Source organism: Geobacillus thermocatenulatus, from assembly GCF_002217655.1.
Taxonomy (GTDB): Bacteria; Bacillota; Bacilli; order Bacillales; family Anoxybacillaceae; genus Geobacillus; species Geobacillus thermocatenulatus.
In genome coordinates this window covers 1,664,323-1,721,993 of record NZ_NEWK01000002.1, presented here as the reverse complement: position 1 = coordinate 1,721,993, position 57,671 = coordinate 1,664,323, and the positions used below count along the sequence as shown (strand labels likewise).

The 57,671-nt window shown below is 52.5% G+C and carries 49 protein-coding genes, 7 tRNA genes, 1 rRNA gene, 1 pseudogene and 1 riboswitch (2 of these 59 only partly in view); of the genes and pseudogenes, 46 read left to right on the top strand and 12 right to left on the bottom strand.

What is annotated here, in order from left to right; genetic code table 11:
• The 4 genes from rpsI to B9L19_RS17705 form a co-directional block, all read left to right on the top strand.
• Positions 1 to 280 carry the 3' portion of a 30S ribosomal protein S9 gene (gene rpsI / locus B9L19_RS17720; RefSeq protein WP_025950570.1) on the top strand. 113 nt of this gene lie to the left of the window's left edge, so the window shows 280 of its 393 coding nt (coding positions 114-393); its start codon lies off the left edge, out of view; it ends in the stop codon at positions 278 to 280.
• Between the two features lie 119 nt (positions 281 to 399).
• Positions 400 to 840: a YbaK family protein gene (locus tag B9L19_RS17715; protein ID WP_025950571.1), complete on the top strand. Its 441-nt coding sequence runs from the start codon at positions 400 to 402 to the stop codon at positions 838 to 840.
• A 66-nt stretch (positions 841 to 906) separates the two neighbouring features.
• Positions 907 to 1,623, top strand: coding sequence for an N-acetylmuramoyl-L-alanine amidase CwlD (cwlD, locus tag B9L19_RS17710; RefSeq protein WP_047752416.1), 717 nt, complete (start codon positions 907 to 909; stop codon positions 1,621 to 1,623).
• A gap of 192 nt (positions 1,624 to 1,815) precedes the next feature.
• Positions 1,816 to 2,829 carry an Mrp/NBP35 family ATP-binding protein gene (locus B9L19_RS17705; protein WP_047752415.1) on the top strand — a complete coding sequence of 338 codons (1,014 nt, stop codon included), beginning with the start codon at positions 1,816 to 1,818 and terminating at the stop codon, positions 2,827 to 2,829.
• Positions 2,830 to 2,917: 88 nt separating this feature from the next.
• Here B9L19_RS17705 and gerD read toward each other — a convergent pair whose 3' ends face one another.
• Complete coding sequence (gene gerD, locus B9L19_RS17700; RefSeq protein WP_025950574.1) at positions 2,918 to 3,544, bottom strand: spore germination lipoprotein GerD; 627 nt, start codon at positions 3,542 to 3,544, stop codon at positions 2,918 to 2,920.
• Between the two features lie 155 nt (positions 3,545 to 3,699).
• On the opposite strand from gerD, the gene B9L19_RS17695 reads away from it, so the two are divergent.
• Positions 3,700 to 4,299, top strand: coding sequence for a KinB-signaling pathway activation protein (locus B9L19_RS17695; protein WP_025950575.1), 600 nt, complete (start codon positions 3,700 to 3,702; stop codon positions 4,297 to 4,299).
• Positions 4,300 to 4,435: 136 nt separating this feature from the next.
• On the opposite strand, the gene pdaB is transcribed toward B9L19_RS17695, so the two are convergent.
• Complete coding sequence (gene pdaB, locus B9L19_RS17690) at positions 4,436 to 5,191, bottom strand: polysaccharide deacetylase family sporulation protein PdaB (protein WP_025950576.1); 756 nt, start codon at positions 5,189 to 5,191, stop codon at positions 4,436 to 4,438.
• 834 nt (positions 5,192 to 6,025) lie between these two features.
• Here pdaB and B9L19_RS17685 point away from each other — a divergent pair.
• The 20 genes and pseudogenes from B9L19_RS17685 to B9L19_RS17590 all read left to right on the top strand — a co-directional run.
• Positions 6,026 to 6,724, top strand: a pseudogene (locus B9L19_RS17685) (transposase); the annotation flags it as partial.
• A gap of 407 nt (positions 6,725 to 7,131) precedes the next feature.
• Positions 7,132 to 7,248, top strand: a 5S ribosomal RNA gene (gene rrf / locus B9L19_RS17680).
• Between the two features lie 242 nt (positions 7,249 to 7,490).
• Positions 7,491 to 7,565: transfer RNA gene (locus B9L19_RS17675), tRNA-Asn, on the top strand.
• Positions 7,566 to 7,572: 7 nt separating this feature from the next.
• A tRNA-Thr gene (locus B9L19_RS17670) sits at positions 7,573 to 7,648 on the top strand.
• A 10-nt stretch (positions 7,649 to 7,658) separates the two neighbouring features.
• Positions 7,659 to 7,730, top strand: a tRNA-Glu gene (locus B9L19_RS17665).
• 114 nt (positions 7,731 to 7,844) lie between these two features.
• Positions 7,845 to 7,919: transfer RNA gene (locus B9L19_RS17660), tRNA-Gln, on the top strand.
• Positions 7,920 to 8,358: 439 nt separating this feature from the next.
• Positions 8,359 to 8,434 (top strand) — tRNA-Lys (locus tag B9L19_RS17655).
• Positions 8,435 to 8,438: 4 nt separating this feature from the next.
• Positions 8,439 to 8,510 (top strand) — tRNA-Gly (locus B9L19_RS17650).
• A gap of 6 nt (positions 8,511 to 8,516) precedes the next feature.
• Positions 8,517 to 8,589, top strand: a tRNA-Ala gene (locus tag B9L19_RS17645).
• A 147-nt stretch (positions 8,590 to 8,736) separates the two neighbouring features.
• On the top strand, positions 8,737 to 9,636 hold the full coding sequence (gene rocF, locus B9L19_RS17640) for an arginase (protein ID WP_025950382.1): 900 nt from the start codon (positions 8,737 to 8,739) through the stop codon (positions 9,634 to 9,636).
• Between the two features lie 436 nt (positions 9,637 to 10,072).
• On the top strand, positions 10,073 to 10,636 hold the full coding sequence (gene sigW / locus B9L19_RS17635; RefSeq protein ID WP_025950381.1) for an RNA polymerase sigma factor SigW: 564 nt from the start codon (positions 10,073 to 10,075) through the stop codon (positions 10,634 to 10,636).
• A gap of 14 nt (positions 10,637 to 10,650) precedes the next feature.
• Complete coding sequence (rsiW, locus tag B9L19_RS17630) at positions 10,651 to 11,262, top strand: anti-sigma-W factor RsiW (protein WP_015373735.1); 612 nt, start codon at positions 10,651 to 10,653, stop codon at positions 11,260 to 11,262.
• Positions 11,263 to 11,334: 72 nt separating this feature from the next.
• A complete protein-coding gene (gene cdaA / locus B9L19_RS17625; protein ID WP_025950380.1) occupies positions 11,335 to 12,156 on the top strand; it encodes a diadenylate cyclase CdaA in 822 nt (273 codons plus the stop codon).
• Complete coding sequence (locus tag B9L19_RS17620) at positions 12,149 to 13,387, top strand: CdaR family protein (protein ID WP_025950379.1); 1,239 nt, start codon at positions 12,149 to 12,151, stop codon at positions 13,385 to 13,387. Before cdaA ends, B9L19_RS17620 begins: the two co-directional genes overlap by 8 nt.
• 27 nt (positions 13,388 to 13,414) lie before the next feature.
• Positions 13,415 to 14,764: a phosphoglucosamine mutase gene (gene glmM / locus B9L19_RS17615; protein WP_025950378.1), complete on the top strand. Its 1,350-nt coding sequence runs from the start codon at positions 13,415 to 13,417 to the stop codon at positions 14,762 to 14,764.
• Positions 14,765 to 15,284: 520 nt separating this feature from the next.
• Positions 15,285 to 17,087, top strand: coding sequence for a glutamine--fructose-6-phosphate transaminase (isomerizing) (gene glmS / locus B9L19_RS17610; protein WP_047752410.1), 1,803 nt, complete (start codon positions 15,285 to 15,287; stop codon positions 17,085 to 17,087).
• A 219-nt stretch (positions 17,088 to 17,306) separates the two neighbouring features.
• Positions 17,307 to 17,906 carry a kinase gene (locus tag B9L19_RS17605; protein ID WP_025950376.1) on the top strand — a complete coding sequence of 200 codons (600 nt, stop codon included), beginning with the start codon at positions 17,307 to 17,309 and terminating at the stop codon, positions 17,904 to 17,906.
• 294 nt (positions 17,907 to 18,200) lie between these two features.
• Complete coding sequence (locus B9L19_RS17600) at positions 18,201 to 18,680, top strand: DUF2975 domain-containing protein (RefSeq protein WP_047752409.1); 480 nt, start codon at positions 18,201 to 18,203, stop codon at positions 18,678 to 18,680.
• Between the two features lie 10 nt (positions 18,681 to 18,690).
• Positions 18,691 to 18,915, top strand: a complete 225-nt coding sequence (locus B9L19_RS17595; protein ID WP_025950374.1) for a helix-turn-helix domain-containing protein — start codon at positions 18,691 to 18,693, stop codon at positions 18,913 to 18,915.
• Between the two features lie 16 nt (positions 18,916 to 18,931).
• Positions 18,932 to 19,795, top strand: a complete 864-nt coding sequence (locus B9L19_RS17590) for a DUF817 domain-containing protein (RefSeq protein WP_198527147.1) — start codon at positions 18,932 to 18,934, stop codon at positions 19,793 to 19,795.
• Between the two features lie 110 nt (positions 19,796 to 19,905).
• Here B9L19_RS17590 and B9L19_RS17585 read toward each other — a convergent pair whose 3' ends face one another.
• Genes B9L19_RS17585 through B9L19_RS17575 form a run of 3 tightly spaced genes read right to left on the bottom strand, consistent with a single transcriptional unit; the run spans position 19,906 to position 22,624 of the window.
• On the bottom strand, positions 19,906 to 20,391 hold the full coding sequence (locus B9L19_RS17585; protein ID WP_047752408.1) for a DinB family protein: 486 nt from the start codon (positions 20,389 to 20,391) through the stop codon (positions 19,906 to 19,908).
• A gap of 40 nt (positions 20,392 to 20,431) precedes the next feature.
• A complete protein-coding gene (locus B9L19_RS17580; RefSeq protein ID WP_047752407.1) occupies positions 20,432 to 21,202 on the bottom strand; it encodes a TatD family hydrolase in 771 nt (256 codons plus the stop codon).
• A gap of 48 nt (positions 21,203 to 21,250) precedes the next feature.
• On the bottom strand, positions 21,251 to 22,624 hold the full coding sequence (locus B9L19_RS17575; protein WP_047752406.1) for a sigma-54 interaction domain-containing protein: 1,374 nt from the start codon (positions 22,622 to 22,624) through the stop codon (positions 21,251 to 21,253).
• Positions 22,625 to 22,859: 235 nt separating this feature from the next.
• Between B9L19_RS17575 and B9L19_RS17570 the strand changes: the two genes are divergently transcribed.
• The 5 genes from B9L19_RS17570 to B9L19_RS17550 all read left to right on the top strand — a co-directional run bounded on the left by B9L19_RS17570 (position 22,860) and on the right by B9L19_RS17550 (position 29,296).
• Positions 22,860 to 24,272 (top strand): amino acid permease, encoded by a 1,413-nt coding sequence (locus tag B9L19_RS17570; RefSeq protein ID WP_047752405.1) that lies wholly within the window; start codon positions 22,860 to 22,862, stop codon positions 24,270 to 24,272.
• A gap of 95 nt (positions 24,273 to 24,367) precedes the next feature.
• Positions 24,368 to 25,915 carry an L-glutamate gamma-semialdehyde dehydrogenase gene (gene pruA / locus B9L19_RS17565; RefSeq protein WP_047752404.1) on the top strand — a complete coding sequence of 516 codons (1,548 nt, stop codon included), beginning with the start codon at positions 24,368 to 24,370 and terminating at the stop codon, positions 25,913 to 25,915.
• 69 nt (positions 25,916 to 25,984) lie between these two features.
• Entirely contained in the window at positions 25,985 to 27,184 is a 1,200-nt protein-coding gene (locus B9L19_RS17560) for an ornithine--oxo-acid transaminase (protein WP_047752403.1), read from the top strand.
• 26 nt (positions 27,185 to 27,210) lie between these two features.
• Entirely contained in the window at positions 27,211 to 28,449 is a 1,239-nt protein-coding gene (locus tag B9L19_RS17555) for a Glu/Leu/Phe/Val family dehydrogenase (protein ID WP_025950366.1), read from the top strand.
• A 238-nt stretch (positions 28,450 to 28,687) separates the two neighbouring features.
• Positions 28,688 to 29,296, top strand: coding sequence for a DedA family protein (locus B9L19_RS17550; protein ID WP_025950365.1), 609 nt, complete (start codon positions 28,688 to 28,690; stop codon positions 29,294 to 29,296).
• A gap of 231 nt (positions 29,297 to 29,527) precedes the next feature.
• Here B9L19_RS17550 and B9L19_RS17545 read toward each other — a convergent pair whose 3' ends face one another.
• From B9L19_RS17545 to B9L19_RS17530, 4 genes are all read right to left on the bottom strand, one after another.
• Positions 29,528 to 30,517, bottom strand: coding sequence for a FecCD family ABC transporter permease (locus B9L19_RS17545; protein WP_025950364.1), 990 nt, complete (start codon positions 30,515 to 30,517; stop codon positions 29,528 to 29,530).
• Positions 30,514 to 31,521, bottom strand: a complete 1,008-nt coding sequence (locus B9L19_RS17540) for a FecCD family ABC transporter permease (protein WP_025950363.1) — start codon at positions 31,519 to 31,521, stop codon at positions 30,514 to 30,516. The genes B9L19_RS17545 and B9L19_RS17540 overlap by 4 nt, the downstream gene beginning before the upstream one ends.
• 70 nt (positions 31,522 to 31,591) lie before the next feature.
• A complete protein-coding gene (locus tag B9L19_RS17535) occupies positions 31,592 to 32,521 on the bottom strand; it encodes an iron-hydroxamate ABC transporter substrate-binding protein (RefSeq protein WP_025950362.1) in 930 nt (309 codons plus the stop codon).
• A gap of 6 nt (positions 32,522 to 32,527) precedes the next feature.
• Positions 32,528 to 33,319, bottom strand: a complete 792-nt coding sequence (locus B9L19_RS17530) for an ABC transporter ATP-binding protein (RefSeq protein ID WP_025950361.1) — start codon at positions 33,317 to 33,319, stop codon at positions 32,528 to 32,530.
• A gap of 497 nt (positions 33,320 to 33,816) precedes the next feature.
• Here B9L19_RS17530 and B9L19_RS17520 point away from each other — a divergent pair, with 497 nt between their 5' ends.
• From B9L19_RS17520 to B9L19_RS17500, 5 genes are all read left to right on the top strand, one after another.
• Entirely contained in the window at positions 33,817 to 35,880 is a 2,064-nt protein-coding gene (locus B9L19_RS17520; RefSeq protein ID WP_047752402.1) for a sigma-54-dependent Fis family transcriptional regulator, read from the top strand.
• Entirely contained in the window at positions 35,852 to 37,012 is a 1,161-nt protein-coding gene (locus B9L19_RS17515; protein WP_047752401.1) for an acyl-CoA dehydrogenase family protein, read from the top strand. Before B9L19_RS17520 ends, B9L19_RS17515 begins: the two co-directional genes overlap by 29 nt.
• Before the next feature lie 319 nt (positions 37,013 to 37,331).
• Complete coding sequence (locus B9L19_RS17510) at positions 37,332 to 38,222, top strand: R2-like ligand-binding oxidase (protein WP_047752400.1); 891 nt, start codon at positions 37,332 to 37,334, stop codon at positions 38,220 to 38,222.
• 140 nt (positions 38,223 to 38,362) lie between these two features.
• On the top strand, positions 38,363 to 39,904 hold the full coding sequence (locus B9L19_RS17505; RefSeq protein WP_047753590.1) for an aldehyde dehydrogenase family protein: 1,542 nt from the start codon (positions 38,363 to 38,365) through the stop codon (positions 39,902 to 39,904).
• 16 nt (positions 39,905 to 39,920) lie between these two features.
• Positions 39,921 to 41,132 carry an iron-containing alcohol dehydrogenase gene (locus tag B9L19_RS17500; protein WP_025950356.1) on the top strand — a complete coding sequence of 404 codons (1,212 nt, stop codon included), beginning with the start codon at positions 39,921 to 39,923 and terminating at the stop codon, positions 41,130 to 41,132.
• Between the two features lie 59 nt (positions 41,133 to 41,191).
• Here B9L19_RS17500 and B9L19_RS17495 read toward each other — a convergent pair whose 3' ends face one another.
• Positions 41,192 to 41,593 (bottom strand): DoxX family protein, encoded by a 402-nt coding sequence (locus tag B9L19_RS17495; RefSeq protein WP_025950355.1) that lies wholly within the window; start codon positions 41,591 to 41,593, stop codon positions 41,192 to 41,194.
• A gap of 139 nt (positions 41,594 to 41,732) precedes the next feature.
• On the opposite strand from B9L19_RS17495, the gene B9L19_RS17490 reads away from it, so the two are divergent.
• Both B9L19_RS17490 and B9L19_RS17485 read left to right on the top strand, forming a co-directional pair.
• Positions 41,733 to 42,437, top strand: a complete 705-nt coding sequence (locus B9L19_RS17490) for a DsbA family oxidoreductase (protein WP_025950354.1) — start codon at positions 41,733 to 41,735, stop codon at positions 42,435 to 42,437.
• Between the two features lie 236 nt (positions 42,438 to 42,673).
• The gene (locus tag B9L19_RS17485) at positions 42,674 to 43,723 is read left to right on the top strand and encodes an NAD(P)/FAD-dependent oxidoreductase (protein ID WP_025950353.1); all 1,050 of its coding nucleotides are present in this window, start codon (positions 42,674 to 42,676) and stop codon (positions 43,721 to 43,723) included.
• Positions 43,724 to 44,002: 279 nt separating this feature from the next.
• Here the strand turns inward: B9L19_RS17485 and B9L19_RS17480 are convergent, their stop codons facing one another.
• The gene (locus B9L19_RS17480) at positions 44,003 to 44,467 is read right to left on the bottom strand and encodes a DinB family protein (RefSeq protein ID WP_025950352.1); all 465 of its coding nucleotides are present in this window, start codon (positions 44,465 to 44,467) and stop codon (positions 44,003 to 44,005) included.
• A 190-nt stretch (positions 44,468 to 44,657) separates the two neighbouring features.
• On the opposite strand from B9L19_RS17480, the gene B9L19_RS17475 reads away from it, so the two are divergent.
• From B9L19_RS17475 to B9L19_RS17445, 7 genes are all read left to right on the top strand, one after another.
• Positions 44,658 to 45,323 (top strand): response regulator, encoded by a 666-nt coding sequence (locus B9L19_RS17475; protein ID WP_025950351.1) that lies wholly within the window; start codon positions 44,658 to 44,660, stop codon positions 45,321 to 45,323.
• Positions 45,324 to 45,332: 9 nt separating this feature from the next.
• Positions 45,333 to 46,439 (top strand): sensor histidine kinase, encoded by a 1,107-nt coding sequence (locus B9L19_RS17470; protein WP_025950350.1) that lies wholly within the window; start codon positions 45,333 to 45,335, stop codon positions 46,437 to 46,439.
• Between the two features lie 102 nt (positions 46,440 to 46,541).
• On the top strand, positions 46,542 to 47,477 hold the full coding sequence (locus tag B9L19_RS17465) for a daunorubicin resistance protein DrrA family ABC transporter ATP-binding protein (RefSeq protein ID WP_025950349.1): 936 nt from the start codon (positions 46,542 to 46,544) through the stop codon (positions 47,475 to 47,477).
• Between the two features lie 37 nt (positions 47,478 to 47,514).
• Complete coding sequence (locus B9L19_RS17460) at positions 47,515 to 48,618, top strand: ABC transporter permease (protein WP_025950348.1); 1,104 nt, start codon at positions 47,515 to 47,517, stop codon at positions 48,616 to 48,618.
• Between the two features lies 1 nt (position 48,619).
• Positions 48,620 to 49,765, top strand: coding sequence for an ABC transporter permease (locus B9L19_RS17455; RefSeq protein WP_025950347.1), 1,146 nt, complete (start codon positions 48,620 to 48,622; stop codon positions 49,763 to 49,765).
• 199 nt (positions 49,766 to 49,964) lie between these two features.
• The gene (locus tag B9L19_RS17450; RefSeq protein WP_025950346.1) at positions 49,965 to 50,648 is read left to right on the top strand and encodes an N-acetylmuramoyl-L-alanine amidase family protein; all 684 of its coding nucleotides are present in this window, start codon (positions 49,965 to 49,967) and stop codon (positions 50,646 to 50,648) included.
• A gap of 125 nt (positions 50,649 to 50,773) precedes the next feature.
• Positions 50,774 to 52,102, top strand: a complete 1,329-nt coding sequence (locus tag B9L19_RS17445; RefSeq protein WP_047752399.1) for a S8 family peptidase — start codon at positions 50,774 to 50,776, stop codon at positions 52,100 to 52,102.
• Positions 52,103 to 52,120: 18 nt separating this feature from the next.
• Here B9L19_RS17445 and ltaS read toward each other — a convergent pair whose 3' ends face one another.
• A complete protein-coding gene (gene ltaS, locus B9L19_RS17440; RefSeq protein ID WP_025950344.1) occupies positions 52,121 to 54,076 on the bottom strand; it encodes a lipoteichoic acid synthase in 1,956 nt (651 codons plus the stop codon).
• A 450-nt stretch (positions 54,077 to 54,526) separates the two neighbouring features.
• Between ltaS and B9L19_RS17435 the strand changes: the two genes are divergently transcribed.
• On the top strand, positions 54,527 to 55,864 hold the full coding sequence (locus B9L19_RS17435; protein ID WP_025950343.1) for a TrkH family potassium uptake protein: 1,338 nt from the start codon (positions 54,527 to 54,529) through the stop codon (positions 55,862 to 55,864).
• 150 nt (positions 55,865 to 56,014) lie between these two features.
• Positions 56,015 to 56,155: riboswitch (cyclic di-AMP (ydaO/yuaA leader) on the top strand.
• 101 nt (positions 56,156 to 56,256) lie between these two features.
• Positions 56,257 to 57,671 carry the 5' portion of an APC family permease gene (locus B9L19_RS17430; protein WP_025950342.1) on the top strand. It continues 421 nt past the right edge of the window, so 1,415 of the gene's 1,836 nt are visible here — the first part of the coding sequence; its start codon is at positions 56,257 to 56,259; its stop codon lies off the right edge, out of view.

Below are 57,671 nucleotides of genomic sequence, written 5' to 3'. Positions count from 1 at the left end.
CATTCCGTCGGAAGCGCTCATCGAAATGGTCAAACAGCCGCTCGTACTGACGGAAACGCTTGGCAGCTACGACGTTTTGGTGAACGTCCAAGGCGGCGGATTTGCCGGCCAAGCCGGTGCGATTCGCCATGGCATCGCCCGTGCGTTGCTGGAAGTCGATCCGGAATTCCGCACGGTGCTGAAACGGGCCGGTTTGCTGACGCGCGATGCCCGCGTGAAAGAACGCAAAAAATACGGGCTCAAAGGCGCCCGCCGCGCTCCGCAATTCTCGAAACGTTAATCGCGTGATGTTCCAACCCAGCCGATTTGGCTGGGTTTTTTGCTTATTTCTGCCTTTCGCCCGCGCGTATGATTGTGAGCGATCGTTAGACACTACATCGTAAAGGAGCGTGAAAGACGATGACAGTCATCACTTCATTGGCGGAAAAAAGGCAGGAAAAGCAGCTTCGCTATGAACGGAACATGTTGCGCGAACTGTCGCTTGAGAAGTTACGGACCAAAGCGCTTGAGCACTTTGCTCCGTTTTATACGGCGTATCGGATGTTCCCATCCGTTGTGGAGGAAGGCTGCATGGATCTGGCCATTGAAGCGTATTTGCTCGGCGCTCGCTACAGCCGATTTGGCTATTATGGGGAGCCGGCGGCCAGCGTACGCTGTCGATGTGCTCAAGAAGAAAAATATTTGATCGATACGCTGTTTGATTTTCTTTGCTTTTGGGGCCATATCGACGACGATTTCCTCAGCCAGTCGCTGTATGACGCATGTGAACAATATATCGGCAACTGGTGGACGGAAGGATTTGAGCGGGGCAAAAAACGGCGTCGTCTAAAACTTCGCTGAATGAGTTCTATTCCCGCGCCTTGTCCCATATAAGATAGAGAAGGGAAACGTGCGGGAGGAGAAACAATGAGAGAAAAATGGAAGTGGCTGGTCGCTTTTGCTGCCGTCGCCCTTATGAGCACTTTGCTATTTCCGTCTTTCTTTTCCGATTTGACATCAACCAAACCGTGGAATCTCCCATTATCAGGGAGAATCATTATATTGGATCCCGGCCATGGTGGGCCGGACGGCGGCGCCGTCGGCGGTGAGGTGGTGGAAAAGGACATCGCGCTCAACGTAGCGAAAAAGTTGCGCGATTATCTGCAACAGCAGGGGGCGCTCGTCCTAATGACGCGCGAGACAGATCGGGACTTGGCCAGCCCGTCCACACGCGGCTACAGCCGGCGGAAAACGGAGGATTTGCTCGAACGAACGGCTTTCGTCAACCGATCGAATGCCGATCTTTTCATCAGCATCCATCTCAACGCCATCCCGTCGCCGCGCTGGCAAGGGGCGCAGACGTTTTATTACGGGTCTTTCATCGAAAACGAGCGGCTGGCAAGATTTATCCAAGCGGAATTGCGGCGCAATTTGGAGAATACTCATCGGCTGGCCAAAATGATTGATACCGTTTATTTGCTCAAGCATGCCAAAATCCCCGGTGCGCTTGTCGAGGTCGGGTTTTTGTCGAATCCCGATGAGCGAGAGCTGCTTGTATCGGATCACTACCAAACGAAGCTGGCCGCCTCGATTTATAAAGGAGTGCTCCGCTACTTTTCCAATGAACATACGCCTCGCGAGTAGCGGGGATTTTTTAAGGTCGGAACAGAGGAGACAGACAGCCGACTGGCCTTGTTTCGCCAAAAGGAATTCGAAATTCCCCCTTTTCGACCGTGGGACATGCGGGAGCAAGTCAAACATGGCGGCCGTCTGCCGATTTATGGTATGATAACACGTAGAAAGGACCATTGATTTGCAAAAGGGTTGGTGAATACGATGTTGACGGAAACTGAAGTGCGCGCCATTCTTGAAAAGATGAAAGATCCCTTTTTAAACAAAACGTTTAAAGAGACGAATGCCATCCAAGAAATCAAAATTAAGGAAGAGAAAAACCATGTCAGCGTGAAAATCGCGCTCGCCAAAACCGGAACGCCCGAGCAGCTTCGCGTGCAAATGGCGCTCGTCCAGCAGCTGAAAGACGCGGGCGCTGCGACGGTCGGGCTGCGGTTCGCGGAACTGCCGCGCGACGTGGTGGAGAAATATAGCGAAAACAAGCAAAAAACGACGTATATCGCCATTGCCAGCGGCAAAGGCGGCGTCGGCAAGTCGACCGTTTCCGTCAATTTGGCGGTCGCGCTCGCCCGGCTCGGCAAAAAAGTCGGGTTGATTGACGCGGACATTTATGGGTTTAGCGTTCCGGACATGATGGGAATCACCGAGCGCCCGACGGTGAGGGGCGACAAAATCATCCCGGTCGAACGGTTTGGCGTAAAAGTCATTTCGATGGCCTTTTTCGTCGAGGACAACGCCCCGGTCATTTGGCGCGGCCCGATGCTTGGGAAAATGTTGAACAACTTTTTCAAAGAGGTCGAATGGGGAGACTTGGATTACTTGCTGCTTGACTTGCCGCCTGGTACGGGCGACGTCGCCTTGGACGTCCATACGCTCTTGCCGTCGTGCAAAGAAATTATCGTCACGACTCCGCATCCGACCGCTGCGTTTGTCGCTGCCCGCGCTGGGGCAATGGCGTTGCGCACCGAACATGAAATTATCGGCGTGATCGAAAATATGTCGTACTACGAGAGCCGGAAAACAGGGGAGCGGGAGTATGTCTTCGGCAAGGGCGGCGGAGAAAAGCTGGCCAAAGAGCTGCAAACCGAGCTGTTAGGGCAGCTGCCGCTTCAGCAGCCAGATTGGAACGACGACGACTTCGCTCCGTCCGTTTACGCAGAAAATCATCCGATCGGGAAAATTTATATGGATATCGCCCGCAAAATCGTTGCGAAATAGTAATCGGTGTCACAAAAAGCGTCCGATGGCGAGAAACCGCCGATTAGAGCGTTGGCGGTTTTCAGCGCACGGACGCTTTTTTGCTTGATTAACCTCCTCCGCCTTGTTGGTTGCCGGTGCTTTCTTCCCCCTCTCCCCCTTCCCCTCCTTCTTCGTCTTGTTTTTCTCCGCCTTGCTGAACCTTTTCAGCTGCTTTCATCAACATATCTTGAATTTTCGCCTGATACAGCGGGCTGTTCAACGTTTCCGTGATCACCTTTTGCAAATGCTGGCGGAACTCTTTGCTTTTTAAGACATCGACCATGGCTTTTTCCATTTCTGGATCTTTTAAAATATCGATCATCAGCGCCTGGTAATCGGGATCTTTCATGAGCGCCTTCATCATTTTTTCATGTTCTGCTTGCAGCCCTTTGGCAAAACTTTCAGCGAATTTCGGGTCTTTTAACGCACTTTCCCAGAACTTTTTTCCTTGATCGGATGTCAGCATTTGTTGCAGTGTTTCTTTTACAGCTTTTTGATCTATGACTAGTTGCTGCTTCATCTGATCTTCCGACATAATATCTTGAATCGCCTTTTTCCCCTCGTCGGTTTTTAAAATGTCAACAACCATCTTTTTCGTTTCGTCATAATCCGGGGGAGGGGGGCTGGTTTCTTGAGGGGCACAGGAACCAAGAACGAGAAAACTGAGCAAGAGGAGCGGTAGGCATTTGTTCATGAAAGTGAGCTCCTTTCTGCAAAAATCCCTCACCCTTAATATGAATGTTGGCGAAAAAAATATACATGGGGGAGATCGGAGCTGGCTTTTTCACAAGGGCGCTGGTAAAATGGTAAGCGGGTTAGGGTTATGCTGAGATGATGGAGGATGAAGCTGTGAACAGCCGCAAATGGGTGCGTTTATTTTTATCGACGCTGCTGATCGGCGGCATCGCCACGGCGGCCGTCGGCATTGTTTTCAACTGGGAAGAATTCGGGCGCTTGCTGTTGCGCCTGGAAATGGTCGAATTTATGGCTGTTTTGTTATGGCATATCGGTGTTGGCTTTATTTTCAGTGTCATCAGTCAGGCGGGGTTTTTTGCTTATTTAACCGTCCACCGGTTCGGGCTTGGCATCTTCCGTTCGCTATGGAACGCTGTGCAGGTTGTTATGATCATGTTCGTGCTGTTCGATTTAGTGTATTTCCGCTACATGGCGTTTGCGGACAAGGGCGATTCAATCATTCCGTATCTATTGACCGCATTGTTCATTTTGGTGGTTGGTCTCGTTGTTGCCTACGTCAAGAGCGCACAGACGAACAAAGGGGCGTTCGTTCCCGCTTTGTTCTTTATGGTCGTCGTTACGGTCATTGAATGGTTTCCCGTGTTGCGCATCAACGACCGTGATTGGCTGTATTTGATGTTGATTCCTTTATTAGTATGCAATGCATACCAGCTTCTTATACTGCATAAATTGACAGGCGGCGCGAAACAATAAAGAAAGCAAGGCGCCGCCTGTTTTCTTATGGCAGCCGCGAAAAAACGGCGTGTTCGCCAAAAGCCAATCATTCCAATTAGCGGCTTGTCTGCCGCCGCAATCCAACCGCACCGGCGCAGGCCGTTGTCGGAACGTGTCACTCGATCCCGCGGCTTTCGGCTTCGCCATTCGCCAACAGCTCGGAGAGGTTGACGTTTTTGTAGCCGTTTTCTTTCATGGAAGCGATAATTTTCGGCAGCGCTTTGGCTGTCTGTTTTGCCGAATCGGATGCGTGAAGGAGCACGATATCGCCCGGTTCCAGGTCCCTTGTGACGTTCTCAACAATTTGGTCTGTCCCAGGGTTGAGCCAGTCTTTCGAGTCAATGCTCCAATGGACGACAGTGTAGCCGAGGGACTGAGCAACTTTTAACACATTTTTGTTGAAGTTCCCCCCAGGGGGGCGCAGCAGCTCAACCTGTTTCATTCCCAACATGTCAAACACTTTTTTCGCCATTATTAAATCTTGACGGATTTTGGCGTTCTCAAGTTCCGTATAGTTGACAAAGTTATATCCCATACTGCCAATCTCATGCCCCTCTTCTTTGATCCGCTTCACCACGGCTGGATGGCGTTCGGCCCATGAGGCGGATAAGAAAAAGGTTGCGTTTTGAATCCTGTGCTGCTTCAAGACATCCAAAATTTTGTCTGCATTCTCATCTCCCCAGCTGATATCGAACGTCAACGCCACCTCATTGCGGGCGTTGTCCACTTTATATACCGCCTTCGGCCCAGAAGGAAGTGAAAAAACGGGACGGTTCATTTCATAAGCGTACAAGACGACGGCGGTGAAAAAGGCGGAGCAGATAATAATGAGAGCTTTTTTCAGCGTCCGTCCGTTCAACGCGTAAAACATGACATCGGCCCCCTTTTTTGCATTGTAAAATCGTTGTCCTCATAACATCTTATGCGGGCAGCCATGGCGGTTATGAAACTTATTTGCCAGTCCTCTTACCCTCGAAGAGATGGAGGAAGCCTAAAGGAACAGTCTGGCGTCGGTTCCTGGAATTCCCTTAAAAAAGATATTGCGTTTTTGATTGGTAAGTGGTATATTAAAAATCGTCGCTAATCCGACAGAGTGTTCGATAGCGGTGAGTGACGAAAAGCAACCGAAAAGATCTTGACAAGAAAAAAGAGGCATGTTAGTATAAAATAGCTGTTTACAAGAGGAAGTTTCAACTATTCTTCAGTTCAAGACTGCAAATCAGCAGAGAAGTTGTTTCAATGCAGCAACTTTGTGCCTGTGTCTTCTAGTGAATTCGGGGGAATTGGGTCCCTCGGCGCAAAGTTGCAAAGGAGTAAGCAACAATCTTGCGTTTGCAAGTGAACTCAGAGAAGCTGGATTTCTCGACGCAAGACTGCAACGAAGCAAGTTCAAGAAGAGGTCTCGTTCCTTGAAAACTGAACGAAACGAAGCGCGAAAGAAAAGCTGAGGCCGCTTGCCTATCGGCGAAACGCGTTGAGAGGCCCGCGAGCGGGCTTAGCCCGCCAAAGCGGGACACGAAGCGTCGCGAGTCGATAGCGGCCGAAGCTAGACAATCCGAAAAGCCAATCAACTTTCTTTTGGAGAGTTTGATCCTGGCTCAGGACGAACGCTGGCGGCGTGCCTAATACATGCAAGTCGAGCGGACCGAACGGGAGCTTGCTCTCGTTTGGTCAGCGGCGGACGGGTGAGTAACACGTGGGCAAGGTGTTGGAGTGGACGCCGCTTCCGGCTGATATGGCCGGCCGGACGGTGGAGGAGCTTCTTGAGGTGTACCGGCAAAGCGAAGGGATGAAATGCCCGCAGAAGGCCAAAATTCAGGCGTTGATCAACACCGCGAAGGACTCGATTGGGGTGACGGAAGGGACAGCGATGGCCCGGTTTGAGATCGCCGCGCTCGTCCGCCGATACCGCCAATTGGAGGCGGAGATCGCTGCACTGGACGCCGAGTTGAAGGCATTGGTTCAAACAACGATGGAGTATCAATGGCTGAAAACGGTCGACGGGTTGGGAGACGCCACGATCATCGATCTGCTGGCGGAGATCGGCAGTTTTGCCCACTATCGGGACCCGCGTCAATTGGTGAAGTTGGCGGGCCTGACGCTCAAGGAGAACTCCTCCGGCCAGCGCAAAGGGCAAAAGCACATCTCCAAGCGGGGACGGAAACGGCTGCGATCAGTGCTGTTTCGGGCGGTGATTCCGCTGATCCGGCACAATGAGGCGTTCCGCGAACTGCACGAGTACTATACGACCCGGCCCGTCAACCCGCTGACCGGAAAGCAGTCCATCGTCGCCTTGTGCCGAAAGCTGTTGAATGTGCTGTTTGCGATTTGCACGAAGAAACAAGCGTTTGACGCGGAGCGAATGAAACAGGACGTCTTGTCCCAGGTGCAACGGGCGGCCTGAGGCCTCCCCCCACGAACGGAAGAATCGTTGGACAACAGGATGACACCGGAGAAGCTGGCGTGATTTCATCCATTCGACCTTGAGTCCCTAAAGGAGCTTGGCCGGCCTCCGCCTGATGACGAGACCGAACGAGGGAATGTTGGCGCGAAGACGCCCGGAGACATGGGAGGGTTCGTCCTCATCAGCGACGCGGAGATCCAAAGGGTGCATCGAATATGCTTCCCCCCCACGGCAGGAAAATATAACCAGCCGTGGCCGCGAAGCGCACCCTAGGTCTGTAAGATATCCACAAAACTGAAAAAGGATGTAAGGGATTTTGTCGAAAAATATTTTTTGGACACCCCTGAGAGGCCGAAAAGCCTTGATAGATCAACATTTCTAGAGGGAGTCCAAGATGATCACCATTGCCTAGTGGCTATGGCGGAGGGGAAACACCCGTTCCCATCCCGAACACGGAAGTTAAGCCCTCCAGCGCCGATGGTAGTTGGGGCCAGCGCCCCTGCAAGAGTAGGTCGTTGCTAGGCAATGTTTCATTATTCCGCAATAGCTCAGCGACGAGCTTTAGCATCGTTGAATTTGCTTCGAGTTGTCCCGACGCATCTGACTCCTTATGAACTGGCTGGCAGAGGAAGGGACACTGATTTTTAACATGCTGGAATTTTATTTCAAATTGCCTCGACGCATCTCGCTTCCTTGAATTAGCTAGCAGAGGAAGAGGCAACGAGCACATTGGGAAGATGTGCATGACATATAGTTTCTTCATCATTCCGCAATAGCTCAGCGGTAGAGCAACCGGCTGTTAACCGGTAGGTCGTAGGTTCGAATCCTACTTGCGGAGCCATTTTTACGCTTCCATAGCTCAGTAGGTAGAGCACTTCCATGGTAAGGAAGAGGTCACCGGTTCGAGCCCGGTTGGAAGCTCCATTAATTTTTCGGCCCGTTGGTCAAGTGGTTAAGACACCGCCCTTTCACGGCGGTAACACGGGTTCGAATCCCGTACGGGTCACTCCATTTCGGCCAGTCGTCCTTTCAAGGATGATTGGCCGAAATGAAAAGTGTATACTTCCCTGATTGCTGAGAGATAATAGCAATTGAATACAGCGTTTCTTTCTCATCGCGTTGGGCTATAGCCAAGCGGTAAGGCAACGGACTTTGACTCCGTGATGCGCTGGTTCGAATCCAGCTAGCCCAGCCATTCTTTTTTTTGTACATAAAAATGCTCATGAGCCATTCGCTCAGTAACGAGCGCTGCATCTTCGAGCTCACTGCGAGTTGCCCCGACGCATCTCGCTTCCTTGAACAGACTGGCAGAGGAAGGGGCAGGTAGAGCTAGGTAGTACCTAGAGTGTATACCCAACCATGAGCCATTAGCTCAGTAACGAGCGCTACATCTTCGAGTTCGCTTCGAGTTGCCTCGACGCACTTGGCATCTTTGAATCGGCTGGGAGAGGAAGAGGCAGGTAGAGTGAAATGAAGCTTAGAGTGTTATCCAACTCATGAGCCATTCGCTCAGTAGGTAGAGCAACGAGCTTTGCATCACCGAGTTTGCTTCGAGTTGTCCCGACGCATCCTGCATCTTCGAATATGCTAGTAGAGGAAGGGACATCGTTCACTGTGAGTGTATACCCAACCATGAGCCATTAGCTCAGTAGGTAGAGCATCTGACTTTTAATCAGAGGGTCGGAGGTTCGAGTCCTCCATGGCTCACCATAGCGCGGAAGTAGTTCAGTGGTAGAACACCACCTTGCCAAGGTGGGGGTCGCGGGTTCGAGTCCCGTCTTCCGCTTGGGGCGGGGCCTTAGCTCAGCTGGGAGAGCGCCTGCTTTGCACGCAGGAGGTCATCGGTTCGATCCCGATAGGCTCCATCAAGAGCAGACTGCTTGACAACCAAAAGCAGTCTGCTCTTTTTGGTTATACCGGTATAAATATTCAAAATTTTGTCAAGTTGAGTCAACCCCTTTCTTTCCTCTACAATAAAGACGTAACAGGAACCGGAAAGGAGTGGGGACAGCATGAAGCCAATTTCAATTATCGGGGTTCCGATGGATTTAGGGCAAACGCGCCGCGGCGTTGATATGGGGCCGAGCGCGATGCGTTATGCAGGCGTCATCGAACGTCTGGAACGTCTTCATTACGATATTGAAGATTTGGGAGATATTCCGATTGGAAAAGCAGAGCGGTTGCACGAGCAAGGAGACTCACGGTTGCGCAATTTGAAAGCGGTTGCGGAAGCGAACGAGAACCTTGCGGCGGCGGTTGACCAAGTCGTTCAGCGGGGGCGATTTCCGCTTGTGTTGGGCGGCGACCATAGCATTGCCATTGGCACGCTCGCCGGCGTGGCGAAACATTATGAGCGGCTTGGAGTGATCTGGTATGACGCGCATGGCGACGTCAACACCGAGGCAACGTCGCCGTCTGGAAACATTCATGGCATGCCGCTGGCGGCGAGCCTAGGGTTTGGCCATCCGGCGCTGACGCAAATCGGCGGATACAGCCCCAAAATCAAGCCGGAACATGTCGTGTTGATCGGCGTCCGTTCCCTTGATGAAGGGGAGAAGAAGTTTATTCGCGAAAAAGGAATCAAAATTTACACGATGCATGAGGTTGATCGGCTCGGAATGACAAGGGTGATGGAAGAAACGATCGCCTATTTAAAAGAACGAACGGATGGCGTTCATTTGTCGCTTGACTTGGATGGCCTTGACCCAAGCGACGCACCAGGAGTCGGAACGCCTGTCATTGGAGGATTGACATACCGCGAAAGCCATTTGGCGATGGAGATGCTGGCCGAAGCACAAATCATCACTTCAGCGGAATTTGTCGAAGTGAATCCAATCTTGGATGAGCGGAACAAGACAGCATCCGTTGCGGTAGCGCTGATGGGTTCGTTGTTTGGTGAAAAACTCATTTAACGCCTTTTTGAGAGAAGTCTTCTGCTTGAAAACATGTGCAGAGCGATCGCTTCAGGAGCAAGTGGGAGAGGAATATCGATTCGCTTTCACCAACAAATATGATTGGATATGGCTAGAACGGACTTGTTTGGAATGAAGAGAGGCGTAAACGATTCTTGTGTGTTTCTTACCGTTCGTTGAATGTGCGCAAGTCGCTTGCGTCCCACCTCTAAGCGAAGCGCAGGTGGCGGGTAATTCACTGCATGTGGGCAAAGGTTGGTTGTGGGATTCACGGATATGATGATGATTTGTTCCCGCTGTTTGTGAAAGAGGGGCTGCCATTTGTTTGGCGTCCCCTCTTTTTCCGTTGTATGATACAATAAATATGTTGCATGAAACTTTTCTTGATCGAGCGCCGTAATATACGGTAAGCCGTGAGGCGGGGGTATTGTATTTTATGGATCTATTTATTAAAAAGAGAATTAAGGCGATCCAAAAAGGGGATCAAAACGCATACGCGGATCTTGTCGATTTGTATAAGGACAAGATTTACCGTCTTTGCTATCGAATGCTTGGCAATCCGCATGAGGCGGAAGATGCGGCGCAGGAGGCGTTTATCCGCGCCTACATCCATATTGATACGTACAATCCTGAAATGAAGTTTTCCACTTGGCTGTACCGAATCGCGACAAACTTGACGATCGATAAATTGCGGAAACGGAAGCCGGACGTGTATTTAGATGAAGAGGTCGGAGGCACGGACGGGTTGACGATGCAGGCTCAGCTTCCTTCCCGCGAAGCATCCCCGGAGGAGGCAGTGGAAAGCCTGGAGCTGCAAGAGACGGTGCAGCAAGCGATTGAGCAGTTGCCAGAAAAGTATCGAAGCGTGATCGTGTTGAAATATATGGAAGATTTGTCGTTGCAAGAAATCAGTGAGATTTTAGGGTTGCCAGTCGGCACGGTGAAAACGCGGCTGCATCGCGGCCGCGAAGCGTTGCGCAGGCAATTGGGTCATTTATAAGAGGGTGGGAGACTATGGAATGTCCGAAAGAAATCGTGTTGCTCATGCACAGCTATTTTGATGGAGATCTCCAGCCAGAAGGAGAGCAGCAGCTGAAAGAACATTTGCGTTCGTGCGCTGCGTGCGCTGCCCATTTTCACGAGCTGAAAAAGACGGTTGCGTTCCTCCAATATGCCGCCCACGTTGCGGCGCCGCCGTCGTTTGCAGCCAAGGTGATGGAGGCGATGCCGAAAGAGAGAAAGACCGCGCGGCTGCGCCGTTTTCTGCATCGTCATCCGCTGCTTACGGCTGCCTCGTTGTTTTTCGCGCTCACTTTCGGCAGCTTAGCTTCTTCATGGGGGGAAAGAGGCGCGTTTTCCGTCTCAGCTGATGAACATGTCATCATCCGCGATCATACTGTCATTGTGCCGAAAGGAGAAACGGTCAAAGGGGATATTGTCGTCCGCAATGGCTCGATTCGGATTGAAGGAACGGTGGATGGGGACGTGACGGTGATCCATGGAAAGAAATATATGGCATCCGCCGGGCAAGTGACAGGGGAAGTGGAGGAAATTAATCAAGTGTTTGAATGGATTTGGTATAATATTAAAGAAAGGTTCAATCGTGCGCTCCAATCGATTGAATGATGGCAGCCATCGTTCGATGGCTTTTTCCGTGGCCATCAACAGATTGGAATTAGAGATAAAGGAAGTGTGAAGATGTCCTTCGGAGAGCTCCCCATCGTGTCATATTTGTTAAAAGTGGTTGATATCCTTGTCGTTTGGTATGTGATTTACAAGTTGATTATGATGATTCGCGGGACGAAGGCCATTCAGTTGTTAAAAGGCATTTTTTTAATTATTTTGGTTCGTTTCGTGAGCAATTACCTCGGATTGACGACGTTGCAATGGCTGATGGATCAGGCGATCATTTGGGGATTTCTCGCGATCATCATCATTTTCCAACCAGAATTGCGGCGCGCCCTGGAGCAGCTCGGCCGCGGACGGCTGTTCACCCGCAATACGGTCAATGAAGATGAAGAGCGGATGCGAATGGTGGAAGCCATTGTCAAAGCGACCGAGTATATGGCGAAGCGACGCATCGGCGCGCTGATTTCCATTGAGCGGGAAACCGGAATGAACGATTATATCGAAACCGGCATTATGTTAAACGCTCATGTGTCGTCGGAACTGCTCATTAATATTTTCATTCCGAACACGCCGCTTCATGACGGGGCGGTCATTATTCAAAAAAACCAAATCGCTGCGGCGGCCTGTTATTTACCATTATCGGAAAGTCCGTTTATTTCGAAAGAGCTCGGAACACGCCATCGGGCGGCGCTCGGCATCAGCGAAGTGACAGACAGCGTCACCGTCGTCGTGTCGGAAGAGACGGGAGCGGTATCGTTGACGAAAAACGGCGAGCTGTACCGTGATTTAACGATCGATGAGTTTCGGGAGCTGTTAACGGGGGAACTTGTTCCAGCGACGAAGGCGCCCGCTTCTTCCCGTTGGCAGTGGAGGGGGAAGAAACATGGATAAGTTGATGGACCATCCTTGGTTTATTCGCGTTGTCTCCTTATTGCTGGCGATTATGCTGTATATGTCGGCCAATGTCGGGGCCAAAACCGGTGAGACGCGCAACACGTTTGGCCAGGAAGATACGGAAACGTTGATCGATATTCCGGTGGTCGCTTACTATGATGAAAACAACTTGGTCGTATCGGGCGTCCCGAAATACGTGAACGTTACGCTCCAAGGCCCGGCCAGCATTGTCAAACCGACGGCTCTGCAGCGGAATTTCGAGGTGTATGTCGATTTAACGGAATTGCCGTTAGGGACATACACGGTGCCGATCAAATACAGAGACATCTCTGACAAGTTGAAAGTGACGATTCAGCCTGCCTCGGCAAAAGTGACGATTCGTGAAAAAGTGTCGAAACGGTTTCCGGTCGGTGTTGAATTTTTCAATCGAAACAAAATACCGGATGGCTATTCCGTTGGAGAACCGACTGTGAAACCAGATGCCGTGACGATTACCGGGGCGAAGGAGCTCATCGACGAGATTGCCTTTGTCAAAGCCATCGTCGACTTAGATGGGGCGACGGAAACGCTGACGAGAGAAGCGCGTGTTCGGGTGTACGATCGACGGGGAAATGAGTTGGATATTGAGCCAGAGCCATCGTCGGTGGAAGTAACCGTGCCGGTGAAAAGCCCGAGCAAGACGGTGCCGGTTCAAGTGCAGACAACCGGAGAGCTGCCGGATGGTGTGCATCTTGTCAGCATCACGCCGGAGCCGGATCGGGTGACGATTTATGGACCGAAGGAAGTGCTGAACCATATTGACAAGCTGGAAGGATTGACCGTTGATTTGGACGACATGACCGATGATGCGACGGTAGAGCTCGACGTTCCGCTTCCTAATGGCGCAAAAAGCGTCAACCCAGACAAAATCAAGGTGCATATTGATGTGGAAAAAGATGTCACGCAAACGTGGAAAGACGTGCCGATCGCTGTCATCGGCTTGCCGGATTCATACAAAGCCGAGTTTGTCAAACCGCTTGAAGGCAAAATTACGGTCCGCCTTGTCGGTCCGCCCGATGTCGTCCGCGGGTTGACAAAAGACGATATTCGTTTGTATGTCGATGTCGGTGGACTTGACACCGGCGAACATCAAGTTCCCATTCAATGGAACCACCCTGAACAAGTCCAATGGCAGCCGTCGGTGGAAACGGCGATGGTCCAGATTAGCGAAAAAGCGGCTGCACAATAAACTGCATAGTAAGGAGAGAGTGAACGAATGGGCAAATATTTTGGCACTGATGGTGTACGAGGAGTCGCAAATCGTGAATTGACGCCAGAGTTGGCGTTTCAAATCGGCCGCTGCGGCGGATACGTGCTGACCAAAAGCGCTGAGCGCCCGAAAGTGCTGATTGGGCGCGACACCCGCATTTCCGGCCATATGCTGGAAGGGGCCCTTGTCGCGGGGCTTTTGTCGATCGGGGCGGAAGTGATGCGCCTTGGCGTTATTTCCACGCCAGGCGTCGCCTATTTGACGAAGGCGCTTGGAGCACAGGCCGGCATTATGATTTCCGCCTCCCACAACCCGGTGCAAGATAACGGCATTAAATTTTTCGGCCCGGACGGGTTCAAGCTGTCGGATGAGCAGGAAGCGGAAATTGAGGCGCTGATCGACAGCGCGGAAGATATGCTGCCGCGGCCGATCGGGGCTGGACTTGGACAAGTCAACGACTATTTTGAAGGCGGGCAAAAGTACTTGCAGTATTTAAAACAAACGATCGATGAAGAGGATTTTTCCGGGATGAAAATCGCCCTCGACTGCGCGCACGGGGCGACGTCATCGCTGGCGACATACTTATTTGCCGATTTGGATGCGGATGTCGTGACAATGGGCGCGTCGCCCAACGGGCTCAACATTAACGAAGGGGTCGGTTCCACCCATCCGGAAGCGTTGGCGGCGTTTGTCAAAGAAAAAGGAGCCGATGTCGGGCTCGCCTTTGACGGCGACGGCGACCGTCTCATCGCTGTCGATGAGAACGGCAACATCGTCGATGGCGACCAAATTATGTACATTTGCGCCAAATATTTAAAAGAAACCGGCCGCCTCAAGCACCAAACCGTCGTCTCGACCGTCATGAGCAACCTCGGGTTTTACAAAGCGTTGGAGGCTCAAGGGATAAAAAGCGTGCAAACAGCAGTCGGCGACCGCTATGTCGTCGAGGAAATGAAGAAGAATGGCTATAATCTTGGCGGCGAGCAGTCTGGACACATCATCTTCCTCGACTACAACACGACGGGGGACGGTATGTTGACGGCGCTTCAGCTTGTCAACATCATGAAAATCAAAGGCAAGCCGCTTTCCGAATTGGCGGGGGAAATGAAAAAATACCCCCAGCTCTTAGTGAACGTCCGGGTGAAAGAGAAAGAAAAAGCGATGGAAAATGAGCAAGTGAAAAACGTGATCGCCGAAGTGGAAGCAGAGATGAACGGCAACGGCCGCGTTCTTGTCCGCCCATCGGGGACTGAGCCGCTTGTGCGCATTATGGCGGAGGCTCCGACCGAAGAAGCGTGCCGCGCCTACGTGGAGCGGATCGCTGATGTCGTCCGCCGTGAAATGGGAGTGGAATAATCGATTGTTTGGACAACCACCCTATGCATAGACGGAACGTTCGCTTCCGTTTATGCATAGGTTATTTTATATAGATAGTTGACGCCGCTGGGAATGTCCTGTAATATTAACGTTGTTGCCTTTTTTTGAAAGGAGGCGATGGCAGGGCGAAACAGGTGATGAAGAAACGGCGGTTTGTTGCAGCGGATGGAACGTTTCAAAAAGAAAAACCGGTTGGTTGTTGCATCGGTTTTAACGATCACAAAGCGCCTGGACTAAGCGTTGGACGAAAGAACGCTTAGTTGACGAGGAGGAGGTTTATCGAGGTTTTCGGCGGATGCCTCCCGGCTGGGGCGATGACAGCCGCAAGTCCTCTCTTAAAACAAAGGGGCGACCCTTTGCACAAAGGGGAGGATGTCATCGCGCAAATCGAAAGGGGAGTCTGCCGCATTGACGGCGAGGCCCCGTTGTTCTTTGACAACTGAACATGGAAGGATCTCGTTAGCGGCAGCCTCCAAGATGAAAAGGAGGAACATTTGCCATGTGCGGCATTGTTGGCTATATCGGTTACCAAGATGTGAAAGAAATTTTATTGCGCGGATTGGAAAAACTCGAGTATCGCGGCTACGATTCGGCGGGGATCGCCGTATTGAACGAAAGCGGCGTGCATGTGTTTAAGGAAAAAGGACGGATCGCGGATTTGCGCCGCATCGTCGACCCGAACGTCAATGCGACGGTCGGCATCGGCCATACGCGTTGGGCGACGCACGGGGCGCCAAGCCGGGTGAACGCCCACCCGCACCAAAGCGCCTCAGGCCGGTTTACGCTCGTGCATAACGGCGTCATTGAGAACTATGAAATGGTCAAGCGCGACTACTTGGCCGATGTCACATTCCAAAGCGACACGGACACGGAAGTGATCGTCCAGCTCGTGGAGAAGTTCGTCAACGACGGACTGGCACCGGAAGAGGCGTTCCGAAAAACGCTCTCGCTGCTGAAAGGATCGTACGCCATCGCCATGATCGATGCACAAGACGAAAACACGATCTATGCGGCGAAAAACAAAAGCCCGCTTCTCGTCGGCTTGGGCGATGGGTTTAACGTCGTGGCGAGCGATGCGATGGCGATGCTTCAAGTGACGAACCAATTCGTCGAACTGATGGATGGGGAGCTCGTCATCGTCACGAGCGAGAACGTCACGATTCAAACGCTAAACGGTGAGACAGTCGAACGGAAGCCGTTTACGGCCGAGCTCGATGCAAGCGACATTGAAAAAGGAACGTATCCGCATTATATGCTGAAAGAAATTGACGAGCAGCCGTTCGTCATCCGCCGCATCATTCAAAAATACCAAGATGACAATGGTGAATTGGCCATTGACCAAGCGATCATCAACGAAGTGCTGAACGCCGACCGCCTGTACATTGTCGCGTGCGGAACGAGCTACCACGCAGGCCTCGTCGGCAAGCAATTGATCGAGTCGTGGGCGAAAATTCCAGTCGAAGTGCATATCGCCAGCGAATTTTCGTACAACATGCCGCTGTTGTCGGAAAAGCCGCTCTTCATCTTTATCTCGCAAAGCGGCGAAACGGCCGACAGCCGCGCCGTGCTCGTGCAAACGAACAAACTCGGCCATAAAGCGATTACGATCACGAACGTCCCAGGGTCGACGCTGTCGCGGGAAGCCGATTATACGCTCCTGTTGCATGCCGGTCCGGAAATCGCGGTAGCTTCGACGAAGGCGTATACGGCGCAAATTGCGGTGCTGGCGATTTTGGCGGCGGCCGCGGCGAAAGCGAAAGGCTTTGAGCTGGACTTTGACTTGACGAAAGAGCTTGCCATCGTCGCCAATGTGATGGAAATGCTGTGCGATGCGAAAGAGGAAATGGAGAACATTGCGAGCGACTACTTGACCCTGACGCGCAACTGCTTCTTCATCGGCCGCGCCGTTGACTACTATGTCTGCCTAGAAGGCGCGCTGAAGCTGAAGGAGATCTCGTACATTCAAGCGGAAGGGTTCGCCGGCGGCGAGCTGAAACACGGCACGATCGCCTTGATTGAGGACGGCACGCCGGTGATTGCGCTTGCCACTCAGGAGCACGTGAATTTGAGCATTCGCGGCAACGTAAAAGAAGTCGTCGCCCGCGGCGCGAACCCGTGCGTCATCTCGATGCGCGGCCTGGAAGGCGACGGCGACCGCTTTATCATCCCGGCCGTCCATCCGGACCTTACGCCGCTTGTGTCCGTCGTGCCGTTGCAGCTGATCGCCTACTATGCCGCCTTGCACCGCGGCTGCGACGTCGACAAACCGCGCAACTTGGCGAAGAGCGTGACGGTGGAGTAAGCGGGGATGGCGGTGGGAAAATAAGGACGGTAGAATCAGATGTAGGAAGAGGTGTTCCATTTAAGTGGGACACCTTTTTGTTTGACACACAGAATAGAAGAAATGTTCGCTTGGCACCGCGAATAAATGTTTTGATGGATTCGGAATGCAAAAGATGGGGAAGCCATAAAGATTCTAAATTGGGCAAGGAAGTTTGGAAAGGGAAGAGAAGGGGCGGGGATGCATGGTCGCATCGACTTCTTATGCAAGACCATTTTGGCGATCAAAACAGCGGGCCGATTCGTCCTCGGGATTGATGGGCTAAGCCGATCGGGCAAAACGACATTCGCCAATCAGCTGAGTCAAACGCTGCGGGAGCAAGGCATCTCCGTGTGCGTTTTTCACCTGGACGATCATATTGTCGAGCGAGCCAAACGTTATCATACGGGAAACGAGGAATGGTTTGAATATTATCGTTTACAGTGGGATGTGGAGTGGCTAACGCATCAGTTGTTCCGTCCACTCCAAGCCTCCCACCAGCTGACCCTCCCGTTTTATGATCATGAGACCGATACGCACTCCAAGCGAACGGTTTACCTCGCTGATTCGGACATGATCATGATTGAAGGTGTTTTTCTGCAAAGGAAAGAATGGAGGCCGTTTTTTGACTTCGTGGTCTATTTGGATTGTCCGCGGGAGATTCGCTTTGCCCGTGAAAACGATCAAGTGAAACAAAACATCCGAAAGTTCATCAACCGATATTGGAAAGCAGAAGACTATTATTTGGAAACCGAAAAGCCGATTAAACGGGCGGATGTTGTTTTCGATATGACCTCATGATCGGGAATCTTTGGCAGGGTTTGTTCCTTTGCGAGGATGACGATGCTAGAAAAGAAAACATCGAATCGATCATCAACAGTTTCATAGAATTTGTTGAATAATCAACGAATGGTCTTGATCTAACCATTGAAAGTGTCCTCTTTCTCGGGATGGATCATCGGGCGTTCCTTTGTGGGGCGCCTTTTCTTTTTTGTTTTACAGAAAAAAATTCATTTAAATCAATCATTATTTATTGATAAACGATAAATGATTCATTACAATAAAGTCGAGAAACGAGCCAAGTGAGGTGTTTCGATGAAACGGGAAACGTTGTTTTTGAAGGCGGCTTTAGTGTTGATCGGTTTTCCGGTTTTGGCATTGTGCGTATTTTTGGTGCCTGCGCTTGCGAAGGTGGCGGTCAAGCTCGTGCCGGCGTTCCCTTGGATCCAGTATTTTGTTTATGTTGTCTTTGAGGCGTCCGCGCTGCCGTTTTATTTCGCGTTGTACCAGGCGTTTCGGTTGTTAGTGTATATTGACCGCAACGACGCGTTTTCCGAGGCGTCGGTGAAAGCGTTAAAGACGATCAAACATTGCGCTGTCGCCATCAGCGGGCTGCATTTGCTCGCTTTGCCGCTGTTTTACTTGTTCGCCGAGAAAGACGACGCTCCGGGGGTCATTTTCGTCGGTCTGATTGTGCCGTTTGCATCGCTTGTCATCGCTGTGTTCGCCGCGGTGTTGCAAAAGCTGCTGCAGCAGGCGATTGAAATCAAACAGGAAAATGAGTTGACCGTTTGAGGTGGATGGTATGCCGATTATCGTGAATCTTGATGTCATGTTGGCGAAGCGGAAGATGAGCGTCACGGAGCTGTCTGAGAAAGTGGGGATCACGATGGCCAATTTGTCGATCTTGAAAAACGGGAAGGCCAAAGCCATCCGCTTTTCGACATTGGAAGCCATCTGCAAGGCGCTCGACTGCCAGCCCGGGGACATTTTGGAGTATCGAAGTGATGAAGGGAAGTCAAATCCATGAGCAGGGAGGAGACGGCTTGAAAGGGGAAAAGCAAGAGCTAGCGGTGAACGAATCTCCACCGTTTGGCCTCATGATCGTCCAAATGCGCCAGTTTGGCAGAACGTCGCGGCTCATCAAAGCGTTTGTGCAGCTTGTTCGCTTCGGTTGGGCCCAGGCGCAATCTTGCGTGTTTCCGGTTGTCATTTTTGCCTCATTGGCGCTGACAAAGCTCGCGCCGCTTCCGCTGTTGCCGCGGTATGATTGGCTGCTTGTTATTTGCCTTCTCATGCAATGGTGGATGGTGCGGTCAGGTCTGGAAACGCGGGATGAACTCAAAGTGATCACTTTGTTCCACATCATTGGACTGGCGCTCGAGCTGTTTAAAGTGCATATGGGGTCGTGGTCGTATCCGGAAGAGGGGCATACGAAAATCTTTGGTGTGCCGCTATACAGCGGCTTTATGTATGCGAGCGTCGCCAGCTATCTTTGCCAGGCGTGGAGACGGCTGAAGGTGGAGCTCGTGCGATGGCCGCCGTTTTGGATGGTTGTTCCATTGGCAGCGGCGATTTACCTGAATTTTTTCACCCATCATTATTGGCTGGACGTTCGTTGGTGGCTCTCAGCCCTCGTCATGGTTGTCTTTTGGCGGTCGTGGGTGACGTATGAGGTCGGGGGAATCCGCTACCGGATGCCTCTTGTTTTGTCGTTTTTGTTGATTGGGTTTTTCATCTGGATCGCGGAAAACATCGCCACCTTTTTTGGCGCTTGGCAATATCCGAACCAGGCGAAGGCGTGGAGCCTTGTTCATCTTGGGAAGGTGAGTTCGTGGTGTTTGCTCGTTATTGTCAGTTTTCTCATCGTGGCGACGTTAAAGCAGGTGAAGGGGAGATCTCATCCGTGATGAATAAACGGTTTTGCGGCAAGCGGGGTCAAGCAACCCGTTGTAAGCCGAGCAGAATTGGGAATGGGCCCGTTGCTGCTCGGCTGTTTCTTTGATGAGCCGCCCGCTTTTCACGGGAGTTGCGCCTTGATTTCTTCGATTTGGGCAAGATGGCGCTGTTCATGCCAGCCGACGAATTCCACCCATTGATTCAAGTTGAGAGGGCCAAAAATCGGATGTGGGAACGACTTCATCTTCAAATCGTGGAGGGGCGTTTGCTCGACGATTTGGCGCAGGCGCTGCCGTGATTGGCGCAATTTTTCTTTCAGCTCGTGCCATGAGAAAAAGCGGTCGCTCGGACGGGCGAAATCAGGCGCCTCCACTTTTTTCGAACGGTCAACGGTCAGGTGGATCGGCTTCTCCTCAACCGGCTGGCTCTCGCCATGCTTTACTGTATGGGCGATCATGGCTGCGATCGATGTTTCGATTAAGTACAGGTGTTCGAGCACTTGGGCGATCGTCCAACTTCCCTCTGCCATCCGGGTGTTCAGCTGCTCGTCCGACAGTTCAGAAACGCTGTTGATCAGCTGTTGCCGCACTTGCTCATGATGATCCATCATTTCCCCTCATTTCGGTATGGATTTGGACTTGGTTTCATCATACTACACGGTAGGCCGCACCGTAAAGCTGTTTCGTATTCGCAGTGATGACGGTTTTGACTTGTTCGATATCTTGGCCATAGTGCGCCGCCACGACACGGACGGAGTCAAACAACCATAACGGCGTCGTCGATTTTCCTTGGAACGGACCGGCAAACGGCCATGGGCCGTCCGTTTCGAGGAGCAGCTGTTCAAGTGGAACGAGGGACAACAGCTTTTTGTCGCGCTCGCGGTAGCACACTTCTGGGGTGACGGAAATGTAGCAACCGTACTCAATGATTTGTTTGACCACGGCAGGCTCGGCCTTCAGCCAGTGGAAATGGGCGTGTCGGACGCCGGCTTGCTGCAAGATGGCCAAGGCGGTTTCCGCTCGGTCGTAGACGGCGTGAAGAGCGAGCGGCAAGGAGGCCTCGACAGCGATGGCTGCCACTTCCGCCAATCGCTCTTGATAGGCGGGCAGCTTGGCGCATGCTTCCGCTGAATAGTATGGCAGCCCGACTTCGCCGATGGCGGCGAGCAGCGGCCGCTCTTGCCTGACGAGCTTTGTCCATTCGTTCCAATCGCTTTCGCTTGGCAGCGGCTGTTCGGGATGAAAGCCGATGGCGGCGTAGACAAAGGAAGGGAATCGCCGTTTCAACTCGAGCGTCCGGTGGCTCGAGCGCAAATCGGTGGAGACGGCGACGACGCCGGTGATGCCGGCTTCTTGCCAACGGTTGATTTGTTCATCGATGTCTCGGTATTGGTCAAGATGAAGATGAGCATCGATCATCCACAGCGCCTCCCTTATCCTTTTGGCCGTACGATCGCCAACTGTAGCTTATCCCCATTCCTTGTCAATTTGGTACTTGCGGATGCGGTATTGCAAGTTTTGTCGGCTTAAGCCGAGCGCTTTGGCGGTTTTCGTGATATTGAAGCCGTGGTGCTGAAGCGCCTTGCGGATGTAGTAAATTTCGACTTCTTCCATGTATTTGTCAAGCGGCAACATGTCTTCCGTATCAAACAAAAAGTCCGTTTTCGCTTCGTCGGGCGCCAGCTTGGCCCGAAAAGGAGCAGGCAGATGGGCGAGGGTGATGATCTCCCCTTGTTCCATTGTCGCCATCGTTTCCAACATGACGGCCTCCAGCTCGCGCACGTTGCCGGGCCAACGGTAATGGAGAAACGCCTCTTGCACATCGTCGTCGAGCCCCTCGACGTGCAGTCCGTAGCGCTCGTTGCCTTGATGGATGAAATGAACGGCCAGCGGCAAAATATCCTCTTTCCGTTCGCGCAACGGCGGCAGGACGATGCAGTGGACGGCAATTTGGTAGTAAAGCGATTTGATCAATTCTCCGCTTTGGACTGCGTCAATCGGGTCACCGCTTGTCGAGGCGATGAGGCGAACGTCCGCACGAACCGGTTCTTGGCCATGCGCCCGGACAAACTGTTTTTCTTGCAGGAAACGGGCGAGTTTTTGTTGAAGCGGCAGGCTTAACGAGTCAATATCGTCAAGCAGCACGGTGCCACCGTCTGCTTGTTCAAACAAGCCGGGCTGGATTTCCCTGCCTTCTTCGCTGCCAAACAGCATCGTTTCCATCCAATCGTCTGGAAGCGACAAACACGTTTGCGCAAAAAATGGCTTGGCCCGTCGTTCGCTTTCGTGGTGAATGCAGGAAGCGAGCAAGTTTTTTCCCGTTCCTTTCTCGCCAATGAGCAGCACAGGCGCTTCGGAGCGGGCGGCATGACGCGCAAGGCGGATGGCCTTTTGCATCGCTTCGCTTTGGCTGATGACGTCGGCAAACGTGCAGCCGGCTTCCCCGCGTTGGTGGTGCTCTTGGATCAGCTTGCGGAATTTCGTGATGTCTTTGGCGATTTCCACGGCGCCGATGATGCGCCCGTCTTTATGCAGCGGGTGTGTTTGATTGACCGTTGTCACGGCTTGCCCTTTGTTATTGAAATACGTTTGCTGCTGGTTCAGAATGCTTTCACCGGTGCGCAACGCTTCCAGCAGCGTGCTCGGCTGCTCCGGGTTGAAGCGGAAGACGTCCAAAATGTTTTTATCGAGCACGTCCTCGATGTTCATGCCCTCGATGTCCCGCATTTTTCGGTTGTAAATGACGGTTTTTCCGTGTTGATCGACGGCATGGACGCCAAGGTCGATCAGTTCGAGAATTTGCTCATACATCGATAAAAGCGTTTCCATATCGCGGTTCACGATCAGCACCTCTCTTTTTTGTATTATAGCATAAGGCGGACGGGAGACGGGAAGGGAAAGAAAGATGTGAAAAAAAATGTTTGCTAAATATATTGAAAATAGAAAAAAACAACTTCATAATAAAGTTGTGATACAAGAAAAAATGAAAAATAATTTTGCATAAAAGGGGGTTCTGTTTGTTTGATAAAAATGTAAGCGGTTGCGAAATCTATCATAGAGAGGGGAGAGTTTTCGGATGCAACCCGTGCAAGAACTGAAACGAGAGCTAAAAAGCAGGCATTTATTTATGATTGCGCTTGGTGGGGTGATCGGCACCGGTTTGTTTTTAGGATCGGGTTATACGATTCATGAGGCGGGGCCAGGCGGGGCCGTCGTTGCGTATCTTTTTGGCGGATTGGTCATGTATTTGACCATGCTTTCGTTGGGAGAATTGGCCGTAAGAATTCCCGATGCCGGGTCGTATCAGACGTATGCGACAAAATTCATCTCGCCGGCGGTAGGGTATTGCATCGGCTGGTTGTCATGGCTGAACTGGTCGGTGACGGTCGGCATCGAGCTTCTCACCGTCAGCATCCTCATGAAACGGTGGTTTCCCGATGTGCCGACGTGGATATTTTGCGCCGTCTTTGCTTTGTTGTTGTTTTTGATCAATGCGTTGTCTGTCAAAGGATTTGGCGAGGTGGAGTTTTGGTTTTCGAGCATCAAGGTGTTGACGGTCATCGCCTTTATTGTTCTCGGTCTGGCGGCGATGTTTGGCGTCATCCAGATGAAAAATGGGCAGCCCGCTCCGTTTTTTTCGAATTTTACTGATCATGGCGGATTGTTTCCAAACGGGTTTTGGGCCATCTTTACGACGATGATCCTCGTGAACTTTTCGTTTCAAGGGACAGAATTGGTCGGCGTGGCGGCAGGGGAAAGCCGCGAGCCGGAAAAAACGGTGCCGGTTGCGCTGCGCAACACTGTATGGCGCATTTTGATTTTCTTCATTTTGGCCATTTTTGTGCTGGCCGGCTTGTTTCCGTGGGAGAAAGCCGGCGTTGTGGAAAGCCCGTTTGTTGAGGTATTTGACAACATTGGCATTCCGTATGCAGCTGATATGATGAACTTTGTCATTATTACCGCGGTGCTGTCGGTGGCCAACTCGGGTTTATACGCGACGTCGCGCGTCCTCTGGTCGATGTCGCGCCAAGGCATGGTCAGTCCGTTTTTCAGCAAATTATCGAAACGCGGCGTGCCGATCAATGCGCTTATCGCCAGCATTGCCATCGGTTGCTTGTCGCTTTTGTGCAGCATTTACGCCGAAGATACGGTGTACGTCTGGCTGACGGCGATCGCGGGATTTGGCGCCGTCACGGTGTGGGCTTCCATCGCGCTGTCCAGCTATTTCGGACGGAAAGCGTTTTTGCGTGAAGGCGGCGATGTGCGCGATTTGAAATATCGCACGCCATTGTACCCGTTCGTGCCGCTCGCGGCGTTTGCGTTGAATATGGCGACGATCATCGGACTGGCGTTTATTCCAGACCAACGGATCGCTCTTTACTGCGGCATCCCGTTTTTGCTTGCGTGTTATGGGTACTACCACCTTGTGGCGAAAAAACGGGTTCAGCCCCTAGCCGCAGAAAAAGGGGAGTTCAAGGCCGCCAAGTAAAAATAATTGAAAAATGCCATAATCATTTGCATAATATAACTATGAAACCGTTTTATAATGAAAAATTTTTTTGCCTTTTCAAGGAGGATGACGAAATGGTGCAGCCGTACAGACATGAACCGCTCACGGATTTTACCGTGGAAGCAAACCGCGAGGTGTTTTTAGAGGCGCTCAAAAAAGTGGAATCCGAACTTGGGCGCGATTATCCGCTTGTGATCGGCGGTGAGCGAGTGATGACGGAAGACAAAATCACGTCGATCAATCCGGCGAACAAAGCGGAAGTCATCGGCCGGGTGGCGAAAGCGAACAAGGAGCTGGCCGAGCGGGCGATGAAAACCGCTGATGAGGCGTTTCGCACTTGGAGCCGGACGAGCCCGGAAGCGCGGGCGGATATTTTGTTCCGGGCGGCGGCGATCGTGCGCCGGCGCAAGCATGAATTTTCCGCTTGGCTGGTGAAAGAAGCAGGCAAACCGTGGCGTGAAGCGGACGCCGATACGGCGGAAGCGATCGACTTTATGGAATATTACGGACGGCAGATGCTGAAGCTGAAAGACGGCATTCCGGTTGAGAGCCGTCCGGGGGAAACGAACCGGTTTTTCTACATTCCGCTTGGAGTCGGGGTTGTCATTTCGCCGTGGAACTTCCCGTTTGCCATTATGGCCGGGACGACGGTCGCTTCGCTTGTGACCGGCAATACGGTGCTGTTGAAACCCGCGAGCGCGACGCCGGTCGTGGCGTATAAGTTTGTGGAAGTGTTGGAAGAAGCGGGCCTTCCGGCTGGTGTGTTGAACTATATTCCGGGCAGCGGGGCTGAAGTCGGAGATTATCTCGTCGACCATCCGCGCACAAGATTTATCAGCTTCACTGGATCGCGGGATGTCGGCATCCGCATTTATGAACGGGCGGCGAAAGTGCATCCGGGGCAAATTTGGCTGAAACGCGTCATCGCGGAAATGGGCGGCAAAGACGGCATCATTGTCGATAAAGAAGCCGACCTTGAACTGGCGGCGCAATCGATCGTGGCGTCGGCGTTTGGCTACTCTGGGCAAAAATGCTCGGCGTGCTCGCGCGCCATTATCGTCGAAGATGTGTATGACCAAGTGTTGAATCGCGTTGTCGAGCTGACGAAGCAGCTCAACGTCGGCGATCCGGCGGAGCAGGCGACATTTATGGGACCTGTCATCGATCAAGGGGCGTACAACAAAATTATGGAGTACATCGAAATCGGCAAGCAGGAAGGCCGTCTCATGACCGGCGGGGAAGGAGACGACTCGAAAGGGTTCTTCATCCAGCCGACCGTGTTTGCGGATGTTGACCCGAACGCACGCATCATGCAGGAAGAAATTTTCGGACCGGTCGTGGCGTTTGCGAAAGCGCGCGACTTTGACCATGCGCTGGAGATCGCGAACAACACAGAATACGGTTTGACGGGCGCCGTCATTTCGCGCAATCGGGCGAATCTTGAAAAAGCGCGGCACGAGTTCCATGTTGGCAATTTGTACTTCAACCGCGGCTGCACAGGGGCGATTGTCGGGTATCAGCCGTTTGGCGGCTTTAACATGTCAGGCACCGACTCGAAAGCGGGCGGTCCAGACTATTTGATCCTCCATATGCAAGCCAAAACGGTGTCGGAAATGTTTTAAGCCAAACAGGGCGGCGTCGTCCGCCCTTTTATAGCGAAGAAATGCAGAGAAGGAAGGGAGCGGTTGATGATGGCTACGAAGTCCGAACAGCTGATTGAACAGACGGAGCGATACGGAGCGCGAAATTATCACCCATTGCCGATTGTCATTTCGGAAGCGGAAGGAGTATGGGTGAAAGACCCGGAAGGCAATCGCTATATGGACATGTTAAGCGCTTATTCGGCCGTCAACCAAGGACATCGGCATCCGAAAATTGTGGAGGCGTTAAAGCGGCAAGCTGACCGCGTCACCCTCACGTCGCGCGCCTTTCATAACGACCAGCTCGGCCCTTGGTATGAAAAGGTGTGCCAGTTGACGAAAAAGGAGATGGTGCTGCCGATGAACACCGGCGCCGAGGCGGTCGAAACGGCGCTCAAGGCAGCGCGCCGCTGGGCGTATGACGTGAAAGGCGTCCCCGACAATCAGGCGGAAATCATCGTCTGTGAAGGCAACTTCCACGGCCGGACGCTCGCTGCGGTGTCGTTGTCGTCCGAACCGGCTTATAAACGCGGTTTTGGTCCGCTTTTGCCGGGAGTGAAAATCATCCCATACGGCGACATCGAGGCCCTCAAGGCAGCGATTACACCGAATACGGCGGCGTTTCTTGTCGAACCGATCCAAGGGGAAGCCGGCATCCGCATCCCGCCGCAAGGCTTTTTAAAAGCGGCCTATGACGTGTGCAAAGAAAACAACGTGTTGTTCATCGCGGATGAAATTCAAACAGGTTTGGGACGGACTGGGAAGTTATTTGCTTGCGACTGGGAAGATGTTGTGCCTGATATGTATATTTTAGGGAAAGCATTGGGCGGCGGGGTGTTCCCGATTTCGTGCGTCGTCGCCGACCGCGACATTTTGTCGGTGTTTGAACCCGGCTCGCACGGATCGACATTCGGCGGCAATCCGCTCGCTTGCGCGGTGTCGATCGCGGCGCTTGAGGTGATCGAAGAAGAGCGGCTGGCAGAGCGTTCGCTTGAGCTTGGCGAATATTTTTTGGCGAAGTTAAAGCAAATCGAAAACAAAGACATTAAAGAAATCCGCGGCCGCGGCTTATTTATCGGCGTCGAGCTGCATGTGCCGGCGCGTCCGTACTGTGAGGCGCTGAAAGAGCAAGGATTGCTTTGCAAGGAAACGCATGAGACGGTCATCCGCTTCGCACCGCCGCTCATCATTACGAAAGAGGAATTGGACTGGGCGTTTGAACGCATTGAGCGTGTGTTATCACGTCCATAAATCAAGTCGAAGAGGCGAATGAGACGATGGAAGAAAATATGTTTCTCTCCACCCAGCGCGTGATCAAAGAGGCGCTGGCCAAACTCGGCTACGGCGAGGAGATGTATGAGCTGCTCAAAGAACCATTGCGTGTCCTCACCGTAAGGATTCCCGTCCGCATGGATGACGGAACAGTGAAAGTATTTACCGGCTACCGCGCCCAGCATAGCGATGCTGTAGGACCGACCAAGGGAGGCATTCGGTTTCATCCGGACGTCACCGAGGAAGAAGTGAAGGCGCTGTCGATGTGGATGACGATCAAAGCCGGCATTGTCGGTTTGCCGTATGGCGGCGGCAAAGGCGGCATCGTCTGCGATCCACGGAACATGTCGATGGGGGAATTGGAGCGGCTCAGCCGGGGCTATGTGCGGGCAATCAGCCAGATCGTGGGGCCATCCAAAGATATCCCGGCCCCGGACGTGTTTACCAACTCGCAAATTATGGCGTGGATGATGGATGAATATAGCCGCATCCGCGAATTTGATTCCCCAGGCTTTATCACCGGCAAGCCGCTTGTGCTCGGCGGCTCCCAAGGCCGGGAAAAAGCAACGGCGCTCGGTGTCACGATTTGCATCGAAGAAGCAGCGAAAAAAGCGGGAATTGAGTTGCGGGATGCGCGGGTCATTATTCAAGGATTCGGCAATGCGGGAAGCTTTTTGGCCAAGTTTTTGCATGAAGCTGGAGCTCGCGTCATTGGCATTTCCGATGCGTATGGCGCGTTGTATGACCCGAACGGACTGGATATTCCGTATTTGTTGGATCGCCGCGACAGTTTTGGCACGGTGACAACGCTGTTTGAGAATGTCATCACCAATCAAGAGCTGCTGGAAAAAGAGTGTGATATTTTAGTTCCGGCCGCGGTAGCGAATCAAATTACGCGTGACAATGCCGCGAATATTCGGGCTAAAATTGTGGTCGAGGCGGCCAACGGCCCAACGACGCTGGAAGCGACCAAAATCTTGACGGAGCGGGGCGTGCTATTGGTTCCGGATGTGCTGGCGAGTGCTGGCGGGGTGACGGTTTCCTATTTTGAATGGGTGCAAAACAACCAAGGCTATTATTGGACGGAAGAGGAAGTCGTCGAGAAGTTGAAAGAGAAATTGACGAGCGCGTTTCATCGCGTCTATGAATTGGCGGAATCGCGCCGTGTGGATATGCGCATGGCGGCGTACATGATCGGGCTGCGCCAAACAGCAGAAGCAGCTCGCTACCGCGGCTGGGTCTAATCATGGGAAACATTGTGCCTAGGGGCGTGCCGTCCATCCTCATCTGCTTGGGGGTGGGCGGCTTTTTGTTTGCGGGAGGCCGATGAAGCCGGTGATATCGAAGGGAGAGCGAAAGCAAGCTGCTTTTCTTTTTTTTGCAAAGGATCTTTTTTTGTACTACCATATCATATACATAGCATGATGAGGAAAGAGGCATGTGTACATACAATGCGCCATGTGGAAAGGAGAGAATGGCGCCATGCAGGCGTGGATCACGAATGTAATGGAACAATTCGGCTATATCGGCATTTTTCTGATCATCGCGCTGGAAAACATTTTTCCACCGATTCCGTCGGAGGTCATTTTGCCGTTTGGCGGGTTTATGACGACATACACGTCTTTGACGGTGCCCGGCGTCATTGCGGCGGCGACCGCCGGTTCGGTTGCCGGGGCATTGGTGCTGTACGGAATCGGCCGGCTGTTGTCGGTTGAACGGCTCGAGCGGATTGTCGACCGTTGGGGGGGATGGCTGCGGGTGAAGCCGGAAGACATTGCCAAGGCGAACCGGACGTTTCAGCGCTACGGGGTGTGGGCCGTTTTTTTCGGGCGCATGATTCCGCTTGTACGCAGCTTGATTTCCATTCCGGCGGGCATGGCGAAGATGAATATCGGGCTGTTTGTCTGGCTGTCCGTGCTCGGCACATTGATTTGGAATACGGCGCTCGTTTCGATCGGCGCAGCGCTTGGTCAGTCGTGGGGGAAAGTGTCCGAGGTGATTGGAATGTATGCCGAGGTGGTGTATGTCATCATCGGCCTGATCATCGCCGTTGCCGCTGTCCGCTTATGGAAAAGACGCCGGATGTCCTGATGCCGGCGCCTTTTTGGAAGGTAAGAAAGTGTTTCGATTAGGTGGAGCACTGTTTAGCTCCAAGCGCCATCGGCTCGAATCGCTCCGCCCCACACTGCGGCGGCGACATCCTCCTCGGTGGGGCTTGTGCGATCTTCGCTGATAGGGGGCGCTTTGCGCTTTTCTTACGGCCTTGGTGGTCAACTGTGATGATGAAATGACCGCTGCCGTCGCTGGCCGAAAGCGGATCGATCAGCGTTTTAGCAACAAGTAAATGAAATACGGGGCGCCGATCAAGGAGACGATGACCCCGGCGGGGAGCGGCTCGGCGAGGGCGTTGCGCCCAATCGTGTCAGCCGCAAGCAGCAGCCAGCCGCCAATGAGCATGGAGGCCGGAATGACCCGCTCATGGCGCGGGCCAACGATCAGCTTGGCGATATGCGGCGCCATTAAGCCGATAAAGGAGATGCCTCCGGTTACAGAGACGGCGGTGGAAGCGACGGCGACGGCTGCAGTCATCAGCACGAGCCGCTCGCGGCGGACGTGGACGCCGACCCCGATTGAAACGGGGTCGCCCAAATGTAACATATTAAGACTCTTGGCTCGATACAATGCCGCCAATGTGCCGGCCGCCAGCCACGGCAGCATGGCCCAAATAAATGGCCAATCATCGCCCCAAATGTTTCCCGCCAGCCATTTGGCAATAAAATCGACTTTTGTCCGATCCGTCGAAGAAATGAGCACGATCATCAGCCCGGAGAGCGCCATCGACACCCCGACGCCTGTGAGCACAAATGACACAGGCTGGAGCCCTACTGTTCGATTGTAGGAAATCGTGTAAATGACGCCTGCCGTCAACAAGCCGCTTATGAACGCAACAAGCGGAATGGCGTACACAAAGGTGCCAGCGTCGATCGGGAAAAATAAAAAGAATAGGGCCACGCCCGCTCCAGCCCCAGCGTTGATTCCGAGCACGCCTGGGTCGGCCAAGTCATTGCGGGTAATGCCTTGCAAAATCGCACCCGACAAAGCAAGCGCCATCCCGGCTAGCAAGGTAATCACGATGCGCGGCAAGCGAAGAGAAAACAAAATGAACTCTTCTTGCATCGAACCGTTGCCGATCAGCGTCGGGATGATGCGGTCATACGAGAGCGGCGCTTCGCCTGTGCCCAGCGCCGCCGCGACCGTGGCGAAAATGAGCAAAGCGAGCCATCCTAACACCGATGTCATGCGTGTTCTCATTCCCATCCCCTCCCTTTTCTCCGCACGACGAATAGGAAAAAGGGCAGGCCGATGACTGCGATGATGGCGGCTACCGGTGTTTCAAACGGCGCGTAAATCGTGCGCGCCGCCGTGTCAGCCATGACCATGGCGCTAGCGCCGATGGCCGCGGACAGAGGGATGATAAAGCGATAATCGGCGCCGGCGATCGCCCTTACGAGGTGGGGAATCATAAGGCCGATAAAGGTGATGTTGCCGGCAATGGCCACCGAGGCTCCCGTCAACAAAAACACGACGAAAAACAACCAAGCCTTGACGACCGATGTTTTCTGCCCAACCCCGACAGCCACATCTTCGCTTAGACTCAAAATGGTCAATTGGCGTGAAAACGCAACGGCGATGCCTAAGCCGACGAGAACGAGAGGGATCATGATTCCTAGTTGATTCCATGAGACGCCGGCGACTCCGCCTGACGTCCACATCGAGACGTCTTTGGAAATGTGGAAATACAGCCCGATTCCTTCGGCGATGGCGAACAAAAGCGCTGAAACAGCCGAGCCGGCCAAGACGATGCGAAGCGGTGAAAACCCTCCTTTGCGGGCGGCGCCGATGCCAAAGACCATCCCCGCGCCTGCAGCAGAGCCGGCCAAGCAAGCGAAGGTGATGGCGATATAGCCGGCTGAAGGGAAAAAGGCAAGGGTGGCGGCCAGCGCCGCATTCGCTCCCGCGGTGAGGCCGAGAAGCCCCGGATCGGCGAGCGGATTGCGCGTCATCCCCTGCATAATCGCTCCGGCGACGGCGAGGCCAGCGCCGACAGCTGCTGCTGCTGTCTCGCGCGGAATGCGCAATTCTCGGATGAGATCAAGCGTCTTGCCCTCCTGATCGGAAAACAGGGCTTGCCATACGTCGCGCCAAGTGGTGTCCGCTACGCCGATGGCCATGGAGCTGAACCAAACGGCGGCCAAGATGAGGACGGATAGCGGAAAGGTGTAGCGAAACGGCAAAGGGCGCCGCATCTCTTCCATCGTCTCTCTCCTCCTTTTTGTGTATACGAAACAGACGGGACATCCATGGTTGGACGCCCCGTCGTCAAGGTCATTGACCTAAAAAGTGCTTTTTAAAGAAATCGAGCTGGTACTCGAGTGTGATCGGGTCGTTAAAGTAGAATGCTTTTGAATCCGCGACAAACATGCGGCCGTTTTTGACAGCAGGGATGTTTTTGAATGTGTTCGTTTCCATGAAAGAAGTGTCGCTGTCGCCTTCCGTGTACTTGCAGAAGATGAGATAGTCGCCGACAAATTGCGGCAGCGCTTCAAGCGAAACGGCGTAATACCCTGGTTTTAGCGCGTGCTCTTCAACCGCTTTCGGCATTTTCAGTTTCATTTCTTGATATAAAATTTCCGTGCCGCGTCCCCAGTTTTGTCCATAAACGTACAGCTGTTTGCCGAAATTCTCGGCAACGGTCACTGTCGTGTTTTCGCCGATTTTCGCTCGAATTTGCTTTCCAGCTTCCTGCGCCCGCTGTTGAAAATCGTTTATCCATTTTTTCGCTTCGTCTTCTTTATTGACGAGCTTGGCGTATTGCAAGATTAAATCGCGGTAGTTGTATTTTTCATATGTAAAGGTGATCGTCGGCGCGATTTTGTTCAATTTGTCGATATTTTTCGTTGTCGATAATCCGACAATCAAGTCCGGCTTTAATGAGATGATTTTTTCAATATCATCTTCGCTGACCGTTTCGGCATCTTTCAGCTTGTCCTGCAGAACGGGGCTCGCTTTGGACCATGCATCCGCTCCGACCACCGGCACTCCAAATGCCACGATGTAAGCAGCTCCCCATAGAGCGACAATTCGTTTCGGATGGGCGGGGATTTCGACCGGTCCGTTTTCCGATTGAAAGGTGACCGTTTCTTTTTCATTTTTGGATGATGCCGCGTTGTTCTCTTTTTTTCCGCTATTGGTGTTGCCGCACGCGCTTAGCACAAGCGCAAACACCAGCAGCAAAGAAAGCCATGTTTTCCTCATGATGAATTAAGCCTCCTTGAGCAATTGATAAGTGAAGCAAATCGGTTTGTTCGTCCGCGGATCGCGGCCGATGTCGGCGTCAATGCCGAACACATCGCGGAGCACGCCGCGGCAGACGACCTCTTCGCTCGTCCCAGCCTTGACGATCGCTCCTGCTTTCATTGCGATCATATAATCGGCGAACCGCGCCGCTTGGTTGATATCGTGGAGCACCATGACGATCGTCCGCTTCTCTTCTTTGTTCAGCCGTTCAAGCAGCTCGAGCACCTCAAGTTGATGGGCGATGTCCAAATACGTCGTCGGTTCGTCTAAAAAGATGATGTCGGTCTCTTGGGCGAGCGCCATGGCGATCCAGACGCGCTGCCGCTGCCCGCCCGAGAGCGCATCAACCGGCCGGTGCTTTAAGTCGGCCGTTTTGGTGACGTCAAGCGCCCAGTCAATCGCTTCATAATCCCGCTTCGTCAGCCGTCCGAATCCTTTTTGATACGGAAAGCGGCCGTATGAGACGAGTTCGCCGACGGTCAGTCCGCTTGTCGCTTCTGGCATTTGCGGCAAAATGGCCATCTTTTTCGCCAATTCTTTTGTCGGCTGCTGGGAAATCGCCTGGCCGTCTAAAATGACTGCGCCCGATTGCGGGGAAATGATGCGGGTGAGCGTTTTGAGCAATGTGGACTTCCCGCATCCGTTCGGCCCGATGATGGCGGTGATTTGTCGGTCGGGAATGCGGACGGACAAATGCTCGAAAATCGTCCGGTCATCGTAGCGGACGGTCAATTGCTCGGCATACAAACGAACCATGCAGCACGGCACCTCCTTTTGGACTAAGAAAATGAAAATCACTATCATTAACAAACTTTATTATAACGAAATTCTTAAAAAAGACAATGAATTTTCTCATCGAAAAAACAAGTTTTATGATGGAAAAAGAAGGAGAGCAGGCTGGACAAGGTGTGCGGCCGCTGCAACTCTATTGCTGAGGCGCCATGGACTATATTTCACAGGCATATTACTGCGTTTCACCCCGCAGCTTGAACGGATTTGCGGTTGGTGCATCCTTAGAAAGCGCAGCCTGTTGCACCATGGTTGTTGCGAAACCGCAACAACCGTAGTGGTCCGAATGGCAAAAAAGCAACATATTCCGCATGGTTGTTGTTTTTTTGCAACAAACTGTTGTTGTTTTGCAACGGAAGGTTTGGTACGATGGATGATGGAGATGTACTTTTCTGAATAATAAGACGATTAATTTGTTGGCACGCAGTTTGCTTTTCAAAACAAAGTGAAGGGGAGACAGGGGGATGACGATAGAAGACATCATGTGGAAAACAACCGCTGCTGTTTGGGAAAGCGATTCCCTTGAGCAGGCGGCCCGCACGTTGGCCGAACAAGGGCTTGCCGGGGCCATCGCATGCGACAGCGAAGGGGGGATGGTCGGGGTGGTGGCGGTCGAGGACGTGCTGTTTGGCCTCGTGCAGGGGCGCAAAACGGTGCGTGAGGTGATGCGGCTGCCGCAGCCGCTTCCAGCCCATGCGCGCCTTGAGGAGGTCGAATTTGGCGGCAGTCCGCTCCGCGCCGTCGTTGATGAGAGCGGCCGCCTGGTCGGTCTATTGACAAAAGAGCAGTATTTGGCGGCGTATGCAAAGGCGTCCCGTCTTCGCTTAAAACAGTTGGACGCCATGTTCAACGCCGCTCATAACGGCATTTTGTCGATCGATGCAAAAGGGCGCATTACCTCGATCAATCCGGCCGCGGAACGGATGGCGCGGACGACGAAGGAAGAGGCGCTCGGGCGGTTTTTGACGGATGTTGTCGTGCCGTCCGGCCTGCTCGATGTGGTGCGCACCGGCCAAGGGTGTACAGAAAAATACCGCGTCGGCAAGCGCGTCTATATTACGAACCGGTCGCCGATTATCGACGGTGGGAAGGTCGTCGGCGCCATCGGGGTGTTTCAAGACATTTCTGAGATCGAATTCATCTCGAGCGAGCTTGAGACGGTGAAGCGCATTGCCAACGAGCTGCAGACGGTGATGGATGGGGCGGGCGACGGCATCGCCATCACGAATCGCCGCGGGGCGATCACCCGGCAAAATCAAAAATGGGCTGCCCTGTTCCCAGATGCGGGACAAGGGCGCATCCCCGCTCCGCTCGACCAAGTTGTGCGCCAGGCGCTTGATCGCTGCCAGCCGTGCTCAATGCTTCATCAAGGGCCAGAAACCGGCAATGCGTTGATCGTCTCCGCGGTGCCGATCATTGAGGAAGGCGGCCGGAGCGAGCGGGTTGTCGTGTATGTCAAAGACATGACTGAGATGGAGCAGCTTCGCGCCGAACTTGAGGAGACGAAACGGCTCCTTCATACGTTAAGCCGGCAGGAAGGTGATGAGCTGATTTATCGGGCGTCGGCGATGGCACACGTGATCGCCATTGCCCGCCAGGCAGCAGCCGTGGATGTCACCGTGCTTTTGACCGGAGAATCGGGCACCGGCAAGGAAGAACTGGCGAACTTCATCTGGAGGCAGAGCGCCCGCAGCCAAAAACCGTTTGTCAAAGTGAACTGTGGGGCGATCCCGGAGACGTTGATGGAGTCTGAGCTGTTCGGCTACGAGCCGGGCGCGTTCACCGGCGCGGCGAAAAAAGGAAAAAAAGGCTACTTTGAGCAGGCCGACGGCGGGACGATTTTCCTCGATGAAATCAGTGAAATTCCGCTTCACTTGCAAGTGAAGCTCCTTCGCGTGTTGCAGTCGATGGAAATCATGAGGTTGGGGGCGGAGGCACCGAAGCGGATCGATGTGCGTGTCATCGCCGCGACGAACAAGCCGCTTGAGGAGCTTGTCGCCGCTGGGCGGTTTCGCGCCGATTTGTTTTACCGGCTGAACGTCATGCCAATCGCCATTCCGTCGCTGCGCGACCGGAAAGAAGACATCCCGCTCTTGGTTGACCATTACCGAAAACGGTTTGCGGAAAAGTATCAAAAACCGCTTGTCTTTACTGACAGGGCGCTGGCGGCGATGATGGACTACCATTGGCCGGGGAACGTCCGCGAGCTCGTCAACGCCATTGAGCGCATGTTTGTGACCTCTGCCTCGCCGATCGTTGACGAAGACCATGTGACGAAATGGCTTCACCTCGAGCCGCTGTCGGCCGCCAATCCGGTGTCAGTCGGGGGGATCGTCCCGCTCAAACAAGCGGTGGCGGACGTCGAGCGCCAGCTCATCATCGAGGCGCTCCGTCGCGCGCGCACGTATCGGCGTGCGGCCAAGCTGTTAGGCGTCGATGCGTCGACCCTTGTGCGCAAGGCGCGAAAATACGGAATCGAATCACAGGGAGGGGAAGAGGATGGATTTTACATTGCCAGCCGAGATTGAATTTTTAAAAGAAAATGTCCGTAAATTTGTGAAAGAAGTCGTGGAACCGGTGGCCATGGACATTGAAGAAAACGACCACATTCCGGAAGACATTATTGAAAAATCGAAAGCCATGGGGCTGTTCGGCTTAAGCATCCCAGAAGAATACGGCGGCCTTGGGCTGTCGATGGTCGGCAAATGCGCCATTTACGAGGAACTCGGCAAAACGCATAACGGCTATACGACGCTAATTGGCGCCCATACAGGCATCGGCACGGTCGGCATTGTCGAGCTCGGCACGGAAGAACAAAAGCAGCGCTACTTGCCGAAAATGGCGACAGGCGAATGGATCGGCGCCTTCGCTCTGACCGAACCGAGCGCGGGCTCAAACGCCGCCGCGATCAAAACGACTGCTGTCCGCAAAGGCGACCGGTACATCATTAACGGCTCGAAGCATTACATTACGAATGCTGTCGACGCCCACGTGTTTACGGTGATGGCGGTCACCGATCCGTCAAAAGGCCCGAAAGGCATTACCTCGTTTATTGTGGAAAAAGATTTCCCTGGCTTTATCGTCGGAAAAGTGGAGCGGAAAATGGGGCTGCGCGGATCGCATTCAGCCGAGCTGTTTTTTGACAACTTGGAAGTGCCGGTCGAAAACGTGCTCGGAAAAGAAGGCGAGGGATATGTCAACGCTCTCAAAATCCTCGCCAACGGCCGCGCCGGTCTCGCCGCCCGCAACCTCGGTTCGTGCATCCGCCTCTTAGAATACTGCATGGAATACGCCGAACAGCGCGAACAGTTCGGCAAGCCGATCATCGAGCAGCAAGCGATCCAGCATATGCTGGCGGAAATGAGCATGTTGATCGAAGTGCTGCGCTCAACCGTTTACCGCGTCGCCTGGATGGTCGACCAAAAAATGCGCGTCGTCAAAGAAGCAGCCATCGCGAAGCTGTTCGGTTCGGAGGTGTACAACAAAATCGCTGACATGGCCGTGCAAATCCACGGCGGCCTCGGCTACATGAAAGACTACCCGATCGAACGTTACTTCCGCGATGCCCGCATTACGAAAATTTACGAAGGCACCTCGGAAATCCAGCGCAACATCATTGCGAGCGAACTGCGGAAAGAATACGGAAAAGTGCGGGTCTGACCGAAACGCCGTCTGCTGACAGCAGGCGGTGTTTTTATATGATCGTGTTGGTGACTTGTCCCTCTCTCTTGATGCCTGTCGAGAAATGTCACTCGCTTTTCGTTGACGGAAGGGAGGGAAGATTGCTAGAATGAGAGAAAATGAGTGACTATTCACAACGATTCGGTCATTTGTACAACCTGCCTCTTTGCCAGCAACCTGCCGATTGTTTCGACAGTCTATTTGTAAGCCCTTACATCGATTGATCGTCCTCATAGTCCATCCATCCAGAAGTGCAACATCCAGCCAGCATTCAAAAAAAAGCAAAGGAGTGGTGACCGTGCGGCGGACTCAACCGTTGGTGACGACGGGCAGCCGCGGGCTGCAGGAAGATTCGTTCCCATTTCGGCTCTACCAAAAGGCAAAGCGGTTGGGGGTGTGGAATCCGGCGGACATTGACTTGACGCAAGATGTGAAAGATTGGGAGACGCTCCCTGTTCAGATGAAGGAGGGGATATTAAGGCTCATCGCCCAGTTTCAGGCGGGCGAAGAGGCGGTGACGCGCGATTTGTTGCCGCTTTTGATGGTCGTCGCCAAAGAGGGGCGGATCGAGGAGGAGATGTACTTAACCACCTTTTTGTTCGAGGAGGCGAAACATACCGAGTTTTTCCGTCTCGTGCTCAATGCGCTCGGCGTCAAAGAAGATTTGTCCCATTACCATTCCGAAACGTATCACATGATTTTCAACGACATTTTGCCGTCGGCGATGGGACGGCTTGAACATGACTCGTCCCCCGAGGCGATTGCTGAGGCATCGGTCGTATACAACATGTTTGTCGAAGGGGTGTTGGCGGAAACGGGTTATTATGGTTTTTATAAATCACTCGAACAAATGAGGGTCATGCCTGGGCTGTTGAAAGGGATCGGCTATTTGAAAAAGGACGAATCCCGTCATATCGCGTATGGTACGTTTCTGCTTCAGCGGCTCATTAGGGAACATCCGCATCTTTTGCAAGTGGTGATGAAAAAAATGGAGGAGCTCGCCCCGCTTGCAGTGAAGCTCAACGAAGAGGCGGCGGCCCAAGATTCGATGTTCGGCCCCGACCATCATGCCGACATCATGAATTTCACCGCCCGCCAACTGGCAGCGAGGATGGAAGTGTTGAAAAAAGCGCAGGAGAAACCGTTTGACGAGCTGTTTGGAATCGAAGAAAGCGAACATGTCGGGTGAGGGGGAGGCTGAACCGAAAAACGGCTTTCTATACGTTGAACAGGCAGACGCCAACCGCCAATGATGACCGGCGGTTCGGCGCCAATGGAGATCGATAGATGTTTCTATACGAGTAACAAAAAAGGAAAGGAGATGCCATCATGACAATTGACGTGCAAGTGCATCATTTTCCGCTCTTCATTGACGGCCAATGGCAGCCGGCAAGCAGCGGGGAGACGTTTGATGTATACAACCCGGCCACCGGGGAGGTGGTGGCGACCGTTGCGAAGGCGGCGGCGGACGACGTCGACCGGGCGGTGAAAGCAGCGCGCAAGGCGTTTGACGAGACCGATTGGAAGGCGATGAAACCGAAAGAACGGGCGCGCGTGCTGAATGCAATCGCCCAGGCCATTGCCGCCAACGCCCAAGAGCTCGCCTATTTGGAAGCGGTCTCAAGCGGAGGGACGATTCGGCGCATCAGCTCGATCGATATTTTGCAGACGGTCGACTTGTTCCAAACGATGGCGAACATCGTCCAAGAGTACCCGTTTTCGGAAACGCTGCCGATTCCGCCGTTTCCCGGACCAGCGCACAATTTTGTTTGGCGCGAGCCGATCGGGGTTTGCGCGGCGATCACGCCGTGGAACTTGCCGCTCATGATTGCATCATGGAAAATTGCGCCGGCGCTGGCGGCGGGCAATACGATCGTGGTGAAACCGGCGAGCTACACGCCGCTATCGACGCTCAAGCTGGCGGAAATTATTTCGTCCTTCGTGCCGCCGGGGGTCATCAACGTGGTGGCCGGTCCGGGCGCCGACGTCGGGGAGGCGCTTGTCCGCCATCCGCAAGTGGATAAGGTGGCGTTTACCGGTTCAACCGAGGTCGGACGCCGCATTATGGCGCTGGCGGCGGAAACGGTGAAAAATGTTACGCTTGAACTTGGCGGCAAGTCGCCGAACATTTTGCTCGACGATGCCGATTTGGATCTTGCCGTTCCCGGCAGCTTGTTTGGCGTCTTTTTGCACTCCGGCCAGCTGTGCGAATCGGGAACGAGGCTGTTTGTGCCCGATCGGCTCCATGATGAGGTCATCGAGCGGCTTGTCGCCCTGACCAAAACGCTGCAAATCGGCCATCCGCTTGATCCGGCGACCGACGTCGGCCCGGTCATCTCCAAGCGGCAAAAAGAGACGGTGCTCTCCTATATTGAAGCCGGCAAGCAAGAAGGGGCGACGGTTGTCTGCGGCGGCCATGAAGTGGACGTGCCTGGCTGTGAAGGCGGCCATTTTGTCGCGCCGACGATTTTCACGAATGTGAAAAACGATATGAAAATCGCCCAAGAAGAGATTTTCGGCCCGGTGCTGTCGATTATCCGCTATCATGACGTGGAAGAGGCAGTGGCGATGGCAAACGATACGATCTACGGGCTGGCGGCCGGCGTCTGGACGCGCGACGTCAATAAGGCGTATGCCATCGCCGGGCGTCTGCAGGCTGGCGTCGTCTGGATCAATGACTGGCATATGCTGCGCAATGACGCACCGTTTGGCGGCTACAAACAAAGCGGCATCGGACGAGAGATGGGGAAATATTCGCTTGATGCCTACACCCAGCTGAAGCATGTACACACATCGATGGTGCCGGAGCTCGAGAAGCGGAAATGGTATCAAGTGCTGTTTTCCCGCCTGCACGCCATGATGAAAAAGTAAAGGGGGATGAAGGAACATGACGACGTTAGCGAACTTTTGGCTGCGCACCGCCATTTACACCGGATCGAACGCCCGCGCGCTCGTGCCGGACTTGTTCCGCGGGCTGGGGGCGAAACGGGTGCTGTTGCTTTCCGACCGAGGACTCGAGCAGGCTGGTGTCGTGGAGAAAGTGGCCGAGCTGTTTCGGCTGACAACGCGCGGCGTTGGACCGGAGCTGGCCGGCATCTTTTTAGATATTCGTCAGGATGCGGAAAGCGAATGCGTCAATGAAGCGGTGCGCTATGCGCGCGAGATTGGAGCGGACGCCTTGCTGGCGGTCGGCGGCGGCAGCGTGCTCGATACGGCGAAAGGGGTGAAATACGCCCTTTTCAAAGGGTTGCGCGACATTAAAGAGGCGATTCCCGGCGGGCTGTTGTACGAGTCGTTTCCAAAGGCGCAATTCATGCCGATTCCGCACATCGCCATCCCGACGACGGCCGGCACGGGGTCGGAAGTGTCGCCGATTGCGGTCATCTATAATGAAGAGCTGCGCTTAAAAACGAACATCATCCATCCGTTTATCAATGCCGATGTCGCCGTCTTGGACCCGGATTTAACAGTCGGGCTGCCGCCGAAAGTGACGGCGTTCACCGGCATGGATGCGCTCACTCATGCCATTGAAGCGCTCGCCTCGCCGACGGCGACCGCTATTACCGATGCGTGCGCCCTGCAGGCGATCCGCCTGATCCGCGACTACTTGCCGATAGCGGTCCGCGACGGCGGGAACATCCGTGCCCGCTTGGAGATGCTGCAGGCGAGCTTGCTCGGCATCACCGCGTTCAGCTTTGCGTTAAACGCCATTCCGGTGCACAATTTCGCCCATGCGTACGGCGCGATGTTCCGCATTCCCCACGGATTGGCGAACGCTGTCTTTCTGCCGGTCGTGATGGAAGCGATTCCGGAATTGTACTTGCCAAAAGCAAAGCAGCTCGCTGAAGTACTCGGCATTCACGATCACGGCCAAGGAGACGATGTGCTGTTGGCGAAGTCCATTGAACAAATCCGCCAGTTGCGCGACGACATCGGTTTGCCAGAGGATTTTGCCGACTATCCGATCACGGCGGAGCAATTTGCCGCCACCATCTCGGCGGTTGCCTCCGATCCGGCTGCGGTTAGCTTCCCGATGCCGCCTGAACTGATTCGGGCCATTGGCGAACGCGTCGTCAAGCTGACAGTGGAAAAAGGATGAAGCAGGTAGAAACAGGTGTCTTGCTCGATATGCGGGACACCTGTTTTCGTGTCGGCTGTTCAGCCGCGCGGCCGTCCGATGACTGCATCTAACGACCAAAGCCGGCTGCCGTTCAGCCACAAATAGACGGACATCGCAAGCAAGGCGAGATTGAATTCATAGCCCGTTTCCCGGCCGTTGCCAAGCAAACCGGCGTCGGCTTTCGCCGCGGCGATGGCTCCGACCATGATAATGGCAAACGCCGCCCCGATTAGGCGTGTGCCAAGACCGAGCATCATCGCCCAGCCGCCGGCAAGCTCCACCATCGTCACGATGTAGGCGAGCCAGCCGGGAAGTCCCATCGCCGCAAACGAATCGGCCGCCGCCCCAAGCCCCTGCTGCCATTTCACCCAGCCATGGGCGAAAAAGATGAATCCGGTGACGATCCGCAACAGAAAAGCGCCGAATTCTTGGGAATGCATCGGCTTTATCCCTCCTTGTCCAAACAGCATGGTAGTACAATGTATGCGGGCGGGTCCGCCCCCATGCCTTTCGTTCGCCATTTGACCATCGATGGGCTACAATGGAGGGGAAGCGCGTCAAAAGTAGAGGAGGATGGCCATGAAAATTGAGGTATGGTCCGATTTTGTCTGCCCGTTTTGCTATATCGGCAAACGCCGATTGGAACAGGCGCTTGAGCAGTTTCCGCACCGGGAAAACGTTGAAATCGTATTCCGCAGCTTTGAGCTTGATCCGAACGCACCAAACGAGACGCCGTTGACGATTCATGAAATCATCGCCAACAAATACGGCATTTCGCTCGAGGAAGCGAAGCGGGCGAACGCTGATATCGGCCGGCAGGCGGAGGCGGTCGGCTTGTCGTTCCGCTTTGACACGATGAAGCCGACGAATACGTTTGATGCTCATCGTTTGACGCAATACGCCAAGGAAAAAGGGAAGCTGAATGACATGGTGGAACGACTGTTTTATGCGTATTTCACGGAGTCGAAGTTAATTAGCGACCGCAATGTGTTGCTTGCGCTCGCCGAAGCGGCCGGGCTTGACCGGGTGGAAGCTGAGGAGGTGTTGGCAAGCAGTCGTTACACAGAAGAGGTGCGCCGCGATGAAGAAGAAGCGGCGGCGTTGGGCATCCGCGGTGTGCCGTTTTTTGTTTTCAATGGGAAGTATGCGATTTCGGGGGCTCAGCCAGTTGACGTGTTCCGGCGGGCGCTAGAGAAGGTATGGGAGGAAGAACAATCGCGGCCGCTGCAGCTTCTCGGTGAAGAGGGACGGGCGTGTGGAGACGATGATTGCCGATTCAATTGAATCGATATGGAATGGTTGGGTAGAGGCGGTCTCAAAAGATCGTCTCTCTTTGAGAGAGATACTACAATAGATCGTGTCGCCGAAGTGATTTGTTCCTGCCTTCTTGCAAGAAAGAAAGGGTGTCCCGTTGCGTTTGGGACACCCTCTTTGATGATGAAGTTGTCATCCGATTAGGAAGTATGGTACATTTAATGATAATGAAAATCGTTTTTAAATCAGATGCGGAGGGAACAGTGATGGCCGATTTGTACGATGTCACCATTATCGGCGGCGGACCAGCGGGATTGTATGCATCGTTTTACAGCGGGCTGCGTCAAATGAAGACGAAGTTGATCGAGTACCAGCCGCAGTTGGGCGGAAAGTTGCATGTCTACCCGGAAAAGTTTATTTGGGATGTCGGAGGGCATGCGCCCATTACAGGAGAACAATTGATGAACCAATTGATCAAGCAGGCGCTGTTATTTGACCCGACAATCGTTTTGAATGAAAAAGTCACGGCCATCCTACGCCAACCGGACGGCACATTTTTGCTGCAAACCGCTTCAGGAGAGCAACATTGGTCCAAAACGGTCATTGTAGCAGTCGGAAGCGGCATCATCAAACCGAAAAAGCTGGACATCGAAGGAGCGGAAACATTTGAGGTGACGAATTTGCATTATACCGTCAAATCGCTCCAGCGATTTAAAGGGAAAACCGTGATCATTTCCGGCGGTGGCAATTCGGCGATCGATTGGGCAAACGAACTCGTGCCGATCGCCAAAACCGTCTATGTCACCTATCGGAACGAAGAGTTCAAAGGCCATGAAGCGCCAGTTTCACAGCTGCTTCACAGCGGAGCGGTTTGTTATTTTCATACATCGATTACGAAACTGATTGCTGATGCCCGCCATCATGCCATTGAGCAGGTCGAGCTGACCAACCATGCGACTGGTGAGGTCGTCCATCTGCCCGTGGATGAGGTGATCGTCAGCCATGGTTATGAAATTGACACTTCGCTTCTGAAAAACAGCCATTTGCATATTAAAATGGTGGATGACTACTATATCGCGGGCAATGCGAACAGCGAGACGTCCGTGCCGGGGCTGTATGCGGCGGGCGACATTTTAAAGTATGACGGCAAACTCCATCTGATCGCCGGCGCTTTCCAAGACGCGGCCAATGCAGTCAACAGCGCCAAGCGGTTCATTGATCCATCAGCGGAACGATTTGCGATGGTCTCCTCCCATAATGAGAGGTTTCAAGAGAAAAATCAAGCGATCATCGAGCAGTTGATCAAGGGGGTATAGGGAGCAGGGTGAGATACCTTGCAATGAATTTCTTTTTCAGGTTTGGCAGACAAAAATAAGAAAGGGGTGTCCCGTTTCTGTCTGGGATCCCCCTTCGTTAGTTTTAACCTGAATCCGTGACAGAAGTGCATCAAAAATGCTGGGAAACCCAATCGTGTCGAGACTTCGACTCCATTTCGAATGTTCACCTATTAGGTGAAGAACCCCGAGTGCAATATTTTGTTGATTGATCAAGTTTTCTTGGCAGCTTTGAACGCGTCTTTATCACGGATTCAGGTTTTAACCGCGTTTGACAAAAAGCGGCAAGTCCGTATGCCCCATGCCGCGGACGTAGACGAACAGCTGGCCTTTATGATGAATTTCGTGATCCATCGCCATTTGCAAAAACTGCTTGGCTGGAATTTGAATGCCGAAAATCGACGTTAAATCAAGCGTCCGGTCGAAGTCGTCATCGCGCATCGATTCGATGAGCTGCTTCGTTTTCTCCGTATACGCCTCCGCCAGCTTGGCCAAATTTGTCTCCGGCTCCTCGATTTTTTGCCGGAACAGCGATGGATCGCCGTGTTTCGCCGCGTTGGCGAAATTGTAAAAGCTAAACAGCATATGCGTCGCCAGCTGCTTCGCTGTCATCGAGGTCGGCGTCGGTTTGTACTCATAATGCGCCTCGTCGATTTTGTGGATCAGTTCCAGCGTGACACGGCGGTGCGAAAGGAAATATTGCACCCATTGTTGTGCGCGGGACATGGCCATTCCTCCCTTTCGTTATGGACTTCTGTTTTCCATTTTACCATAAACATTGTCTTTATCGTCATTTAGCTCATTTCCCTTATGACAATGGAAGAAATCCCCCTTATTCATTACAATGAAAGTAAATCATGAAAATCATGCACGCAAGGCAGTGGGCAGGCGTCATGATGAAAAGGAGTGGGGAACGATGGAACAGAGCTCTTCGTCCCATGTTCCGCGCATAAAAGTGCTCATCGCCGATGACAATCCCTTTGTCCGCGAAGGGCTGCGGATCATCTTAAGCACGTATGACGAGTTTGACGTCGCCGCGACCGTAAACGACGGGAAAGAGGCAGTGGACTATTGCCAGCGTCATGAAGTCGATGTCGCGCTATTGGATGTGCGCATGCCGAACATGAATGGAGTGGAAGCGACAAAGCTCCTATGCGAGCAGACGAAGACAAAGCCGCTCATCTTGACGACATTTGATGATGATGAATACATTCTAGACGCCATTCAATACGGTGCAAAAGGATATTTTTTAAAAAATACGGACCCGGAACGAATCCGCGAAGCGATCAAAGCGGTGTATCACGGCCAAGTGGTGATGCAGGAGATAGTGATGGACAAAATTAAGTCCAACTTAAAAGAAGAAGCGGAAGCAGCGCCGAAAATCGATAAAAGCCTGTTTACGGAACGAGAGTTGGACATTATGGCGCTCATTGCGAAGGGGCTTTCCAATAAAGAGATTGCCAAACAGCTATTTCTCTCCGAAGGAACGGTGGCCAATTACATCACATCGATTTTGGACAAAACCGGACTGCAGCATCGAACACAAATTGCCGTTTATTACTTGACGGGAAAAGTCGGCTGAGGGGACGTTATGGAATCGCTGCTAATCATTTACAAGTTGATTGTATGGGGCTATGCGGCCTTCGATTACCTTTCATCGAAACAGCAAACGGGAGCGGGTTTTGTTCTGGTCTCTCTGATCTATTTTTGTCTTCAGCTGTTTGCCCTGATCGTTCGGCATAAGAAGTGGAAAAGGGGAGCGGCGTTTGGCTCCGTCGTTCTCCTCGTGTTCGCCGCCGTTTTGGTTGAGCCGTTGTGGGCGTTGTTGTTGCCTCTCAATGGGTATGAGTTGACCTCTTTGTATATCCATCGAGTTTGGGGGATTGGGGGGGTGTTGTTGACGCCGATGATTTGGCTTCGCCCGTCGGAGGCGAAATTATACGGTTTCGTGGCCTTGTTCAGTCTTGCGAGTGTGACGGCAGCCAAGCGGCACATCGAGCGGTTGGAACAACAAGAAGATCGTCTCGATCAACTGCGCCATGATTTGTATCGGCTGGCACGAAGAATGAGCGAATATCATCAATACATGAAGCAGTCGGAATATACGCTGCAGTTGGAAGAGCGGAACCGTCTGTCGCAGCGCATTCATGACCAAATCGGCCACTCGCTTGCGGGAGCGCTCATTCAGATGGAGGCAGCCAAACGGTTGATGGATAGGGATTGCGACAAGGCGAAACAACTGTTGGAAAATGCCATCCATATTTCCAAAGAAGGCATGGAACAAATCCGGATGACACTAAAACAGATCAAGCCGCCGCTCGAGCAAATCGGGCTGAATCGGGTGAAATTATTCATTGAGGAATTTTCAGCTCAACATCATCTCCCGGTTCCGCTCGTATGCAAAGGGGATTTGGATGTGATTACCCCAATCCAATGGAAAGTGATTTATGAGAACATTGCCGAAGCGTTGACGAATGCAAGCAAATACGCCGAGGCCACGGCCATTGCCGTTGAAATTCATGTGTTGAATCGAGTCATCAAGGTGGAAGTGAAAGATAACGGGAAAGGTGCGGCCAAGATCAAGAAAGGACTTGGGATCATCGGCATGGAGGAACGGGCGGCCTCTGTTCACGGCACGGTCATTGTCGATGGAACGAACGGTTTCTCTGTCACGACGTTGCTTCCGATTCATAAGTAAATCGTGAAATTTCTCATGTCAATGAGATGAACTCCTGCACTTACAGGAGTTCATCTTTTTTTCTATAATCCATAATACCAAGCATGGAAAGAAGGTGGAACGATGAACATGTTAGAGATCAAACAAGTGACGAAAAAGTTTGGTGACTTCATCGCGGTCGATCATATGTCTCTTACGGTTGCTGAAGGGGAAATTTTTGGCTTCCTCGGAGCCAATGGGGCGGGAAAAAGCACAACCATCCATATGATTGCTGGGCTGCTGCGCCCGAATGCAGGAGAAATCAAGATTCTCGGCAAGGACATCGCCAAGCATCGCCAGTTTGCCAAACGACATATCGGCATTGTTCCCCAAGAGATCGCCATCTATGAACATTTGACGGCGTATGAGAATGTTGAATTTTTTGCCGGGTTGTATGGACTGCGCGGCGCGGAGCTGCGCCAGCGGGTGGAAGAGGCGCTCGAGTTTGTCGGTTTAAGCGATAAACGCAAAAGTTATCCGAAGCATTTTTCAGGAGGGATGAAGCGGAGGCTCAATATCGCCTGCGCTTTGGCCCATCGGCCGAAGCTCATCATTATGGATGAACCAACTGTCGGCATCGATCCGCAGTCGCGAAATGATATTTTGGCTTCGGTCAAAAAGCTCAATGAGATGGGATGTACGATCATTTATACAAGCCACTATATGGAGGAAGTGGAGGAGATTTGCACACGGATCGCCATCATTGATCATGGAAAGATCATCGCCGAGGGGACAAAGGAGCAGCTGGAAGCGATGATCACCGATACAAAAGATATTTGGCTGGAAATCAGGGGGATGGATCGGCTCAATAAGGAGAAGCTGCAAAGCATCCACGGAGTAAAAGCGGTGCAATGCGATGACAATATGGTCAAAATCAGTTCCGATATCAGCGTCAATAATTTAAACGAAATTGTGCAATGCCTGATCCATGACGGCGTCGAAATTCGTTCGCTGGAAGACAAATCACCGAATTTGGAAACGGTCTTTCTGGCGCTGACGGGGAGAAATTTGCGGGATTAGCGGTTTGGAGTGCCATCATGCGAAGGAGGTGCTTTTTTTGAATATTTTTCGCATTGCAGCCAAGGAAATCAAAAGCGATTTTCGTGATGTCCGGACGCTGTTTTTTATGCTGCTGTTTCCGATCGTACTGATGTTCATCTTAGGAACAGCCCTTTCCAACGCGTTTCACTGGACGATTTCTGTCGGTGATGTACACGTCTTGTACAACGATCAACAAGCAGGGACGTTGTCGCCGTATATTCAAACGATGATCCAAGCAGCGAAGAAAGCCCACATCGATTTTCAAGAGGCATCCGACCATATAAAAGGAATAAAAGCGGTGCAGGAAGGGAAAGCGGATGGATACATGGAGATCGGCCCGCATGGAGTGGAGTTGTACACCAATGAACGCAACAAGATCAAAGGAAGCATTGTAGAGGGGATGATGGCCGCGTTTGTCGGCCGATATCAGCTGGCGATGGCCGTTTCCGAGGTGAATCCTGGTTTTGTTCCATCCAATCAACGTATGCATGATGAGTATATTCAAGAACGGTCGCTGCATTCCAAGCGCAAACCGGGAGCGATGGATTATTATGCGGTGGCGATGACGACGATGATTGCGTTGTACAGCGCATTGCCGGGCAGTGCGTTGCTGCGGGGGGAGCGGACGCGGAAGACGGCTGACCGCCTTTTGGCTGCTCCTGTTCGCAAAAGCGAGATTTTTATTGGAAAGCTGGTCGGGAACGTCGCGGCGAATTTTCTTTGTGTTGCGGTCGTCATGTTGTTCAGCCAATGGGTGTTTCATGCCGATTGGGGGCATCACGTAAGCCTCGTATGGCTGCTTCTGTTGACCGAGGTGGTCTTGGCTATCAGCTTTGGTCTAGGGATGAGCTATATGGCAAAGACGGAAGGAGCGGCGCGAACGATTGCGATGGTGATCATTCAGCTGTCTTCCTTTTTCGGCGGCGCTTATTTTCCGATCGATGAAACAGCATGGTATGCCCATTTGTCTCCGCTTTCTAGGATGAATGACACGATTTTCAAAATCGTGTATGCGAACGATTTGTCAAGGGTTGTTCCCACTATGCTGCTGAACATCGGGATAGCGGCGCTGTTTTTAGTGGTGGCCGTCGTGTCGGTCGCGAGACGGGAGGGATTATAAGGTGAATGATGTCATCTGGTTGGTGAAATATACGTTAAAGCGGACGTTTCGCCGGAAAATCAATTTTTTGCTCTATTTCGGCACCCCTTTGGCCGCCATTCTGTTGTCCTTGTTTGCTTACGAAGGCTCCCCGGCCAAGGATGTGCGCATCGGGGTGGTCAATGAGGATCATGGGCGGGTTGCCGATGATGCGATCCGTTTTCTGAACAATATTGATCATCTATCCGTGAAAAGCGTAAAGTTGTCAGCGGTGGACGACCAAATCACCTCGCAAAAGGTGGATGGCGTGCTGATTTTCCCTCAAGGGTTTTCCGAAAGCGTTCAGCACGGCCAGCCCCGGCTGATCCAACTCGTCTCGCTCAAGGGAGCGGAAATCACGATGTTCATCAAGTCGTATTTGCATGAATACATCGATCATCTGGCGACATTGGGGCGATTGGCCAATGGGGATCGCGATCTCTTTTGGAAGATGTATGAACGGTATCAACAAGCGCCGTTCCGCTTGTCTGTTCACTCGTTGTCCGACAAAGCCAAACAAAAAGGGGTCACGTATCAAACGATCGGGTATTTGGTCATGATTATGTTGATGTCAGCGGGAAATTTGACGGAAATCATCATCAAAGAAAAAGAAGAGCGCACCTATTCTCGTTTATTGACGACGCCGATTCAGGCGAGAACGTATGTGTTATCGAATATCGTGGTGAATTTGTTGATGATGGCGGCACAAATCATCGTAACAATCGTGGCCATGAAGAACATCTTTCATATTGATCCTCATATTCCAATGTGGCAAATGGCCCTAGTGCTCCTGCTTTTCTCTTTATCCGCGATCGGCTTGTCTTTGATTACCGTGATGTTTGCGAACAGCTCTGCTTCCGCCGGGGCGCTGCAGCCCTTAGTCACGGTGCCGACATGCATGCTGGCCGGTTGTTTCTGGCCTGTTGAGCTGATGCCGGAATTTTTGCAAAAAGCGGCGTATTTTATACCGCAGCGGTGGGCGCTCGATTGTTTGGTAAAGCTGCAGGAGGGGCGCTCTTTCGGAAGTTTGTATTGGCATCTGTTGATTCTTCTCGCCTTTGCGCTGACCTTTTTCCTTCTGGCTGTTTACAAGTTCAGTCGAAGCCAACAGAGTGGACAATTTATATAATGCCCAGCGGTCTATGTTTTCTTGTACGGCTGTGTGGGGGGCTTTCATCATATCGAACAAGTCGATCAGCGGAAATGTCAGGTGCAGTCGTTTTTTTGACTGCGCCTTATTTGTTGGCCTTGGGGAAGTATCTATGGCATTTTGGAGTGCCGCGCTTATCCTAATAGTGACATATTCCGGATGTGAAAGGAGAAGAAAGATGGTTAAAATTTTTCTCGATCCAGGTCACGGTGGGAACGATACCGGCGCGGTCGGCAACGGGTTGTTGGAAAAAGACATTACGTTGTTTATCGCTCTTGAAATCAACCGTCTGCTGCAAAATGAGTATGAAGGAGTTTTCGTGCAGTTGAGCCGGACAAAAGATGAAACGGTGTCACTTGATGAGCGGACGGACCGGGCCAATCAATGGGGGGCGGATGTATACGTCGCGATTCACGTGAATGCCGGTGGCGGCACGGGGTATGAAGATTATATTTATAATCGGCTCGATGACGATTCGGCAACAGCCCGCATCCGTGATGCCATTCACGAAGAAGTCGTCAAAGCTACAGGATTTCGCGACCGCGGGAAAAAGAAAGCAAACTTCCATGTGCTGCGCGAAACAGCGATGCCGGCGGTGCTCACGGAGAACGGATTTATTGATCGAAAAGAGGATGCAGAAAAATTGAATGACACCCAATTTTTGCGAACAGTCGCCCGTGGGCACGTAAACGGAATTGCACGGGCATTGGATCTGACAAAAAAATCAAACCTCTCTTTAACTCGTGTGACGGTGGATGGAACGCAAGTCGGGGCATTTGCGGAGAAGGAAAATGTGTTGCGCCAAGTGGAGCGTTATTTAGGAAAAGCAAAATACATTGTGTTGGAGCGGATTGGAATGTAAATAAGAAAGGCTTGCCTAGTTTTCGCTGGGCGAGCTTTTTGTTTGTTTGTCTTGGTGAGCTCGCCGCTTCTTTCGCGATCTTTCCCTCATATGAGTATAGCGAAACACGCAAGGAGGGGAAGAATGTGTTCACCTATTCGATCGTGCAGCTCGCTCGCCGCCATGCAGCGCGGCTTGACCGTCCGCTTCGTCATGCGCTTGTGAATATGTATAAGCCGATGACACGAATGCCGTGCATTTTTCACCGCTGGATGGAGCAGTGGTTGCGAAAATGGAGGACCGTTTCTGTTTTGATCGAGGTTGAAGGCACAGAGGGCATTGAGGCGCTGGCCAAAGCGGAGCGGGATCATTTCCGCATGAAACTGCATCACCATTTCCGCCATGTCCCGCTATGGAGCGCACGGGTGACTCCGGCAGCGATTGAGCAGCTGCTCGAGCATCCGAAAGTGAAAAAAGTGTACCTCAATCGGCAGGTCAAGGCGCTGTTAAACAATGCAGTCCCATCGGCCAATGCTAAACATGTGGCTGTCAACGGAACGGAGTTAAGCGGAAAAGGAGTGACGATCGCCATTGTCGACACAGGCATTTACCCGCACCCGGACTTGGAGGGGAGGATTGCCGCCTTTGTCGATTTTGTCAATGGGCGCACAACCCCGTATGATGACAACGGCCACGGTACGCATTGCGCCGGCGATGCGGCGGGAAATGGGCGCATGTCCGCTGGACTGTATGCCGGCCCGGCGTATGAGGCAAACCTCATCGGTGTTAAAGTGCTTAATCGTTCAGGGAGCGGGACGTTGGAAACGATTATGCGCGGCATTGAATGGTGCATGGATTACAATAAGAAAAACTCGACCAAGCGAATCCATATTATTTCCTTATCGCTCGGAGGGGAACCGCAGCCGTTTCCGATAGAAAATGATGATCCACTCGTGCAAGTCGCGGAGCGGGCGTGGGAGCAGGGCATTGTCGTCTGTGCGGCGGCAGGGAATGAAGGGCCGAGTTACGGCACGATTGCCAGTCCGGGCATTAGCGACCGCATCATTACCGTGGGTGCTCTTGACGATCACGATACGGCGGCAACGCGCGCCGACGATGAGGTGGCGTCGTTTTCGAGCCGAGGGCCGACCGAGTACGGGGTGACAAAACCGGATCTCGTCGTTCCCGGGGTCAACATTATCTCGCTTCGCGCCCCGCGTTCATTTCTTGACAAGATGAATAAGCAAAGCCGGGTTGGTGACCATTATATATCGATGTCCGGCACGTCGATGGCGACGCCGATTTGCGCCGGCATTGTCGCGTTGATGCTTCAGGCCAAACCCAATGCAACGCCGGATGAAATCAAGCAGGCGCTGAAAGACGGCGCCGATTTGTGGAAAGGGCGCGACCCGAACATATACGGAGCGGGCTATGTCAATGCGCAGCGGGCTATCGAACGGCTATTGCAGAGCTGAGAAAAAAGAGGGAGGCGATCATTGATCGCTTCCCTCTTCACGGTTATTGTAGTCATATTTTGACGGATCGACCGGTTTGAAGCCTTTCGGTGTATAGAACCGGAGCAAATCGCCGTAGACGACTTTATCCGATAGGTCAAGCTTGGTGCGGACAATTTGTTCGAGCCGCTGAATTTCCGGCGTGCTTTCAAGAGGTTCACCTGTTTTCGTGTCATAGTATTTGCCGTTGACCGCTGTCACCTTCGGCGTGACAAAGTCGCCGTTGCGGAACGGAACGATTTCTTGATGTTCGGGTGACAGCAAATCTGTTCCAAAATGGACGTAATTTTTTGTATCAATGCCCAGCAGGTGCAAGACCGTCGGCAACAAATCGATTTGGCCGCCAAACTCGTGCATGACGCCGCCTTTTATGCCCGGCACGTGGATGAATAGCGGCACCCGCTGCAATTGCGCATGTTCATACGGCGTAATTTCTTTTCCTAAAATTTGCGCCATGGCTTTGTTATGGTTTTCCGAAATGCCGTAATGGTCGCCATATAAGATGATGACGGAGCGGTCGTACAGACCCGATTTTTTCAAGTAGTCAAAGAACTCTTTCACTGCTTCATCCAAATAGCGTGCCGTTTGGAAATACCGGTCGACCGAGCCGTCGCCTGTCGTCGCCGGCGGGATCGTCGCATCTTCCTCGCTGATCGGGTACGGGAAGTGGTTCGACAGCGTAATAAATTTCACATAGAACGGTTCTTTCAAGGTTTCTAACAGCGGGATTGACTCCCGGAAGAACGGTTTATCTTTCAGACCGTAGTTCAAGACGTCCTCGTCGTTCATATCGTAGTAGCTGGCGTCAAAGAAATGGTCAAAGCCGAACGACTTGTAAATTTCATCGCGGTTCCAGAACGTTTTGTAGTTGCCGTGGAAGACGGCGCTTGTATAGCCGTATTGGTGCAAAATGGCCGGAGCCGCCTGATACGTGTTTTGTCCTTTCGTCGTAAAGACAGCGCCTTGCGGCAAGCCAAACAGCGAGTTTTCGAGCATAAACTCCGCATCCGACGTTTTCCCTTGTCCTGTTTGATGGAAGAAGTTATCGAAATAGAACGTGTTCGGATCGCGGGTGAGCGAGTTTAAGAACGGGGTGACTTCTTCACCGTTCAACTTATAGTTAATCACGAAGTTTTGCAGCGACTCTAAATGAATGTAAATGACGTTTTTCCCTTTCGCCACGCCGAAATATTTCGGGTTCGGTTTGGCATATGTCGCCTGCACATAGTTCAGTACCGTCGTGATATCGCTTTTGTTCGCAAACGCCCGCTGCGTCGATGATTTCATGCTTTGGAACGCATCGTAAATCAAATAGTTGTACACGCCTAAATATTTGACGATATAGTTGCGGTCGAACGTTCTTGTCAAGAGCTGCGGGCGGTCGGTCTCAGCGAGCGCCAAGTTGATGCTGAACATCAGAATGGCCGAAGCGAAAATGGCGCCTTTTTTGAATCGGCCGGCCTGCACTTCCGGGAGCGAGAATCGCTTCGAGAAAACGATCACCGCCAAAATGATCGTATCCAAGAAATAGAACACGTCATACCAGCGGAGCAACTCCCAAATGCTTCTGCCGAGATCGCCGAAGTTTTTCGTTTGCGTCAACGTCGGGAATGTAATAAAATCGCTGAAAAAACGATAATAAACGATATTGGCGTATAGAACGAACGATAAGACGAAATTAATAATAATGAGCCATTTGTACACACGCGTTTCCTTGGCCAACAGCGCCAACCCAAGGAAGAATACCGCCGAACTGAGCGGGTTGATGAACAATAAAAATTCCTGCATGGAGTTGCTGATGCCAAGGTTAAATTCCGCTAAATAGACGGCGTACGTCTTCAACCAAAATAAGAGCACGGCAAAAATAAAAAAGCCAATGTATTGGTTAGGGAGAGAACGACATTTTTTCAACCATTTTTCCCAAATTGCCTTCACGTCCTCTTCTCCTCCTTTGCCTCGTATTCTTAACGATGCTTCTATGTTTATATCAACAGCCATTGCCCACAGCAACAAACGTTTTATTCTTACATGATTTTACATTGGAACGTCTCCATGTCAAGTAGCATAATACGTCTGTTGCCAAAAGTCAATGGAATGTTTTGATGGGACTGGTGCAAGCCCCCTTCCGCGCTTCAATGCCTGTGTGGTCTCAGTCGGACTGCCATTCGCCATTCATATAGACGAACGGAGACGGAAAAGGTTTCAATGCATCCACATTCTTGAAGCCGGTGGCCATGCCCTTTATCCATTTTATTATGCAGAAAGAATGTTATGATGAAAATGGTTTAGAGTACCCGAACAAGCTTGTTTTTGGTATATTTTTTCTATGCATCATCCACAACTATAAAGAGGCGATTATGTGAGCGAGGGGGAAGGGATGGGGCTTTGAATACGAACCGTAAATTTTTCGATCCGCCGAAAGTATTAGTGTCCGGCTTTGCCTTGATTATTTTGGTTGGAACTTTCTTGTTGATGCTGCCGACGGCGACCGTTGGCGGGAAAGGACTTCCGTTTTTAGACGCCTTGTTTACGGCGACGTCTGCTACGTGCGTGACCGGACTTGTTGTGGTTGATACGGGGACGACGTTCACGTTGTTCGGCCAGCTGGTCATTTTAGCGCTCATCCAAGTGGGCGGGCTTGGATTTATGACATTTGCTACGTTGTTTGCCTTTTTGCTTGGCAAGCGGATTTCCTTGAAAGAGCGGTTGTTGCTGCAAGAGGCGCTCAATCAGCTGAGCATCGAAGGGATTGTTCGGCTCGTGAAACGCATTCTCGTTTTTACCGTCGTTATTGAGGGCATCGGCGGATTGCTGTTGGCGATTCGTTTCTCGTTCGATATGCCGTTTTGGAAAGCCGTTTACTTTGGGTTCTTTCATGCGATTTCCAACTTTAACAACGCCGGCTTTGACTTGATGGGCGAGTTTCGCAGTTTGACCGGCTATGTGGAAGATCCGGTCGTGAGCCTTGTCGTGCCGATTTTAATTATACTAGGCGGCATCGGATTTATTGTCATGAATGAAGTGTATGAGTACCGGCAAACACGGCGGCTGTCTCTTCATACGAAGGTGGTGGTCATCACGACGGCATGGCTGGTGTTTGTCAGCATGGCGCTGATATTGCTGCTGGAGTGGAACAATCCGAAGACGATGGGGCCGCTGTCGCTCTCAGGCAAGTTTTTGTCCGCGTTTTACCAAGCGGTCACTCCGAGAACGGCGGGCTCGAATACGCTCAACATCCCGGATTTGACGCAACCGACGCTGTTTTTGATCGTGTTTCTCATGTTTGTCGGCGCTTCCCCGGGTTCGACGGGCGGAGGAATCAAAACAACGACCTTTACGACGTTGCTCGGCGCGGTTTGGTCGCAAATCCGCGGGAAGGAAGACGTCGTTTTGTTCCGAAAACGAATCGTCTACGATACGGTATACAAGTCGCTGACCGTGACGATGAGCGGATTGTTTGTCGTCATGCTTGTGACGATGGTGTTGACGATTACCGAAAAGGGAAAAGACTTTTTAATGATTTTATTCGAAGCGACATCGGCGTTTGGGACTGTTGGACTATCGATGGGATTAACCCCTGAATTGTCTCCGCTTGGAAAAGCGATCATTATTTTCACGATGTTTGCCGGCCGCGTAGGCCCGTTGACGATCGCTTATGCGGTCACGCTGCGCCGTCAGCCTGATCCATTCCGCTATCCGAAAGGGAAAATGATGATTGGATGAGTGAAAAACAGAAAAATGTCGGGAGCGTGAGCGAAGGGAAAATAATAAAGGAAAAATAAGCCCAAAAGCCCAGAAATTCGCTGTTTTCCCCCTTTTTCAAGGTTGGCGGAGGGACAAGCAAAGGGGTAAGATATGGAAGCAAGAATAACTTGATACGATGCGCTGAATCCGGCATGGAGCCGGGGACCCGATTTGGCAGCGTCTGCTGTCTTGGGGTGAATCCGACCAGGAAGGGCATCTCTCCAAGCCCGAACCCGACAGCTAACCTCGCAAGCGCTTTGGGGAGGGACGAAGTATGGCCTTAGAACATTTGTAGCCGTTGAGTGCGTCCTCAGCGGTTTTTTCTTTTGAATCAATGAGTCAACTCTTATGCTTTTGGGAGGAACGGAAGCATGGCTTCGTTAAAACGTTTGTTGATCGGGAAACCGATGGAAACGAAACAGTTGAAACATGAAAAATTGCCCAAGTGGAAGGCATTGGCCGTTTTTTCTTCCGATGCCCTGTCATCGGTGGCTTACGCGACGGAAGAAATTTTGCTTGTGCTTGCTTTATTAGGGACAAGCGTCTTTTTCTATTCGCTGCCGATCGCGGTGGCGATTTTAGTATTGCTCTTGTTAGTGACCTTGTCGTATCGGCAAATCATTTACGCGTTTCCGTCTGGAGGCGGGGCGTATGTGGTCGCCCGCGACCATTTGGGGACGAACATTAGTTTAGTGGCCGGGGCAGCGCTTATGATCGATTATATCTTGACGGTCGCTGTCAGCATCAGCTCCGGCGTCGCTGCGCTGACATCGGCGTTTCCGGGGTTGCTGCCATGGAAAGTAGAGCTCGCTGTCGCCCTTGTCTTGCTTTTGATGGTGCTCAATTTGCGGGGCATTACCGAATCTGCGACTGTCTTCGCCTATCCGACGTATGTGTTCATTGGCTTCGTTCTTGTCATGATCGCTGTCGGCGGGTGGCAGTTGTGGCATGAAGGATGGCATGGGTTTACGATGCACGAACATGCTTCCACGGCTCACATGTTTGCGTCCGGTTATAGTTTGTTTATTTTGCTGCGCGCCTTTTCGTCGGGATGTTCGGCGATGACCGGGGTCGAAGCCATCAGCAACGGTGTGCCGGCGTTTCGGCCGGACAGCTCGAAAAACGCCGCCATTACCATGGGATGGATGTCGGCGCTGCTTGGCGTGATGTTTTTAGGCATCACCGTGTTGGCAGCTGGGTTTGGCGTTACTCCGGCTGAACATCAAACGGTCATTTCGCAAATCGGACGTCATGTATTTGGGAATGGTCTTGTGTTTTATTTGTTTCAGCTGGCGACGATGGTCATTTTAGTGCTCGCGGCGAATACGAGTTTTGCCGGGTTTCCGCAGCTGACGTCGATTATGGCGAAGGACGGTTTTTTGCCGAGAAGCTTGGCGGCCCGGGGCGATCGCCTCGTGTTTTCCAATGGCATCATGTTGTTGAGCGTGCTGGCGATCGTATTGATCATCGCGTTTCATGCCAAAACTCATTCGCTCATCCCGCTTTATGCGGTTGGCGTCTTTCTTTCCTTCACCATCGGCCAGAGTGGGCTGATTAAAAAATTATGGAATCGGCAAGAAGGACGGAAGTTCGGCGTGCTGCTCACCGTCGGAACGGGAGCGGTGGTCACCGGGATGGTCACGCTCGTCACGATGGTCGCTAAATTTACGCAAGGAGCGTGGATCGTCATTGTGGCGATTCCGCTGTTCGTCTGGATGTTCAGCCGAATTCACGAGCATTACAAAAAACTTGGCGAGCAGCTGCGGCTTGACGAACGGGAGCGGCA

Excerpts from the sequence above, each read along its gene's own strand:
- cwlD (WP_047752416.1), top strand. The coding sequence starts at position 907 with ATGAGAGAAAAATGGAAGTGGCTGGTCGCTTTTGCTGCCGTCGCCCTT.
- glmM (WP_025950378.1), top strand. The coding sequence starts at position 13,415 with ATGGGCAAATATTTTGGCACTGATGGTGTACGAGGAGTCGCAAATCGT.
- pruA (WP_047752404.1), top strand. The coding sequence starts at position 24,368 with ATGGTGCAGCCGTACAGACATGAACCGCTCACGGATTTTACCGTGGAA.
- B9L19_RS17505 (WP_047753590.1), top strand. The coding sequence starts at position 38,363 with ATGACAATTGACGTGCAAGTGCATCATTTTCCGCTCTTCATTGACGGC.
- B9L19_RS17470 (WP_025950350.1), top strand. The coding sequence starts at position 45,333 with ATGGAATCGCTGCTAATCATTTACAAGTTGATTGTATGGGGCTATGCG.
- rsiW (WP_015373735.1), top strand. The coding sequence starts at position 10,651 with ATGGAATGTCCGAAAGAAATCGTGTTGCTCATGCACAGCTATTTTGAT.
- B9L19_RS17595 (WP_025950374.1), top strand. The coding sequence starts at position 18,691 with ATGCCGATTATCGTGAATCTTGATGTCATGTTGGCGAAGCGGAAGATG.
- cdaA (WP_025950380.1), top strand. The coding sequence starts at position 11,335 with ATGTCCTTCGGAGAGCTCCCCATCGTGTCATATTTGTTAAAAGTGGTT.
- B9L19_RS17555 (WP_025950366.1), top strand. The coding sequence starts at position 27,211 with ATGGAAGAAAATATGTTTCTCTCCACCCAGCGCGTGATCAAAGAGGCG.
- B9L19_RS17580 (WP_047752407.1), bottom strand. The coding sequence starts at position 21,202 with ATGATCGATGCTCATCTTCATCTTGACCAATACCGAGACATCGATGAA.
- B9L19_RS17605 (WP_025950376.1), top strand. The coding sequence starts at position 17,307 with ATGCATGGTCGCATCGACTTCTTATGCAAGACCATTTTGGCGATCAAA.
- B9L19_RS17550 (WP_025950365.1), top strand. The coding sequence starts at position 28,688 with ATGCAGGCGTGGATCACGAATGTAATGGAACAATTCGGCTATATCGGC.
- B9L19_RS17620 (WP_025950379.1), top strand. The coding sequence starts at position 12,149 with ATGGATAAGTTGATGGACCATCCTTGGTTTATTCGCGTTGTCTCCTTA.
- B9L19_RS17540 (WP_025950363.1), bottom strand. The coding sequence starts at position 31,521 with ATGGAAGAGATGCGGCGCCCTTTGCCGTTTCGCTACACCTTTCCGCTA.
- B9L19_RS17485 (WP_025950353.1), top strand. The coding sequence starts at position 42,674 with ATGGCCGATTTGTACGATGTCACCATTATCGGCGGCGGACCAGCGGGA.
- B9L19_RS17585 (WP_047752408.1), bottom strand. The coding sequence starts at position 20,391 with ATGGATCATCATGAGCAAGTGCGGCAACAGCTGATCAACAGCGTTTCT.
- B9L19_RS17500 (WP_025950356.1), top strand. The coding sequence starts at position 39,921 with ATGACGACGTTAGCGAACTTTTGGCTGCGCACCGCCATTTACACCGGA.
- gerD (WP_025950574.1), bottom strand. The coding sequence starts at position 3,544 with ATGAACAAATGCCTACCGCTCCTCTTGCTCAGTTTTCTCGTTCTTGGT.
- B9L19_RS17705 (WP_047752415.1), top strand. The coding sequence starts at position 1,816 with ATGTTGACGGAAACTGAAGTGCGCGCCATTCTTGAAAAGATGAAAGAT.
- glmS (WP_047752410.1), top strand. The coding sequence starts at position 15,285 with ATGTGCGGCATTGTTGGCTATATCGGTTACCAAGATGTGAAAGAAATT.
- B9L19_RS17520 (WP_047752402.1), top strand. The coding sequence starts at position 33,817 with ATGACGATAGAAGACATCATGTGGAAAACAACCGCTGCTGTTTGGGAA.
- B9L19_RS17515 (WP_047752401.1), top strand. The coding sequence starts at position 35,852 with ATGGATTTTACATTGCCAGCCGAGATTGAATTTTTAAAAGAAAATGTC.
- B9L19_RS17600 (WP_047752409.1), top strand. The coding sequence starts at position 18,201 with ATGAAACGGGAAACGTTGTTTTTGAAGGCGGCTTTAGTGTTGATCGGT.
- B9L19_RS17490 (WP_025950354.1), top strand. The coding sequence starts at position 41,733 with ATGAAAATTGAGGTATGGTCCGATTTTGTCTGCCCGTTTTGCTATATC.
- sigW (WP_025950381.1), top strand. The coding sequence starts at position 10,073 with ATGGATCTATTTATTAAAAAGAGAATTAAGGCGATCCAAAAAGGGGAT.
- rocF (WP_025950382.1), top strand. The coding sequence starts at position 8,737 with ATGAAGCCAATTTCAATTATCGGGGTTCCGATGGATTTAGGGCAAACG.
- B9L19_RS17495 (WP_025950355.1), bottom strand. The coding sequence starts at position 41,593 with ATGCATTCCCAAGAATTCGGCGCTTTTCTGTTGCGGATCGTCACCGGA.
- pdaB (WP_025950576.1), bottom strand. The coding sequence starts at position 5,191 with ATGTTTTACGCGTTGAACGGACGGACGCTGAAAAAAGCTCTCATTATT.
- B9L19_RS17715 (WP_025950571.1), top strand. The coding sequence starts at position 400 with ATGACAGTCATCACTTCATTGGCGGAAAAAAGGCAGGAAAAGCAGCTT.
- B9L19_RS17465 (WP_025950349.1), top strand. The coding sequence starts at position 46,542 with ATGAACATGTTAGAGATCAAACAAGTGACGAAAAAGTTTGGTGACTTC.
- B9L19_RS17450 (WP_025950346.1), top strand. The coding sequence starts at position 49,965 with ATGGTTAAAATTTTTCTCGATCCAGGTCACGGTGGGAACGATACCGGC.
- B9L19_RS17570 (WP_047752405.1), top strand. The coding sequence starts at position 22,860 with ATGCAACCCGTGCAAGAACTGAAACGAGAGCTAAAAAGCAGGCATTTA.
- B9L19_RS17530 (WP_025950361.1), bottom strand. The coding sequence starts at position 33,319 with ATGGTTCGTTTGTATGCCGAGCAATTGACCGTCCGCTACGATGACCGG.
- B9L19_RS17560 (WP_047752403.1), top strand. The coding sequence starts at position 25,985 with ATGGCTACGAAGTCCGAACAGCTGATTGAACAGACGGAGCGATACGGA.
- B9L19_RS17535 (WP_025950362.1), bottom strand. The coding sequence starts at position 32,521 with ATGAGGAAAACATGGCTTTCTTTGCTGCTGGTGTTTGCGCTTGTGCTA.
- B9L19_RS17480 (WP_025950352.1), bottom strand. The coding sequence starts at position 44,467 with ATGTCCCGCGCACAACAATGGGTGCAATATTTCCTTTCGCACCGCCGT.
- B9L19_RS17545 (WP_025950364.1), bottom strand. The coding sequence starts at position 30,517 with ATGAGAACACGCATGACATCGGTGTTAGGATGGCTCGCTTTGCTCATT.
- B9L19_RS17475 (WP_025950351.1), top strand. The coding sequence starts at position 44,658 with ATGGAACAGAGCTCTTCGTCCCATGTTCCGCGCATAAAAGTGCTCATC.